This is a genomic window from Corynebacterium sp. HMSC08D02 (genome assembly GCF_001807505.1).
Taxonomy (GTDB): Bacteria; Actinomycetota; Actinomycetes; order Mycobacteriales; family Mycobacteriaceae; genus Corynebacterium; species Corynebacterium pseudogenitalium.
Genome location: NZ_KV789235.1, coordinates 115135 through 171685, shown reverse-complemented (window position 1 = coordinate 171685; position 56551 = coordinate 115135). Strand labels below are relative to the sequence as shown.

At 56.6% G+C, this 56551-nt stretch carries 55 protein-coding genes and 1 tRNA gene (2 of these 56 running past the window's edge); 18 read left to right on the top strand and 38 right to left on the bottom strand.

All coding sequences use genetic code 11. From position 1 onward, the window contains the following. The 5 genes from HMPREF3170_RS01125 to der all read left to right on the top strand — a co-directional run. On the top strand, positions 1 to 687 hold the 3' portion of the coding sequence (locus tag HMPREF3170_RS01125; RefSeq protein WP_070362501.1) for a segregation and condensation protein A. 132 nt of this gene lie to the left of the window's left edge; the window shows 687 of its 819 coding nt (coding positions 133–819); the start codon falls outside the window, past its left edge; its stop codon occupies positions 685 to 687. 17 nt (positions 688 to 704) lie between these two features. Then, on the top strand, positions 705 to 1259 hold the full coding sequence (gene scpB / locus HMPREF3170_RS01120) for an SMC-Scp complex subunit ScpB (protein WP_070362500.1): 555 nt from the start codon (positions 705 to 707) through the stop codon (positions 1257 to 1259). Between the two features lie 62 nt (positions 1260 to 1321). Further along, a complete protein-coding gene (locus tag HMPREF3170_RS01115) occupies positions 1322 to 2248 on the top strand; it encodes a pseudouridine synthase (protein ID WP_070477168.1) in 927 nt (308 codons plus the stop codon). Positions 2249 to 2260: 12 nt separating this feature from the next. After that, positions 2261 to 2953 carry a (d)CMP kinase gene (gene cmk, locus HMPREF3170_RS01110; RefSeq protein ID WP_070477220.1) on the top strand — a complete coding sequence of 231 codons (693 nt, stop codon included), beginning with the start codon at positions 2261 to 2263 and terminating at the stop codon, positions 2951 to 2953. Next, a complete protein-coding gene (der, locus tag HMPREF3170_RS01105) occupies positions 2950 to 4443 on the top strand; it encodes a ribosome biogenesis GTPase Der (protein WP_070362498.1) in 1494 nt (497 codons plus the stop codon). Before cmk ends, der begins: the two co-directional genes overlap by 4 nt. A gap of 2 nt (positions 4444 to 4445) precedes the next feature. Here the strand turns inward: der and HMPREF3170_RS01100 are convergent, their stop codons facing one another. Then, a complete protein-coding gene (locus HMPREF3170_RS01100; RefSeq protein ID WP_070362497.1) occupies positions 4446 to 5219 on the bottom strand; it encodes a class I SAM-dependent methyltransferase in 774 nt (257 codons plus the stop codon). A gap of 44 nt (positions 5220 to 5263) precedes the next feature. Between HMPREF3170_RS01100 and HMPREF3170_RS01095 the strand changes: the two genes are divergently transcribed. Genes HMPREF3170_RS01095 through HMPREF3170_RS01085 form a run of 3 tightly spaced genes read left to right on the top strand, consistent with a single transcriptional unit; the run spans position 5264 to position 7784 of the window. Beyond that, positions 5264 to 6262, top strand: a complete 999-nt coding sequence (locus HMPREF3170_RS01095) for a CE1 family esterase (protein WP_083290784.1) — start codon at positions 5264 to 5266, stop codon at positions 6260 to 6262. Continuing rightward, a complete protein-coding gene (locus HMPREF3170_RS01090) occupies positions 6259 to 7206 on the top strand; it encodes a diacylglycerol/lipid kinase family protein (RefSeq protein ID WP_168161601.1) in 948 nt (315 codons plus the stop codon). The genes HMPREF3170_RS01095 and HMPREF3170_RS01090 overlap by 4 nt, the downstream gene beginning before the upstream one ends. A gap of 41 nt (positions 7207 to 7247) precedes the next feature. Beyond that, complete coding sequence (locus tag HMPREF3170_RS01085; RefSeq protein ID WP_070477166.1) at positions 7248 to 7784, top strand: gamma carbonic anhydrase family protein; 537 nt, start codon at positions 7248 to 7250, stop codon at positions 7782 to 7784. A gap of 69 nt (positions 7785 to 7853) precedes the next feature. Here the strand turns inward: HMPREF3170_RS01085 and HMPREF3170_RS01080 are convergent. The 3 genes from HMPREF3170_RS01080 to HMPREF3170_RS01070 form a co-directional block, all read right to left on the bottom strand. Next, a tRNA-Pro gene (locus tag HMPREF3170_RS01080) sits at positions 7854 to 7927 on the bottom strand. A 74-nt stretch (positions 7928 to 8001) separates the two neighbouring features. Beyond that, positions 8002 to 8367: a YchJ family protein gene (locus HMPREF3170_RS01075; RefSeq protein WP_070477164.1), complete on the bottom strand. Its 366-nt coding sequence runs from the start codon at positions 8365 to 8367 to the stop codon at positions 8002 to 8004. A gap of 1 nt (position 8368) precedes the next feature. Then, entirely contained in the window at positions 8369 to 9541 is a 1173-nt protein-coding gene (locus tag HMPREF3170_RS01070; RefSeq protein WP_070362494.1) for a bifunctional alpha/beta hydrolase/OsmC family protein, read from the bottom strand. Positions 9542 to 9699: 158 nt separating this feature from the next. Here HMPREF3170_RS01070 and secA2 point away from each other — a divergent pair, with 158 nt between their 5' ends. The 5 genes from secA2 (at position 9700) to HMPREF3170_RS01045 (ending at position 14610) form a co-directional block, all read left to right on the top strand. Next, entirely contained in the window at positions 9700 to 11991 is a 2292-nt protein-coding gene (gene secA2, locus HMPREF3170_RS01065) for an accessory Sec system translocase SecA2 (protein ID WP_070477162.1), read from the top strand. A 117-nt stretch (positions 11992 to 12108) separates the two neighbouring features. Further along, positions 12109 to 12540: an oxoglutarate dehydrogenase inhibitor Odhl gene (odhI, locus tag HMPREF3170_RS01060; protein ID WP_070362492.1), complete on the top strand. Its 432-nt coding sequence runs from the start codon at positions 12109 to 12111 to the stop codon at positions 12538 to 12540. Positions 12541 to 12589: 49 nt separating this feature from the next. Further along, positions 12590 to 13333, top strand: a complete 744-nt coding sequence (locus HMPREF3170_RS01055) for a transcriptional regulator FtsR (RefSeq protein WP_083290782.1) — start codon at positions 12590 to 12592, stop codon at positions 13331 to 13333. Position 13334: 1 nt separating this feature from the next. Then, the gene (locus HMPREF3170_RS01050) at positions 13335 to 13910 is read left to right on the top strand and encodes a bifunctional nuclease domain-containing protein (protein ID WP_070477158.1); all 576 of its coding nucleotides are present in this window, start codon (positions 13335 to 13337) and stop codon (positions 13908 to 13910) included. A gap of 124 nt (positions 13911 to 14034) precedes the next feature. Then, positions 14035 to 14610: a MerR family transcriptional regulator gene (locus HMPREF3170_RS01045; protein ID WP_070362489.1), complete on the top strand. Its 576-nt coding sequence runs from the start codon at positions 14035 to 14037 to the stop codon at positions 14608 to 14610. 84 nt (positions 14611 to 14694) lie between these two features. Here the strand turns inward: HMPREF3170_RS01045 and HMPREF3170_RS01040 are convergent, their stop codons facing one another. From HMPREF3170_RS01040 to gndA, 6 genes are read right to left on the bottom strand one after another with little or no spacing between them, the layout of a single operon-like run. Further along, a complete protein-coding gene (locus HMPREF3170_RS01040) occupies positions 14695 to 16086 on the bottom strand; it encodes a hypothetical protein (protein ID WP_070477156.1) in 1392 nt (463 codons plus the stop codon). Positions 16087 to 16137: 51 nt separating this feature from the next. Then, on the bottom strand, positions 16138 to 17004 hold the full coding sequence (locus tag HMPREF3170_RS01035; RefSeq protein ID WP_070477154.1) for a 3-methyladenine DNA glycosylase: 867 nt from the start codon (positions 17002 to 17004) through the stop codon (positions 16138 to 16140). Further along, positions 17001 to 18053, bottom strand: coding sequence for a hemolysin family protein (locus HMPREF3170_RS01030; RefSeq protein WP_070477152.1), 1053 nt, complete (start codon positions 18051 to 18053; stop codon positions 17001 to 17003). The genes HMPREF3170_RS01035 and HMPREF3170_RS01030 overlap by 4 nt, the downstream gene beginning before the upstream one ends. After that, the gene (locus HMPREF3170_RS01025; protein ID WP_070477150.1) at positions 18050 to 19444 is read right to left on the bottom strand and encodes a hemolysin family protein; all 1395 of its coding nucleotides are present in this window, start codon (positions 19442 to 19444) and stop codon (positions 18050 to 18052) included. Before HMPREF3170_RS01025 ends, HMPREF3170_RS01030 begins: the two co-directional genes overlap by 4 nt. Positions 19445 to 19447: 3 nt before the next feature. Next, positions 19448 to 20755, bottom strand: a complete 1308-nt coding sequence (locus HMPREF3170_RS01020) for a DEAD/DEAH box helicase (protein ID WP_070477214.1) — start codon at positions 20753 to 20755, stop codon at positions 19448 to 19450. Positions 20756 to 20801: 46 nt separating this feature from the next. After that, positions 20802 to 22286, bottom strand: a complete 1485-nt coding sequence (gene gndA / locus HMPREF3170_RS01015; RefSeq protein WP_070362483.1) for an NADP-dependent phosphogluconate dehydrogenase — start codon at positions 22284 to 22286, stop codon at positions 20802 to 20804. A 36-nt stretch (positions 22287 to 22322) separates the two neighbouring features. Between gndA and HMPREF3170_RS01010 the strand changes: the two genes are divergently transcribed. Beyond that, a complete protein-coding gene (locus HMPREF3170_RS01010) occupies positions 22323 to 22745 on the top strand; it encodes a PaaI family thioesterase (protein WP_070362482.1) in 423 nt (140 codons plus the stop codon). Here the strand turns inward: HMPREF3170_RS01010 and HMPREF3170_RS01005 are convergent. Next, the gene (locus HMPREF3170_RS01005) at positions 22742 to 23815 is read right to left on the bottom strand and encodes a magnesium and cobalt transport protein CorA (RefSeq protein WP_070362481.1); all 1074 of its coding nucleotides are present in this window, start codon (positions 23813 to 23815) and stop codon (positions 22742 to 22744) included. The genes HMPREF3170_RS01010 and HMPREF3170_RS01005 overlap by 4 nt on opposite strands. Positions 23816 to 23957: 142 nt before the next feature. Next, positions 23958 to 25295, bottom strand: a complete 1338-nt coding sequence (locus tag HMPREF3170_RS01000; RefSeq protein WP_070477147.1) for an NAD(P)/FAD-dependent oxidoreductase — start codon at positions 25293 to 25295, stop codon at positions 23958 to 23960. Positions 25296 to 25430: 135 nt separating this feature from the next. Between HMPREF3170_RS01000 and HMPREF3170_RS00995 the strand changes: the two genes are divergently transcribed. Next, on the top strand, positions 25431 to 26759 hold the full coding sequence (locus HMPREF3170_RS00995) for an SAM-dependent methyltransferase (RefSeq protein WP_141742145.1): 1329 nt from the start codon (positions 25431 to 25433) through the stop codon (positions 26757 to 26759). Between the two features lie 129 nt (positions 26760 to 26888). Here the strand turns inward: HMPREF3170_RS00995 and HMPREF3170_RS00990 are convergent, their stop codons facing one another. Both HMPREF3170_RS00990 and HMPREF3170_RS11205 read right to left on the bottom strand, forming a co-directional pair. Continuing rightward, positions 26889 to 27599, bottom strand: a complete 711-nt coding sequence (locus tag HMPREF3170_RS00990) for a YceI family protein (RefSeq protein ID WP_070477145.1) — start codon at positions 27597 to 27599, stop codon at positions 26889 to 26891. Between the two features lie 6 nt (positions 27600 to 27605). Next, a complete protein-coding gene (locus HMPREF3170_RS11205) occupies positions 27606 to 27953 on the bottom strand; it encodes a hypothetical protein (RefSeq protein ID WP_071572633.1) in 348 nt (115 codons plus the stop codon). Between the two features lie 128 nt (positions 27954 to 28081). Between HMPREF3170_RS11205 and HMPREF3170_RS00985 the strand changes: the two genes are divergently transcribed. Continuing rightward, positions 28082 to 28459, top strand: a complete 378-nt coding sequence (locus tag HMPREF3170_RS00985) for an RNA polymerase-binding protein RbpA (RefSeq protein WP_070477143.1) — start codon at positions 28082 to 28084, stop codon at positions 28457 to 28459. Positions 28460 to 28535: 76 nt separating this feature from the next. On the opposite strand, the gene HMPREF3170_RS00980 is transcribed toward HMPREF3170_RS00985, so the two are convergent. The 14 genes from HMPREF3170_RS00980 to pdxS all read right to left on the bottom strand — a co-directional run bounded on the left by HMPREF3170_RS00980 (position 28536) and on the right by pdxS (position 44001). Next, complete coding sequence (locus HMPREF3170_RS00980; protein ID WP_083290780.1) at positions 28536 to 29408, bottom strand: polyprenol monophosphomannose synthase; 873 nt, start codon at positions 29406 to 29408, stop codon at positions 28536 to 28538. Further along, a complete protein-coding gene (lnt, locus tag HMPREF3170_RS00975; RefSeq protein ID WP_070477141.1) occupies positions 29362 to 30990 on the bottom strand; it encodes an apolipoprotein N-acyltransferase in 1629 nt (542 codons plus the stop codon). The genes HMPREF3170_RS00980 and lnt overlap by 47 nt, the downstream gene beginning before the upstream one ends. Then, positions 30987 to 31526, bottom strand: coding sequence for an FxsA family protein (locus HMPREF3170_RS00970; RefSeq protein ID WP_070363522.1), 540 nt, complete (start codon positions 31524 to 31526; stop codon positions 30987 to 30989). The genes lnt and HMPREF3170_RS00970 overlap by 4 nt, the downstream gene beginning before the upstream one ends. A 27-nt stretch (positions 31527 to 31553) precedes the next feature. After that, on the bottom strand, positions 31554 to 32768 hold the full coding sequence (locus tag HMPREF3170_RS00965; protein WP_070477139.1) for a lipase family protein: 1215 nt from the start codon (positions 32766 to 32768) through the stop codon (positions 31554 to 31556). A gap of 12 nt (positions 32769 to 32780) precedes the next feature. Then, complete coding sequence (locus HMPREF3170_RS00960) at positions 32781 to 33920, bottom strand: M24 family metallopeptidase (RefSeq protein ID WP_070477137.1); 1140 nt, start codon at positions 33918 to 33920, stop codon at positions 32781 to 32783. A 30-nt stretch (positions 33921 to 33950) separates the two neighbouring features. Continuing rightward, the gene (locus HMPREF3170_RS00955; protein ID WP_070477135.1) at positions 33951 to 36725 is read right to left on the bottom strand and encodes a DEAD/DEAH box helicase; all 2775 of its coding nucleotides are present in this window, start codon (positions 36723 to 36725) and stop codon (positions 33951 to 33953) included. Positions 36726 to 36729: 4 nt separating this feature from the next. Beyond that, on the bottom strand, positions 36730 to 37647 hold the full coding sequence (tatC, locus tag HMPREF3170_RS00950) for a twin-arginine translocase subunit TatC (protein ID WP_070362473.1): 918 nt from the start codon (positions 37645 to 37647) through the stop codon (positions 36730 to 36732). A 115-nt stretch (positions 37648 to 37762) separates the two neighbouring features. Continuing rightward, a complete protein-coding gene (tatA, locus tag HMPREF3170_RS00945; RefSeq protein ID WP_070477134.1) occupies positions 37763 to 38053 on the bottom strand; it encodes a Sec-independent protein translocase subunit TatA in 291 nt (96 codons plus the stop codon). 36 nt (positions 38054 to 38089) lie between these two features. Beyond that, positions 38090 to 39031: a helix-turn-helix transcriptional regulator gene (locus tag HMPREF3170_RS00940; RefSeq protein WP_070362471.1), complete on the bottom strand. Its 942-nt coding sequence runs from the start codon at positions 39029 to 39031 to the stop codon at positions 38090 to 38092. Then, positions 39028 to 39984 (bottom strand): helix-turn-helix transcriptional regulator, encoded by a 957-nt coding sequence (locus tag HMPREF3170_RS00935; RefSeq protein WP_070477132.1) that lies wholly within the window; start codon positions 39982 to 39984, stop codon positions 39028 to 39030. The genes HMPREF3170_RS00940 and HMPREF3170_RS00935 overlap by 4 nt, the downstream gene beginning before the upstream one ends. Further along, positions 39974 to 41389 carry a Pup--protein ligase gene (gene pafA / locus HMPREF3170_RS00930; RefSeq protein WP_070477130.1) on the bottom strand — a complete coding sequence of 472 codons (1416 nt, stop codon included), beginning with the start codon at positions 41387 to 41389 and terminating at the stop codon, positions 39974 to 39976. Before pafA ends, HMPREF3170_RS00935 begins: the two co-directional genes overlap by 11 nt. Further along, positions 41386 to 41571, bottom strand: coding sequence for a ubiquitin-like protein Pup (locus tag HMPREF3170_RS00925; RefSeq protein ID WP_070362468.1), 186 nt, complete (start codon positions 41569 to 41571; stop codon positions 41386 to 41388). Before HMPREF3170_RS00925 ends, pafA begins: the two co-directional genes overlap by 4 nt. After that, entirely contained in the window at positions 41564 to 43075 is a 1512-nt protein-coding gene (dop, locus tag HMPREF3170_RS00920) for a depupylase/deamidase Dop (RefSeq protein ID WP_070477129.1), read from the bottom strand. Before dop ends, HMPREF3170_RS00925 begins: the two co-directional genes overlap by 8 nt. Before the next feature lie 41 nt (positions 43076 to 43116). Then, positions 43117 to 44001 (bottom strand): pyridoxal 5'-phosphate synthase lyase subunit PdxS, encoded by an 885-nt coding sequence (gene pdxS, locus HMPREF3170_RS00915; protein WP_369822092.1) that lies wholly within the window; start codon positions 43999 to 44001, stop codon positions 43117 to 43119. Between the two features lie 10 nt (positions 44002 to 44011). On the opposite strand from pdxS, the gene HMPREF3170_RS00910 reads away from it, so the two are divergent. Further along, complete coding sequence (locus HMPREF3170_RS00910; protein WP_246814878.1) at positions 44012 to 45445, top strand: MocR-like pyridoxine biosynthesis transcription factor PdxR; 1434 nt, start codon at positions 44012 to 44014, stop codon at positions 45443 to 45445. On the opposite strand, the gene arc is transcribed toward HMPREF3170_RS00910, so the two are convergent. From arc to HMPREF3170_RS00895, 3 genes are read right to left on the bottom strand one after another with little or no spacing between them, the layout of a single operon-like run. Then, positions 45434 to 46951, bottom strand: a complete 1518-nt coding sequence (gene arc, locus HMPREF3170_RS00905) for a proteasome ATPase (RefSeq protein WP_070477127.1) — start codon at positions 46949 to 46951, stop codon at positions 45434 to 45436. The two genes, HMPREF3170_RS00910 and arc, sit on opposite strands and share 12 nt — an antisense overlap. Positions 46952 to 46961: 10 nt before the next feature. Then, complete coding sequence (locus tag HMPREF3170_RS00900; RefSeq protein WP_070477125.1) at positions 46962 to 47795, bottom strand: tRNA (adenine-N1)-methyltransferase; 834 nt, start codon at positions 47793 to 47795, stop codon at positions 46962 to 46964. Positions 47796 to 47810: 15 nt separating this feature from the next. Further along, positions 47811 to 49055, bottom strand: coding sequence for a M18 family aminopeptidase (locus HMPREF3170_RS00895; RefSeq protein WP_070477123.1), 1245 nt, complete (start codon positions 49053 to 49055; stop codon positions 47811 to 47813). A 44-nt stretch (positions 49056 to 49099) separates the two neighbouring features. Between HMPREF3170_RS00895 and HMPREF3170_RS00890 the strand changes: the two genes are divergently transcribed. Then, positions 49100 to 49909: a RecB family exonuclease gene (locus tag HMPREF3170_RS00890; protein WP_070362462.1), complete on the top strand. Its 810-nt coding sequence runs from the start codon at positions 49100 to 49102 to the stop codon at positions 49907 to 49909. A gap of 29 nt (positions 49910 to 49938) precedes the next feature. Here HMPREF3170_RS00890 and HMPREF3170_RS00885 read toward each other — a convergent pair whose 3' ends face one another. From HMPREF3170_RS00885 to HMPREF3170_RS00855, 7 genes are all read right to left on the bottom strand, one after another. Further along, positions 49939 to 51630, bottom strand: a complete 1692-nt coding sequence (locus HMPREF3170_RS00885; RefSeq protein WP_070477121.1) for a formate--tetrahydrofolate ligase — start codon at positions 51628 to 51630, stop codon at positions 49939 to 49941. Between the two features lie 15 nt (positions 51631 to 51645). Then, on the bottom strand, positions 51646 to 52959 hold the full coding sequence (locus HMPREF3170_RS00880; RefSeq protein ID WP_070362460.1) for an anaerobic C4-dicarboxylate transporter: 1314 nt from the start codon (positions 52957 to 52959) through the stop codon (positions 51646 to 51648). Between the two features lie 104 nt (positions 52960 to 53063). Next, positions 53064 to 54485, bottom strand: coding sequence for an aspartate ammonia-lyase (gene aspA, locus HMPREF3170_RS00875; RefSeq protein WP_070477119.1), 1422 nt, complete (start codon positions 54483 to 54485; stop codon positions 53064 to 53066). 101 nt (positions 54486 to 54586) lie between these two features. Beyond that, complete coding sequence (gene hisG, locus HMPREF3170_RS00870; protein WP_070362458.1) at positions 54587 to 55435, bottom strand: ATP phosphoribosyltransferase; 849 nt, start codon at positions 55433 to 55435, stop codon at positions 54587 to 54589. Between the two features lie 12 nt (positions 55436 to 55447). Continuing rightward, the gene (locus HMPREF3170_RS00865) at positions 55448 to 55711 is read right to left on the bottom strand and encodes a phosphoribosyl-ATP diphosphatase (protein ID WP_070362457.1); all 264 of its coding nucleotides are present in this window, start codon (positions 55709 to 55711) and stop codon (positions 55448 to 55450) included. 41 nt (positions 55712 to 55752) lie between these two features. Continuing rightward, entirely contained in the window at positions 55753 to 56421 is a 669-nt protein-coding gene (locus tag HMPREF3170_RS00860; protein WP_246814877.1) for an HAD family hydrolase, read from the bottom strand. Then, positions 56414 to 56551: the final stretch of a hypothetical protein gene (locus HMPREF3170_RS00855; protein ID WP_070477117.1), read on the bottom strand. The gene runs 246 nt beyond the window's last position; only the last 138 of its 384 coding nucleotides appear in the window; the start codon falls outside the window, past its right edge — the gene reads right to left on this strand; its stop codon occupies positions 56414 to 56416. The genes HMPREF3170_RS00860 and HMPREF3170_RS00855 overlap by 8 nt, the downstream gene beginning before the upstream one ends.

The following is a 56551-nucleotide window of genomic DNA, read 5'->3' as shown; positions in this document are numbered from 1 at the left end:
GCACTAGCCGAGGTGACCGACGAGTTTATTGCATACACGCGTGCGCTGGGTGCAGCAGCGCAACTTGACGAAGTCACTGAATTTCTTCTTGTGGCTTCCACACTGCTGGATTTGAAGACTGCGCGGTTACTTCCGCGCGACGGAGACACAGAGATTGAAGATCTTGAGCTCCTGGAGGCTCGGGACCTGCTCTTTGCGCGTCTCCTCCAGTACCGTGCGTATCAGCAGGTCGCTGACGAGTTCGTGGCCTGGCAACGCAACGCGAAGCGGAGGTACCCGCGTGCGGTCTCAATCGAAGACCGATTCGCTGCGTTGCTTCCACCTGTGCAGCTGGGGCACACGCTTGATTCCTTTGCGGAGTTGGCCGCTGCTGTGTTTCGGCCCCGCCCACCGGAGGAAGTGCGGACGGACCACTTGCACGCGGTCAGCGTTTCGGTGCCCGAGCAGGCCGGGAAGCTGCTGAGCGCGCTGCATCTCCTTGGTGCGGAGCAGTGGGTCGCATTTGAGGTGCTCACGAAGGACTGTAGTTCCTCCATGGAACTCGTGGGGCGCTTCTTGGCGTTGTTGGAGTTGTACAAGGCTCGCGCGGTGGAGACCGAGCAGCCAGAAGCCCTCGGTAGCCTGGAGGTTTCCTGGACAGGAATCAACGTTGATCCTGCTGTGGTTGCGTCAAGCAACTGGGAATAGCGATAGAATGCCAGACCATGAATGCTCCCCAAATGGTTTCGCAGCTTCGCGCACGTATCGAATCGATTTTGCTGGTCGCGGACAATCCAGTCACGGTAGATGCATTAGCGTCGGCACTGGGGGCGGAGCTGGGAGACGTCGAGAAGCAGCTCGAGGACTGGTCCGAGGAATGCGAACTGCGCGGCAGCGGGATCGACGTTCGGCGGACAGCTGAGGGGTGGCGACTGTACACGCGACCAGAATACGCAGACGCCGTGGAGGCATTTCTGCTTGATGGTGCACAGACGAAGCTGAGCCGCGCGGCAATGGAGACACTTGCGGTGGTTGCATATCGCCAGCCGGTGACACGCACGCAGGTTTCCGGAGTACGCGGCGTCAACGTTGATGGTGTGATGAAAACGCTGACGCTGCGAGGGCTCATTGCCGAGGTTGATCCAGACGAGTCGACCGGCGCGCACCGCTACGTCACTACCGAGCTCTTTCTTGAGTTGCTGGGCATAGATTCACTTGAGCGACTGCCGAACCTGGCGCCATTGTTGCCTGAGATCGACGATATCGAGGAAGCATGGTAAAGGCTGCTACACTTGCGGTCGTTCGAAGAACTGTATAACTCGCAAAGAGAAAAGGACTCAAGATGAATCCTCCCGCTCGCCGAGATGGCATACCGGAACAAGGAAAGAACGAGCCGTTCTATCCTTCGTATGCGAAACCGGCACGTAAACAACATGTCAAGCGTGAAAAGCGCGCCAAGGCTGCCAATGAGGCTCCGAACCCACTCGATGACAACTGGTGGGACGACGAAGAAACAAAGCAGCGCAAGAAGAACACCGACGGGATCCGTCTGCAAAAAGTGCTCGCACAAGCAGGCGTCGCGTCGCGACGGCACTCTGAGATTATGATTGATCAGGGGCGCGTTGAGGTCAACGGGAAGATCGTTACCGTCCAGGGCACCCGTGTGAATCCGAACGTCGACGTGATTCGAGTTGACGGTGCACGCATCAATGTAAACGAGGACTTGGAGTATTTCGCGTTTAATAAGCCGCGCGGAGTACACACAACCATGCAAGATGAGCATGATCGCGCCTCTGTTGGTGACTTCGTTGCTGAGAGAGTCGCTGCAGGTCAGCGTCTGTTCCATGTCGGGCGTCTCGACGCCGACACTGAAGGGCTCTTGCTGCTTACCAACGACGGCGAGCTTGCAAACCGCCTCATGCACCCGCGCTACGAAGTTCGAAAAACGTACTTGGCCACGGTACTCGGCGAGTTTAAATCCGCTGATGCTAAGCAGTTGCGCGACGGTATTGAGCTCGATGATGGTGTGGCGAAGGCAGACTACGTGCAGATCGTCGATGTGCACAATGGTCAGTCGATTGTTCGCGTCGAACTACACGAAGGCCGCAAGCACATTGTCCGTCGGATGCTGAAAGCAGCTGGTTACCCGGTACAGCGTCTGGTGCGAACGAAAGTGCACACGGTGCAGCTCGGCGATATGAAGCCAGGATCGATGCGCGCACTTAACTCATCTGAGTTGGCATCACTGTTCAAGGCGGTGGGGATGTAAATGGAGGAAACGATGTTGAGTAACCAGCCAGATAATGGTCTGCTGCTCGCAGTGGATGGGCCGTCGGGTACTGGCAAGTCGACAATGTGCCGAGCGTTAGCCAAGAAGCTTGACGCAAAGTACATCGACACGGGCGCGATGTATCGAGTTGCGACGTTGGCGGTGTTGGACGCCGGCGTGAATCCGGAAGACACTAGTGCAGTCATCGCTGCTACTGCTGATCTGCCGATGGAGGTTTCCGACGACCCCGATGACAAGGCTGTTATTTTGGGCGGCCGGGACGTCTCCAACGTGATCCGAGGGGCGGAAGTAACCAGTGCAGTTTCTGCTGTTGCCGCGATCCCAGAGGTCCGTGAAAATTTGGTGGCCCTGCAGCGTCGCCTCGCCTCTGAGGCGCATCGCGCCATCGTTGAGGGCAGGGACATTGGCACCGTAGTTTTGCCAGATGCACCGGCCAAGGTGTACATGACGGCGTCAGCCCAGGTGCGTGCACAGCGCCGGTTCGACCAGGACACAGCAGCAGGCCGCAAAGTAGAGTTTGAAAAGGTGCTAGCAGACGTGGAACGTCGTGATGCCCTTGACTCCTCCCGTGAGACCAGCCCACTGAAGCCAGCTGATGACGCATTGATCGTAGACACCTCTGAGATGGCTCCTGAACAGGTGCTGGCGGCCCTCGTCGACGTGATTGAAAGGAGCAGCAAATGACCACAGGAGATTCCTTTCCACAGGATTTCAATGAAGCTGACTTCAACGATGCGGATTTCGGTGAGGCGGACTTCGGAGATCTCAACTCCGCTGAGGAGTACACCGAGGAAGAGTGGGCAGCCGTTGAGGAAGCGTTCGGCATCTTCAATCCTGACTACATCGAAGAGGCCCTACCGACGGTGGCCATCGTTGGACGCCCAAACGTGGGCAAGTCCACACTGGTAAATCGATTTATTGGGCGTCGTGAAGCCGTGGTCGAAGACCACCCTGGTGTGACTCGCGACCGGATCAGTTACATTACTGACTGGGGAGGGCGACGTTTCTGGGTGCAAGACACTGGTGGCTGGGACCCGGACGCGAAAGGCATCAACGCGGCTATCGCGCACCAGTCGGAAGCTGCTATGGAAACTGCAGACGTCATCGTTTTTGTGGTCGATTCCCACACCGGCATCACGATGTCAGATGAGGCGATGGCTCGCAATCTGCAGCGTTCCGAAGTTCCAGTCATTTTGGTCGCGAACAAGTTTGAGTCCGAATCGCAATGGGGCGACGTTGCTGAGCTGTACGCGCTCGGCCTCGGGGACCCGTGGCCAGTCTCAGCATTGCACGGTCGCGGCGGCGCGGATGTACTCGACGAGATTCTGCGACTGTTTCCGGATGAGCCGCGCGCGAAGGACTCTATCACAGATGGCCCACGCGCAGTTGCGCTGGTTGGACGCCCAAATGTGGGCAAGTCGAGTTTGCTGAACAAGCTTTCCAAATCGAAGCGCGCCGTAGTCGACAACGTTGCAGGTACCACTGTTGACCCTGTTGATGAACTGATCCAGCTCGACGGCAAACTGTGGAAGTTCATCGATACTGCCGGGCTGCGGAAGAAAGTCAAGAATGCGCAGGGGCACGAGTACTACGCCAGCCTTCGTACCCGAGGCACCATCGAGGCAGCGGAGGTGTGCGTCGTGCTTATCGACGCCTCCCAGGAGATTTCTGAGCAGGACCAGCGAGTGATCTCCATGGTGCTTGAAGCAGGCAAGGCGATGGTCATTTGCTTCAACAAGTGGGACTTGATGGATGAGGACCGTCGTTACTACTTCGACCGCGAGTTTGATGAGATGGTCGGGCACCTCCCGTGGGTGACGAAACTCAATATCTCGGCAGACACTGGGCGCGGGCTGCACCGCCTTGAGCCGGCGATGGAGGAAGCACTTGAGAACTGGGATCGTCGAATCACCACGGGACAGCTGAACAACTGGCTGCGCGATGCGATTGCCGCAAACCCACCGCCGATGAAGAACAACCGGTTGCCGAAGGTCTTGTTTGCCACCATGGTTGGCACGCGCCCACCGACAATCGTCCTGTTTACCACGGGGTTCCTAGACGGCAGCTACCGCCGCTACTTGGAGCGAAAGTTCCGTGAGCAGTTCGGCTACCACGGCACGCCGATTCGGATCGCAGTCCGTGTGCGTGAACGTAACCCGCGGCGTCGCAAGTAGCATTATCTACGGCCGTACAGGAACGCGTCGGTCCTGTACGGCAGTGGTATAAGTTGGCCAGGATCGAATCCGAGGCGCTCATGCAGGTACCAGGTGAGGTTGTTCGTCATTTTGTCCCGAGTGCGCTGGTTTGCGCGAAGCCAATAGGAACGGGTCGCCATGAGCGTGAATAGCTGATCCGTCCGGATCGGTTGAATCCACGTTGTTCGTAGTTCCCGCTTGAGGTGCCAAGGCTCGAAGACAGTGGGGTAGAAGCCTTTGGTAAGCACATCGCCAGAGTGCATAATCTTTGCCAGACGTAGTACCCACGGATGCTCCACCTCGAGGGTGTTCCAGCATAAGAGAAGTTCGCCGTCATCTTTGCTGATTCGGGCAGCTTCTGCGCTAGCGAGGTGTGGGTCGACCCAGTGCCACGCTTGGGCGAAGGTGATGGCGTCGAAAAGCTTGGGTGCTGATGCGGTGCACTCGGCGGTTGCGCGCCATACTGGAAGCTCTGGGTGTCGGGCGCGCAGTGTATTCGCCATGTCTGGTGAAGGTTCACAGCAAGCAACTCGGTGCCCGGCGGCGTGCAGTTGTGCAGCAAAAATTCCGGTACCGGAACCAACATCTAAGACAGTGCGGACGACTCCGCGACCGGCAAGTAGCTCAACTACTGAGTCCGGATATGACGGTCTGACCGCATCATAAGTGTCTGCGCCGACTGTGAACGCGCGTGACGAATTCAGCCGGTGCTCACTGCTGTGAAACAGTGGTTGGTGCTTTCCGCTTGGCTTCATAATCAACTAACCTAACAACCTGTGACTGTCAGGAGAATCCGCGAGTGAACATTTCCAACACGATGAACCGGCGCTGGTCGGTGCGTACGGTGCTGCTCGCTGTGCTGCTTGGCTGCGCAGTCATGGCTGGCTGTAGTGGAGACAACGAGGAGCCGGAGGCAACCGATGCGCTGCCGAATCCCCTGCGTACAGTGGAAAACGGTAGTCGGCCTGACACGGTTGCGGAAGTCGAACCGTGGAGCTCTGCATCAGTCGAGTCACGGACGATCCCGGCTGGGGGACTGCAGCGCGAGTACATACTCTCGCTACCAAAGGGCGCACAGCAGCGAGAAGGTTTGCCGCTCATACTCGTATTCCACGGTTACACGAGCACCGCTGCGTCGATGCAGCGTACGACGGGCTTTAACAACGCGGACGCGGTTGTGGCGTACTTGCAAGGTGTGAACAAGGCGTGGGCGCCAGCACCGTATGCAAATACGAACGCACGTCAGGACCTGGCATTCGCTGACGCCGTGCGGGCGCAGCTACAACAAGAGTTTCACACCCAACCTGCTCGTACATTCGCCGCAGGCTTTTCAAATGGTGGAGGGTTCGCGGAGTTCCTGAGCTGCCAGCGACCACAGGATTACACCGCAGTGGCGACTGTGTCAGCCGCCGTCTATGACGCGGTGCTTGAGGGATGCTCGGCGATCCCCGTCAAACGCATCGACATTCACGGGACCGCTGACAGCGTCATTGACTACAGCGGAGGAACCCGGCACAAGACGCACTACGCTGGTGCCTATCAAGACGTTGAGCGAGAAGCTCGACGCAACCACTGCAAAGCCACTGACGAGGAGGCGCCGAAACCAGAGTGGTCAGAAGCACTGCCAGGTGTAGCAAAAGCTGAATGGGTCGGCTGTGATGCGGGGCTTGTGCATTACAAAGTGGATGGCGGCAAGCACGAATGGCTTGGGCCTGGTACTTCGCCGGCATCGAATTTGCCGATCGGTTTTGCCAGTGAAGCAGTACTGGAATTCTTCGGAATAGGGGTGCAAAAGTGACTTCGGAAAAGTTGTTTCATCGCACCGCTGTGGTGGTGTATAACCCGACGAAGATTCGCGCTGCGGTTTTGGAGCGCTTTGTCGAACTCTACGCTGACCCTCGCCGCGAAATTTGCTGGGTACCCACGACAAAAGAGGACACGGCACTTGCTGGCTTCGCGACTGCACTCACCGAGGACGTGGACGTGGTACTCGTCGCGGGAGGTGACGGTACTGTCCGCCGCATCGCTCACGTCTTAGCAGACACTGGCATCAAGATGGGGATTATCCCAGTTGGTACCGGTAATCTACTTGCGCGAAACCTTGGCTTGCCATTGGATCCTGAGAGCGCGATACGCCGTGCGTTTACTGGAGAAGAGCACGCTGTGGACCTTTGCGAAGCCACAGTGACTCGGCGCGACGGCTCGCAGGAGACTTATGGGTTCACAGTCATGGCTGGAGTGGGCCTTGATGCGCAGATGGTTGAACGTACCAGGGAGGAATTAAAGCGACGCATAGGTCCGCTGGCATACATCGGCGGGATCGCACGATCGCTGGGCGGTGGTAACAGTGTGGAGGCTACCGTAACCGTCGACGACCATCCCTCGAACAGGCGTCGCTTGCACACCATGATTTTTGGCAACTGCGGTGACTTGGTGAATAAAATCCCGCTGTTCCCCGATGCGCTCCCCGACGATGGCGAAATTGATGTCGTGGCGATGTCTCCGCGTGGACTTATCGGATGGTTGCTTATTGGCCTACGCATCGTGTTTAACACTCTGCGTGCACTCCTCGGTGGCGGGTGGCAGGGTATCCCAGCTCCGCAGATGGACTATTTCAAAGGACACACGATAAGCGTTGCTTTCGCCGCTCCCGAAGTATTCGAAGTTGATGGCGACACTATCGGGTCGATCGAAGCAGCCACTATCCGGGTGATCCCACAAGCGTTGGTGCTGATGCGATAGATTCCGCTGCAGGGCCAATAGGGTTTCGGCATAATGGCGACATGATCTACTCATTTGAAGGTAAAACCCCGAAGATTCATCCGTCCGCATTCGTGTCCGATGAAGCCACGATTATCGGTGATGTCGAAATTGCCGAGGATACCAATATTTGGCCCGGAGTGGTGATTCGTGGTGATGTTGGCGCGATTCGAATCGGTGAAAGGGTCAACGTGCAAGATGGATCAGTGCTGCACGTTGATGAGAACGGGAAGACCATTCTCGAAGCCGACGTGACCATTGGCCACCTTGCTATGGTGCACGGGTGCCATATTGAACCTGGGTGCCTAATCGGCATGAACGCGACCGTGCTGTCCGGGGCTCGCATTGGCAAGGGGAGCATCATCGCCGGTGGCGCAGTGGTGCTCGAAGGCCAACTGATACCTGAATTCTCACTCGCTGCAGGCGTACCGGCGCAGGTCAAGCGTGAGCTTGAGGAGTCAACTTACGCTGCGCGTGAACGCCACGCAGCCCTTTATGTTGAGTTGGGGAAGCGCGCGGCGAGTGGGTTGGTACCGGTAGAACGCGCCGCAACTGAGTAGCTTACGAAAACTAAAACCCCGCTCAATCAGGAGTTTCGCCTGGTCAAGCGGGGTTTTTGTTGATAGTTGTCGGACTGACAGGATTTGAACCTGCGACCCCCACACCCCCAGTGTGGTGCGCTACCAAACTGCGCCACAGCCCGTTGCCTTCATCCGGCGAATACCGGAACAGCTCCGATAGTTTAGCGCACAGTTACTTCAACTATGAAACCAGCTGTTAGAAGGCAGTGCCGTTGAGGTACACCCATGCGCCGCCCTCGCGAATGAAACGGGAATGTTCTCGCTGGGTGCCACTCGGGTGAAGGGCCTCGAAGCGGACCTCTCCGTAGGTATCCGTTGGGCCACCTTGTTCGGAGTGGAGAACTCGCAGCGCAATATATGGTTCGCCACCTGGTGGAAGCTCCAACGATGCCGGTCGTGTGCTCGAAGCCCAGGTGCGCAGCAAGTAATCCGCATCGCCGACGACGAACGCACTGTAGCGTGCCCGCATGAGCGATTCTGCTGTGGGAGCAGGTTTGCCTGCGTGCAGGGCGCCGCAGCACAGGGGGTATGGGCGATCGAGGCCACATGGGCAGCGTTTCACGTCAGCGCACCACGTCGATGGTTGTCTGCACCGAGGCGCTGTGAACGTAGCCGTCGACGGTTGAGCGTTTGCCGGCCTCCATGAGCGTCTGGGCCTCGGCGTCGCTGAGGTCGCCGAATAACGTGATGTCACGTGTGAAGTGCCCCTCGCCGAGATGTGTGACCTCCACGCGCACGTCGTTGAGCGCAAGTCCTTTCGCGGCGGAACGAATTGCCTGGGAACAAGATACTGCCAACGCGGACATGTACAAGCCTGTCGACGTCACGCCCTGGCCCTTGCCGCCAGCATTCTTAGCCCGGTCAGTTGCGATCGCACGATTGGAGGTGCGAACTACGTCGCCATACTTCGTCCCGCGAGCGGAGTAGGAGACTGCGTTGGAGTCGCCGGTGGCATCCGGGACAAATTCGGGGGTGATGTATTGCATGACCCACGAGCCGATAATGTCGGCCGCACGCTGTGCGGTGCCTTGGCGCGTCAATAAATGATCGGCCTTGTCCAGCGCCATGAGTGACTTCGGGTAGCGGGTGAGGCTAAAAATTGACTGGGCGTTATCAATGCCTACCGTCACATCAATAGGCGAGTGGACCAGCAATAGTGGCTTGCGCAGTTTCGGCAGGTATTCTTCGGGGTTCGTGTCGGCGAGATCCTCAAGGAAGTCGCGTGAAATGATGAGCTCCCTGCCGCCGAGGATGACGGGGACATAGCCGTCGCGGTCCGCGTCACCAATCTTATCCGCATAGTGCAACACCGAGTGAGCAGGGTCGAACGGCGCACCGACTGTCGCTACGGCTTTGAGCGTCTTTTTGAGATCGGGATGGGTCGCCGCTTTCAGTGCTGCAGCGCCCCCGAGCGAGTGGCCCATGATGAGCTGTGGCGCTTTGAACTCTTTGGCTAACCACTTTGCTGCAGCCACGATATCGTCAACGTTTTGTGAGAACGAAGTATCGGCGAATTCACCCTCGGATTGTCCGAGACCAGGAAAATCAAATCTGAGCGTTGCAATGCCGAACTCTGTTAACCGCTTGGAGATTCGCGAAGCACCAGGAGTATGTCTGGACCCCGCAAAACAGTGTGCGAAAATCGCGTAGGCTTTCGCCGGCCCGTCAGGCCGGTCAATCGTTCCGGCCATCATCTTGCCCGTCGACGACGGCACCTTCACGTTCAGCGATAACATGTGGGCTTTCCTCCTGAGAACGGGGACGCATTCGGTGGTCTTTGCTTGAACAAGGATAGAGTACATTGACGTGAACGAGTGAGAAGCACTTACCATGTAGACCAGGTAGTGCGAGAGGCAAAAGGCCACTTTTGCCGTGACGAAAGGTCGTATGAGGAATGGCTGCATTTGGCTGGTTTTGGAAAGCAATGGGTGCAACGTCCGAACGCAACAACAAGAAGTCGAAGGGGATCGTGGCGAAAGCTCACGAGCTCATCGCCGAGTTCGAAGCTCTTGACGACGCCGCGCTGAGCGCCGCTGTGCGTGACACCGTGCGTGACGGAGAGGTCGTCGACAAACCTCGCTTCCTCGCAATTCTGTCGGTTGCCGCCACTCGAACCCTTGGGATGACCCCGTTCGACGTTCAAAACCAGGCGGTTTTGCGCCTACTCGAAGGCGATGTAATTCAGATGGCCACCGGCGAGGGCAAAACGCTCGTTGGAGCTATCGCTGCGACCGGTTTTGCGCTCACTGGTAAGCGGGTGCACCTCATCACCGTGAATAACTATCTCGCTGAGCGCGATGCCACGTGGATGCGGCCGCTTGTCGAGTTCTTTGGGCTCAGCGTTGCCGCTGTAACGGAATCGACGCCACGTGAACAGCGCGTAGAGGCATACCGATGCGACGTCGTCTATGCCCCGGTGACCGAGATCGGCTTTGATCACCTTCGTGACAATCAGATCACGCACCGTTCTCAAACCGTTCAGCTACCAGCCGAGGTCGCTCTTGTCGATGAGGCCGATAGCGTCCTTGTCGACGAAGCCCTCGTCCCGCTCGTCCTGGCTGGTTCTGAAGGTACGCAGCAACCCACAGGCAAGATCACCGAAGCGGTCTCGCACCTTGACGAGGAGAAGGACTACGAAACTGATGCCGATGGTCGCAATGTCTTCCTTACCGAGGAGGGGGCGAAGAAAGTTGAACGTTTGCTCGGTATCGACTCGCTCTATTCTGATGAGCACATTGGCACCACACTTGTCCGGGTCAACCTTGCGTTACACGCTCGAGCACTGCTGATCCGCGACGTACATTACATCGTCGAGGACGGCAAGGTGGCGCTTGTTGACGCCTCCCGCGGCCGCGTCGCTGAACTGCAGCGTTGGCCTGACGGATTGCAGGCAGCAGTCGAGGCAAAAGAGGGACTGAAGGTCTCCGAGGGGGGCCGAATTCTCGACTCGATCACGCTGCAAGCACTTATGCGTCGCTATCCGACGGTCTGTGGCATGACTGGTACCGCCGTAGAAGCCACCGATCAATTGCGTTCATTTTACGACCTGCACGTATCTGTTATTGACCGCGCAAATCCGTTGCAGCGATTTGATGAAGCCGACCGGATCTACGCAACGATGGAGGAGAAGAACCAAGCGATCGTCGAAGAGATCGCGCTGCTCCACATGAACGGTCAACCTGTTCTTGTAGGGACTCATGACGTTGCAGAGTCTGAGGCTCTCGCAGAGGCATTGAACGAGCGTGGGATCAGCGTGAACGTGCTCAACGCGAAGAATGACGCTGAGGAAGCACGCATTGTGGCTGAGGCTGGAGATTTAGGGCGGGTGACCGTGTCTACACAAATGGCAGGCCGCGGTACCGATATTCGTCTAGGTGGCGCTGACGAAGGAGATCACGACAAGGTTGCGAACCTGGGCGGTCTCGCCGTTATCGGTACAGCACGCCACCGCACAGCGCGGCTCGACAATCAATTGCGCGGACGTGCAGGGCGTCAGGGCGACCCTGGCCTGAGCCTGTTCTTTGTCTCCCTGGAAGACGACATTGTTGTTACCGGGGGAGAGGATGAGCGCATCACCGTACATCCCGACGCGTCGGGACGGATCGAATCCTCGCGTGCACAGCAGTTTGTTGACCACTGCCAACGCGTTACAGAGGGCCAGCTGCTAGAAATTCACTCGCAAACGTGGAAATACAACAAGCTCATCTCGGATCACCGCACAATCCTTGATGAGCGGCGAGCGTCATTGCTCGATACCGACGCGGCGTGGCGTGAGCTTAGCGAACGAGCACCGGAGCGCGCCACCGAGCTGGATGCCATCGATGCCGACAAACTACGGCAGGCAGCTCGTGAGATAATGCTCTACCACCTGGACCATGAGTGGTCTGAGTACCTCGCGCTCATGGACGATGTTCGCGAATCGATCCACCTGCGCGCCATCGCCCGTGAAACGCCAATCGACGAATACCATCGAATCGCCATTCGTGAATTTAAAGAACTAGCGAATCGTGCCGTAGATCAGGCCGTCGATACTTTCAGGAAAGTTGTGATTGATAACGATGGAGCACACCTCGAAGATGCTGGTTGGAAGCGTCCGAGTGCGACGTGGACCTACATGGTGTCGGATAATCCGTTGTCGGGTTCGGGGAACTCAGTGATCTCCGGGATTGGAAATATTTTCCGTTAATCCTCATGTTGAGGTTCAGAGCGTTACACTAGAACCGCAACAGCACGCTGACCCACAATTGGGTAATATTGCGATTTAGAATTTATTGACTTTCAAAAACACCGTCAGGAGTTTGGAATGGCCGAAAACAAAGATGCAGACATCGTCCAGGTCGAAACGACCTCCGTCTTTCGCGCTGACCTTTTGAAGGAGATGGAGAACGGCGCTGCTGCAGCCAACGATAACGTCACCAGCACGGAGAATTTGCCGGATGGTGTTGCGTTGCTCGTGGTGAAGCGCGGACCGAACGCTGGCGCAAGGTTCCTGTTGGACCAGGACGCAACCACCGCAGGTCGCCATCCTGAGGCCGACATTTTCCTTGATGACGTCACGGTGTCCCGCCGTCACGCTGAGTTCCGCCGCGATGGTGACTCTTTCGAAGTCGTTGACGTGGGATCACTGAACGGCACTTATGTGAACCGAGAGCCAAAGGACTCGCAGGTGCTCTCCTCCGGGGATGAGATTCAGATTGGTAAATTCCGCCTGGTCTTTATCGCCGACGAAAAGTAGTATTGTCCGTTTGTCTGCCCCTGCCCATTAGAAGAGATTAATCATCACCGTGAGTGCAATACGCCGAGCTGCTACAGAGCAAATGGGAGCCACCGTCGCCCCGTCAGGGACAAAGACCATGTCCATTGGTGTTGTCCTGAAACAGTTGCGGGAAGAGTTCCCTGATGTGACTGTGTCGAAGATTCGCTTTCTTGAGTCCGAAGGCCTGATCACTCCACAACGCACTGCGTCCGGATACCGGCGCTTTACAAGTGATGATGTCGAGCGACTTCGCTACATCTTGGTTACCCAGCGAGACAATTACCTTCCATTAAAGGTGATCCGCGAGCAGCTCGAGGCCATGGATTCCGGTCAGGTCACCGCGATCATGAGCGCGAGCGAAGCTGATCCGCTAGTTTCTCCAGATAGCTTCCGCGCACCAACTTCGACGCACTTGAGCGACCGAGACGTTGCCGAGCAGGCTCAAGCAGACCAAGAACTTGTCGATGAGTTCGTGCGTGATGGATTGATCGTCCCTGATGTGGCTGGTCATTTCACCGCCGACGACGTCCGCGTGGTTACTGCAGCCATGGCGCTAGCGGAATTCGGTTTGGATTCTCGCCACCTCAAGACGCTGCGGACTATGGCTCGTCGCCAGGCTGATCTCATCTCTCAAGTAACGGAACCCGTTGCGAAGTCCGGTAAGGAAAATTCAGCACAGCAAGCGGAAGAACTCGGGCAGCAGCTTTCCGCCCTGGTCGTATCATTGCACGCTTCGCTGCTCAAGAACGAGCTGCGAAATTCCGGGCGCTGAGATGCGGTCGCTGAATTTGCTCGGAGTCTACCCGGTCGGCCCGGAACACTTTCTGTGCGCGTTGCTGCACGCACCAGAGCAGAACCTATTCCTGCCAATTTGGCTTTCTCCATTTTCTGGAGGCAAGCTGGCCGCACTCATTGATGATGTAGGCCCCCTGAACCCGAGTATTTACGAAACGTATTTGGAAACGCTAAAGGATCTCGGCGCTCAAGTGCAGGCCGTGCGCATTGCGAGCTATTACGAAGGCGTGTTTCATGCCGAGGTGTTGCTGAGTACTGGCAGCAAAGTAGACACGAGCATGTCCGACGCGCTGCTTTTGGCTTGGACAGGGGATATTGCTCTCGAGGTTGACCCTCAGGTTTTGCGGCAAGCCGGCATACGGATTTCCGCGGCAGATGCGAAAGGTATCTTTGACCTTGATCTTCCCGTTGTCGAAGGGGACGCTGAAGACGGAAGTGTTTCCGCAAGCGGTGACCCAGAAGCAGACCGCGATTTTGAACAGCTGATGAAGAGCCTTGGCGCGGATGATCTTTTTACTTCCGATGATGAAGATGGGGACGGGGCTGCCAACTAAACTTCCCTCAATGTAAAGTAAAGGTTGAGACTTCGGCGTGTCGGCCCGAGCTGATAGAGTCAAATGCCTAAGCTATCAGTACAAATACTGTTAGCCGAGACAATAGAAAACGGGAGTATGGAAAATGAGCGATCTGCAACAAGAGCTTGAACTTTCCGCAGTGGAAGGGCCTGTTCAGGAAACGCTGTTTGATATCGGGCCTTCTGACGAAGTGGGGTACCGAGTTCCGATTGCATGCCAGGTAGCAGGCATCACGTACCGCCAGCTCGATTACTGGGCGCGCACTGACTTGGTGAAGCCTTCAATCCGTGGCGCAAAGGGCTCCGGCTCCCAGCGCCTCTACTCCTTCAAGGACATTCTGGTTCTGAAAATCGTGAAAGGTCTCTTGGATACCGGGATCTCACTGCAAAACATTCGCCTAGCCGTGGATAAGCTCCGTAACCGGGGTGTGAATGACATCGCCGAGATCACGTTGGTCTCTGATGGCGCAACGGTGTACGAGTGCCGCAGCAACGAGGAGGTCATTGACCTTCTCGGCGGCGGCCAGGGTGTCTTTGGTATCGCGGTCCCGCAGATTATGAAGGATCTGACTGGCACAATTGCTGACTTCCCAGCAGAAACCATCAATCCCGAACTCAATGACCCTCAGCCTGCCGGGTTCGATGAACTCGCAGATCGTCGCCGTCGTAAGTCTTCCTAGAGAGTTCTGAAAGGCTGCAGCCCCGCCGTTTACTCCCCGGCGGGGCTGCAGCCTTTCGGACTGCTGTGGGTCTAGCGCAAGTGGTTAGTCGACAACGGCGGTCAGAGCGGCACTGACCTGCTCAGCGGATGGAGCCTCTTTCACCACGGATGCGACATCTGTCACAGCCGTATCTGCAGGGCTATCGCCTACACGAACGACGTCAAGCTTGATTCGCTCACCGAGCCGGTCCTGCAGTGCTGCTGCCGCCTGTGGTGAACCATCATCATCGGCGGTGCCGGTGGTAATCAACACGATGCGAATATCGCGATCGAGCTCACGCATGGCATCGGCAGCAGCGAAGAGCGCTTCACGAGTCTGCGGAGCACCACCGGTGCCAAGCAAGCTGGCGGTGTATGCGACGTCCTCGGCATCACTGGTCATAGCAATGTTGCTGCGCCAACCCTTCGTTACACCAGGGTTCAGTGGGGAAGAGTAGTTCCAAAGCGCTACTTGATGGCCAGATTCGGTGACACGGTATGCAGCATCGCGTATCGCGGTGTCGACTGCTGGCTTGAAAGGCTGCATCGCATCTGACGTATCGTACAGGAATAACGTGTCCAGAGCTTGCTGTTGGTTTTCGGAACCAACTTCTTTCTGTTCCTTTTCTGTTTCATCGACCGGAATTTCTGCCACCTGGGACCAAACCTGATCAGGGACATCAACCACCTGTGATTTGCTATCAGTTTTCAACGTTGACGCCGCGTACTTCATGAGGTCCTGCCCGGCGCGAGACTTATTCTCATCGACGTTATCAGTACTGTTCAGCGGGATACCGACGTAGTTCAAAACTGCATCTAGCGATGTGAAAACCCGGTCACCGGATGCTTGTTCAATAGCTGCTGCGTATAGACTCTGTTCATCTTGGATTGACTCTATATCTTCCACTGCCTGCTGTTGTAGGACATCTACGGCGCCTGCCTCATCTTTGGCAAGCAATGACGCAACAGCAACAGAGGCATCCGAGCGTTCAGGCAACACAAATCGCACTGACTCCAGCTTAAGTGTCGCTGGATCAGTAGAAGTTTGCCCCTCCACGCCGAGAGGTGCTGCGTAAACAATCTGTGGGTCAGGTACCGCCGCCGAGCGTTTTGCGTTCCTAAGTACGGCGTCTGGGTTCGCGGTTTCCGGAGCGAGAAGGATAGCTGCGTCCTCGACCTTATCGACGAGCTCTGCCTGCATACAGTAGTCCCGCACAACACGGTGCGACTCGTTGTACGCGGCTACGATCGCTTCACCGACCGATCGTTCCGTAGACGCTACTGGCAGTGAGAGTTCTCCAGACACGCACTGTGCTTCAGAAGCATCATCGGACTGTTCTGGCTTCAGCTTCATCATCAAAATGGCACTCAAAATCACAGCGAGCGCGACCAGAATGACCAGGATCGCTCCACCGGACAAGCGATAGTTACTCTTGCCATCAGAATGTCGGCCCATGCCAATACCGTCCTTACTTCGTGTACAACCCGTCTAGCGTTGTCAAACAGTCTATCGCCCTAGAACTACGTCGAGGAGAGCGACGAGCCGGGAGCGTAATTCTTCTCCACGTGCGCTGAGCGCTCGTTGGCGCTGCACGTACATGGCTTTTCCCTCAGTAGTCTCCACAGGAACGATGTCGAAGCCGAGTTCCCGGCAGTCGTACGGGGATGCCTCCATATCGAGGCGACGCGCGTCCTTGGCCAATTCGAAACAGTCAAGGAGGAGCTCGCCAGGGACCAATGGGCCAAGTTTCAAAGCCCACTTAAACAGATCCATGGTGGCGTGCACACAGCCTGGTTGTTCCCTCGATACCTGGTCTTCCCTCCGCAACGCCACAACGTTGAGGGGGCGAGCTGGGGGAGTAAAGAAACGAAACGCGTCGAAGTGGCTGCATCGAAGCTGATGAGATTCAACCACTGAGTTCGTGCCGTCTGCTCCGAGACGAAGCGGAAGATCATGACGAGGGCGTTCCTCGCGGTACAACATTGCCCATTCATGCAAACCGAAGCAGTCAAAGTGCGCCGAACGAGAGGCTGTCGCGCGAAGTAGTTCGTCAATTTCCCGAACGTCTTGTTCACGGTGCTCAAGAAACGACGCGATGTTTGCGCACACGTGCCTGCTGTCTACAACTTGGTAGTCGCGCCATGAAGCTTGAGGAAGCGTAGAGGCGTCGAGAAGCACTGTATTTGCGCCAGGATGCCACTTCTTAAGGTGTGTGGGGCGGAACCTGTAGTAGTCGAACAGGAAGTCCCACACCGGGTGCTTCTGTGCGCGACGACGGCGAGCTAGGTGTGGCTCGACGAATCCGGCCGCACGTTCCTCATGCGACGCGATCCGAGCCTCGTATTCGGCTGACTCCAGGAACGTACGAATCATGAATTCTCGTGGGTCCAGTCTGCGACCGTGCCCACGTACTCCTCAATGACGTCCTCAAGAGCAAGTACGCCAACGAGGCGACCTTGATCGCGGACCTGAGCCATGTGTGCAGAGCGACGGTGCAGCGACGTCAGCGCACTATCCAGCGACTCAGAGCCATCAATCACCATCAATGGGCGGATGCGGCTCACCGGTACCAGTGGATCATCCTCATCGGACTCCATCAGGTCCAAAATGTCCTTCACGTGAATATATCCAACGAGAATGCCGGAAGGCCTAGCAACGGGGAAGCGCGAATATCCGGTTTCACGTACAGCTTGCTCGATTATCGAAAGCGCGACGCCCTCAGGGTAAAAGGGGATGGTTGTCAGACGATCGAGCGGGATCATTACCTCTTTGAGGTTCCTCGACTCAGAGCGCAGCGCCTTTGAAAGGCGAGCTGTTTCCTCAGCGTCAAGAAGACCCTCTTCGCGTGATTCACGAATCATGTTCGCCAGCTGTTTCTGGTCCACAGTGGATGAAAGCTCATCGCGCTGTTCAATACCAAACAGAGCCAGCGTCTTACGCGCTACCCAGTTCAAGAAGCGAATAAACGGCCCCGTGGCCTTCATCCAAAGCGTCATAGCGGGGGTAAGCCAAACAGCAGTTGACTCTGGTCCGGCAATCGCAATGTTCTTCGGCACCATCTCGCCGAACAAAATATGCAAGAAGGAGATGAACGCCAGCGCAATCACGAAGGAAACAGGATGCAGCCACTCACCCGGCAACCCCATCGCGAGAAACGGAACTTCAACATAGTGTGCAACCGCAGGCTCAGCGACCTTACCGAGCACGAGCGACGCGATGGTGATGCCCAGTTGGGCACCTGCGAGGTAAATCGAGAGGTGTTCCGTCGCGTACAGCACGCCAGTAACATTTGTCTTGCCTTGTGCCTGCATTGACTCCAATCGATCGCGCCTGGAGGACACGAGTGCGAACTCTGACGCAACGAAGAACGCGTTGAGCGCCAGCAGGACCAAAATGAGAAGGAATGCTACCCAAATATTCACTGTGCTGACCTCCTCTGAAACTCGATTGCTTCCTCTGGAGAAATCGGACTCAAAATTGCCCTGTCGATCCTGCGATCATCCATTGTGGAAACCCTTGCGAGCCAGTGGCCGGCGCTGCCTGTTTCAAACTGTTCCTGGAAATCAGCTGTACCGGAGGGGAGCACTACTTTGTCGCCAACTGTTGGGATATGTCCAAGTGCTGACATAATCAGTCCTCCAAGAGTTTCGTAAGGCCCCTCGGGTGCAACATAACCGAGCTCCTCCTGCAGTTCATCGAGCCGCACCAAACCAGAAATCTCCCACGACGTTCCGACGTGCAAAAAGTCCCGCTCGGATTCGCGGTCGTCGTACTCGTCGTACACCTCACCGAGGATCTCCTCGACCACGTCCTCAATCGTGACCAGACCTTGCGTTCCGCCGAACTCATCCGCAACCAGCACTACCTGTGAGCCCGCGGAACGAACCCTGTTGAGCACCGCATCGCCGTCAAGCGTCCCGGGGATAAACGGAACTGGCTTGGCCAGCGTTGACAGCTTGGTGGTTGCACGCTGCTTCTTATCTACAGAAAAGGCGTCTTTGATGTGGACCACGCCTATTGTGTCGTCCAAGTCACCGCGGCGGACGGGGAAGCGCGAATGGCCTGTCTCACGTGCAAACGCAATCAAATCCGCTACGGTGTCCTCAGCGTCAAGCGCATTAATGGTTGAACGTGGCGTCATCACGGCTTCGGCGGTGGTCTCTCCGAACTGCAGCGATCTGTCGATCACCGCTGCGGTATCTGCGTCAAGGTCTCCAGACTCCATCGAGTTTCGGACCACCGCACCCAGCTCTTGACCAGAACGAGCGGAGGCTAGCTCATCTGCTGGCTCAATCCCGAGTTTTCGCACAACCCAGTTCGCCGAAGAATTGAGCCACTTAATAAACCAACCAGCTGCGGTATTAAACGCATTCACAGGAGGTACCACGACCCGCGCAGTCTTCAGCGGATCCGTAATCGCCATGTTCTTTGGAACAAGTTCGCCAAAAACCATCGAGAGCAATGTCGCAATCGCCAACGCAAGGATCAGCGCTACTGTCGTTGAGGCCGCTTCACTCAGACCAACGAGCTCAAGCAGGGGGGTGAAGAACTTGCCCAACACCGGCTCGGCGAGGAAGCCAGCTGCGAGCGTCGTCACGGTAATACCGAGTTGCGCGCCTGACAACACGAACGAAAGGTTCGCGTGGTCTCGAGCGACGGCTTTCGCCGTGCGGTCGCCGACCTCCCGGACGTGCTCATCGATAGTTGAGCGCTCGAGTCCTGTCATTGCAAACTCGATTGCAACGAACAGGCCCGTTGAGGCCGTCAACAAGATGAAGCCCAAAAGAGCAAAGATTGAAATGACTATATCCATCGACTATGACCGAGGCGTCCGACGCCTACCGCTCCTTCCCGTCGACCGTCGTCGTTGAGCATTCGCACTGGGGCGTTTCGAACGCCTGGTTGCGTTGTGGTTCTTTCGCTGATGTGGTGGCTGGCCACCAGGCGGTGGCAGGGGCTTCCCAGACGGCTGCCGAGCTCCGGTGATCTCAACGACCTCAGGTGTAAGCTCCTGCGCCCGGACTTCGGTCGCTCGTACTCCAGCTTTGTTGAGGAGCGAGCGAACCTCCTTACGCTGTTCATCCATGACCAACGTAACAACGTTGCCCTCAGTGCCCGCACGCGCTGTACGCCCCGCGCGGTGCAAGTATGCCTTGTGTTCTGCAGGCGGGTCGATGTGGACAACGAGTGAGACTCCCGAAACGTCGATTCCGCGTGCTGCGATGTCCGTCGCAACTAAGACTGGAGTTGAACCATCAGCGAACCCCTCTAGTGCGCGAGTTCGAGCACCTTGACCTTTGTCACCGTGAATTCCCTGCGCGTGAACTCCGGCGCGACGAAGCTTCTTCACCTGCCTGTCCACACCATGCTTCGTGCGCATAAACATGATCGTCTTGCCTTCGCGTGCGGCGATTTCCAGCACTCGAGCATTGCGCGACTCGCGGCTGCCACACAACAGGACGAAGTGTTTCATGGTCTTTACAGCTGACTTCGCTGGAGCTGTGGAGTGCGTAACCGGATTATGCATGTACCTGTCAACGATTCTCTGTACATCGCCATCGAGCGTTGCAGAAAACAGTAACTTCTGGGAATCCTTTGGCGCTCGGTCGACAAGCTTGATGACCTGAGGCATGAAGCCCATGTCGGCCATCTGGTCGGCTTCATCAAGCGTGACGATCTCCAGAGCCCGAAAATCGAGGACGCCACGCTGCAATAGATCCTCTGCACGGCCCGGTGTCGCCACCAAGAGGTCGACTGGTGCCGCCAAAGCGCGGATCTGCGTATTGATATTGACGCCACCAACTACATCTAGCACGCGAAGGCCTTGTGCGCTCGCGGGGCTGTTCAATCGCTGTTGAATCTGGCTTGCCAATTCACGCGTCGGTGCGAGCACAAGTCCACGGGGCCGTCCAGGCTGACTTGGCGCACCACTAAGACGCGCCAACATCGGCAAACCAAACGTAAAAGTCTTGCCGGAGCCGGTCGGACCACGCCCAAGCACGTCTCTGCCTGCTAGGGCATCAGGAATAGCCGCTTCCTGAATTGGAAACGGCCGAGTAATTCCTTCTGCGTTGAGCGCGCGCACCAGGGGGTGGGGAAGGCCGAGATCGGCAAAACTTTTCATTGCAAACACCCTAGTGCCTTTTTGCGGTCAGGTGCTATCGCCACGCTTAGTAACGAAGCTCCTTGCGGTCGCCAGACCACGCGATATGGAACGTGCCGTCCATATCGACGCGCTTGTAGGTGTGCGCACCGAAGAAATCACGTTGTCCCTGAATCAGCGCCGCAGGCAAGCGGTCTGCACGCAAGGAATCGTAGTAGGAGAGCGAGGACGCGAATACCGGAACCGGAAGCCCGAGCTGCGTAGCCGTTATGACGACGCGACGCCACGCATCAATGACGCCGCCCTCCAGCTCATTGCGGAAGTAAGGGTCGAGCAACAGTGATGGCAGCTCAGGGTTTTTCTCATACGCCTCGGTGATGCGGTCGAGGAACTTCGCGCGGATAATGCAGCCACCACGCCAAATCTTCGCCAGCTCACCAGGCTTCAGACCCCAGTCGTACTCCTCGGAACCCGCAGCAATTTCATCAAAGCCTTGCGCGTACGCAACGAGCTTTGAGGCGTACAGAGCACGCCGGACATCCTCGACGAACTGCGCCTTGTCCAGACCAAGGTCAGCGAACGAAGCTTCTACGCCACTAGGGAGGTTGGCCTCCAAGGCCGCGGTGCGTTGCGCAGTAGAAGAAGAAAGCGCACGAGCAAACACTGCTTCGCCGATGCCAGTGACTGGGACGCCCAAGTCTAGGGCCTCCTTCACAGTCCAGCGACCCGTGCCCTTCTGGCCAGCCGCGTCCACAACGACGTCGACAAACGGTTTGCCTGTTTGCTCATCGACTTGCTTCAGTACCTCAGCGGTGATCTCGATCAGGTAGGAATCCAGGTCACCCTCATTCCACTCGGAGAAGATTTCAGCGATCTCCGCCGGCTCCAACCCAGCTGCGTAGCGAAGCAAATGGTATGCCTCGCCGATGACCTGCATATCGGCGTACTCGATGCCGTTATGCACCATCTTGACGAAGTGTCCGGCACCATTTGGGCCAATGTGGGTCACGCACGGAACGCCATCGACTTTCGCGGCAATATCCTCAAGGAGTGGGCCAAGCGCCTCCCATGACTCGACAGGACCACCAGGCATGATCGAAGGACCAAGCAGTGCACCTTCCTCGCCGCCAGAGATACCTGCGCCGACGAAGTGGCGCCCCTTTTCAGCGACTTCTTTCTCACGGCGGATCGTATCGGTGAACAACGAGTTACCGCCATCGATGATGATATCGCCCTCATCCATCGCTTCGACGAGCTGATTGATCACTGCATCCGTAGCCTTGCCAGCCTGGACCATGATGACAGCACGGCGTGGACGCTCCAGCGAGGCAACAAAGTCCTCAATCGTTTCAGATGGGATAAACGAGCCCTCATCCCCGTGCTCGGCCATTACGGCGCGAGTCTTCTCAGGGGACCGGTTGTAGATAGCAACCGTATGTCCGTTGCGGGCGAAATTACGTGCTAGGTTCGAACCCATCACCGCCATACCGACAACGCCGATCTGGGCGAGATGAGTCTGGGACTGATTCGTATCATGCTCGGTGGTAGTCATGCAGACAATACTACGCTGCTGAGAGGAAAGAACGGAATGAGTTTTCTATTCGAAAAAGTTGATCGCGAGCTCAACGAGGAAGAATTGCGGACCCTCAACGAATACAACAACGGTTACGCCAACACGATCGGAATGGTGATCACGGCGTGTAGCCCAGAGTGCGTAACTGCACATATAGACGTCGGACCCCAGCATCTTCAGCCTGCCGGGATCGTCAACGGGGGAGTCTATGCCGGTCTCGCAGAGACGGTAGGTTCCGTTGCAGCGATGGCGACAGCTGGCAGACCTGCTGTCGGCATGAACAACAACACCGACCTCCTACGAAGCGTCCGTGACGGGCGAATCGAAGCATCCGCGCGCCCAGTTCATGTCGGGCGGCGAACCCACCTCTGGCGCATCGAAATGCATCACGAAGGCAAGTTAGTGGCCCTGACGAATCTGAAGCTCCTCGTACCCTAAAGCCAGCGGTTCTTCCTGAACCACCAATACATCAGTGCCATGGTCAGGATCATTACGCCGAGCACCACCGGGTAGGAGTACTTCCAAGCCAATTCCGGCATATTCTCGAAATTCATGCCATAAACACCGGCAATCATGGTCGGGGCCGCAGCCATACCAACTACTGCAGATATCGTACGCATATCGGAGTTCTGTTGCATCGAAACCTTCGCAACCGAGGCGTCAAGCAGGGAGGAAAGGCGTTCATCGAAGCCTGAGAGGTGGTCACTCACGATCGTCGCGTTGTCCTGCACGTCACGGAAGTAAGATCTGAGCGCTTTCCGCATCAGATCACGGTTGTTGGTCAACCCATTCTTTAACGCCGGTGCAAGTGGATCGATCGCGTGGCGCATCTCCAAGATCTCACGTTTGTAGTTGTAAATCTTGTCAATGTTAATGTCTCGCCGAGGCGTAAACACTTCGTTTTCCAGCTCATCGACGTCGCGGCTCAGGTTGTCTGCGACCTTCAAATAGTTATCGACGATGTAGTCGGACACCACCCATGCGACGGCACTTGGGCCAAGCACCGCAAGCTCCTCCTCGCTCTCTAGTTTGCCAGTCAAATCAGGCAGTGGTGCGCCGTGCCGGATTGTGATCGCAAAGTTCGGACCGGTCACAATTTGGACTTCACCAGTGGAAATGATTTCACGGGCATCCGCAACCTCCTCATCGTCGCGGTAATACACCGAGCGCACGACCATGAACAGCTGCTCATCGTAGCGCTCAACCTTTGGCCTCTGGTGGGCATCGACTACGTCGTCAACGATCAGATCGTCAATGTCGAAAAACGACGAGATCTTGGTCATCTGCTCATCTGTCGGACCTTTCAACGAGACCCACACAAACGCGTTATCGTGCTCCCGTGCGACCTGCAGTGCCTGTGGAATCCGATAGTTGCCAGGGACGCGCTTGCCGTCGACAAATACTTTGCAAAAGTCGATCGAGCGTTCCAGAGGGACCTTCACCGGTATGCGCGATGGTTGAAGCGTGCTTTTCGACGACTTCCTCGACAACGGGATCCTTGGTGGCATAGTGGCCCCCTTTACTACCTGCGTCGCGCCAATCAAGGGCGAGGGATATAACAACGCTCGAGATACTACGCCCTTCGAGAACGGAACACGAACGCGCCTCTCCAACCGTATACAAAGGGGAGAGGCGCGTCAGCAGAGTCATTTAGTTCTCTGCGTTTTCGGAGCTCGCGTGGCGTTGGCCGGGTGTCGTCGGAAGGTTGTATCGCTTCGAGCTCAAAGCGTTGTAAACCCACGTCAACGCTGTGACAGTGCGGTTGCGCAGTCCAGTGAGGAATGAGACGTGGACGTAGAGCCACATCAACCAACCCAAGAATCCAGCGATTTCGACCTTGCCCATCTTCACGACAGCGTTAAAGCGAGTGACGATAGCCATCGATCCCTTGTCAAAGTAGGAGAATGGCTCGCGCTGTTCCGGCGTAATCTCGTCTTCAACCTGTGCCTTCAAGATCTTTCCGACATATTCACCGGACTGGATTGCAACCTGGGCGACGCCTGGCAAGCGGTCGCGGCTCATCATGTCGCCCACGATGAATACATTCGACAGTTCGCCAACGGACAGGTCGGCGTTCACCGGCACCTTGCCGTTACGTTCAGCCTCTACACCAGCTTGCTCGGCGACCTGCTTGCCCAGCGGGGAAGCCTGGACACCAGCAGACCAAATCTTCGTTGGAGTGTAGACAGTGGTCTCTTCGTCGGTCTTGGTGTTCTTGTACGTGACGCTCTCAGCGTCGACGTTAGTCACAATGGCATTTAAGATGACAGTAACGCCTGCCTTCTCCAACTCGCGCTGCGCCTTCCGGCCAAGACGCTTTCCAAATGGTGGCAGAACCTGTGGCATGCCGTCGATAAGAAGGATCTTGGTCTGATCTGGTGAGAACGAGTACTGGCCTCCAGCAAATGCGCGGTGCGCCAACTCGGCGATCTGTCCAGCGAGCTCAACACCAGTTGGACCGGCGCCGACGAGCACAAAAGTGAGCAGCCGTTCGCGTTCTTCAGCGGAAGTAGCTAGCTCAGCTTTCTCGAAGGCATCAAGAATGCGCGCGCGCACCTCGAGCGCGTCATCGGCTGTTTTCAAACCAGGTGCGAACTCCGCAAAGTGATCGTTGCCGAAGTAGGACTGGCCTGCACCCGCTGCGAGGATCAATGAGTCGTAGGCATACTGTGACGACGCACCATCATCGGAAGCAGTGACGATCTGATTCGCGGTATCGATCTCGTCAACATTGCCGCGCACAACGCGAACGTTGTCCTGGCTTGCCAAAATCTGGCGAACCGAAGAGGCAATTTCGCCGACAGACAGAAGACCGGTCGCTACCTGATAGAGCAGAGGGGCGAAGATGAAGTGGTTTGTGCGGTTAATAATCGTAATGTCTACGTCTGCATCCGCGAGTGCATGAGCAGCGTTAATGCCACCAAACCCCGCACCTACGATCGCGACGTGATGGCGGTTTCCAGCGGGGCGGTATGGTGTCTGAGTCATAAAAGTGTCGCTCCTTGGGAAAGCTGTTTGAATTTTCTTCCCTTTATAGTACGCCCATAATGTTAGAACGGTATGGTTTTGGAGATGAAGCGTCGAAAACTCCGCTGAAAGTTTGACCAAGTAAGGTGGGGAAGCGTGCCGATTCCTGAACCAGTACCAACGCATTTACACACTGTTGACGCCACAAAGTGGCCACGGCTAGTGCAGCCGTTGGATGGGTTTGCTCTGAAAACTCGCGCCAGGCTTGCAGAGGCCGAGTTTGCTCGAGCCTGTGACGCCGCGGGTGTAACGCTTTCTGGTGACGACGCCGACATTCTCGTGAACCATGAGCGGCTTTTTGAACGAATCGCGGCTGCTGGCTGGACAGGCCTGGCAGAGGGGTACATGGCAGGCGAGTGGTCAGTGACCTCATCGGATGTACTTGTTGAAGTCATTGCGAAGCTGCTGGGGCAGGGCTACGTACCCCGCCGTACATCGTGGAAGCCACGGCCGGAAACTGTTGGAGCGATGCTGCCGAGTTCTCTCGTACAGCACTTTTCGGGCGATCGTGTGAGTGCTTTCCAGGGTCATTTCGCTACAGGTGTCGCAACTACCGAGCGCAAACTGACCAAGTCCTACCCGGAGCAGCGTGCCAAACAGCGTGGCGCGAAGCGCCGCTATATCGATGTGACCACCTACGAAGCACCGCTCGATGCGGATCGAGCCGACTTGGGCGATATACAGGCGCGGAGCGCTCAGCAGTTGCTGGACCTAGTCGGTGCAGGGCGCGGTACGAGAATGCTCGAGTATCCGAACTCGGGAGGTGCTGTGGCTCTGGCCGCGATAGGGCGCGGAGTGGTGGTTGATACTCTCGCAATTAGCCATGACAGTGCCGCTCATCTTCGGGAATACCTCATTCTTAATGGCGCTGCGAACGATGTGCGCGTTGCCGTGGGCAAACTTGGTGACGCCCAATGGGCCCAGCAGCATGGGCCGTATGATGCAATCGTTTCATTTAGTCAGCTTGAATCATGCCCGAAACGCGATAAAGTGCAGTACCTTCGCGCGATGGACCGCATGCTACTTCCAGGCGGGCGTATCGGTGTGCAATCGGTGATGGCACGTCGCGTGCAATCAAAAACCGTGAACCGAGCGTGTCGGAGTGCGCTTCAAGTGCTTGGTGCGTATGTATGGCCAGGTATGGAGTATCAATATGAAGTCGATTTTCTGAAGCTAGTTGAACAGCAAACGCATCTCCAAGCGATCAGTATTAGCCGTGCGCCGGAACATCTTCGGTTGTCGATTCGTTTGCAGCGTCAAATGTTTGAAGGGCGGCTCCGTGAAGCCGCGGCCGATGGCTATGACGAAGTATTTCGCCGACTATGGCTCTGGCAGTTTGCGGTTCGCGAAGCAGTTGCATCAGTAGGGGGCTTGGATCTGGCACAGGCGGTATTGGTACGGAAGCACCGGGGTGGGCGCCGATAAGAGGCAAAGGTCAAGTTCCTTAGTTGACATAATGTACATTATCGGACATTTCCACAACTTTGCATATAGATAGCGGAAGCCCGCCCAATAACGTAACGTGACGTAATTGGGCGGGTAATTCTGGACAGTCTACTTGGTCATATTGAGGCGAATATTGAGTAGCCCGCTCTCGGCAATCTTCGCTGCGACAAATTCAGGCGTCTCAACGCCGTAGTCAGCTCTATCAAACGGTACATCGCCCGCGACGATGAGATGGCTGCCAGACAGGGCTACGTCAAAAGGTGCTGTGACGCGATTCGTCTCGCCATGGATGGTCAAGTCTCCGACCACGTTCACGGTTCCAGCGGAACCGTCTGATGGAACCTTGGATAGATCAATCGGCTCGGTGATCGTGAAGCTTGACGTCGGGTATTGATCCGTGTGAAGAATCTTCCGGCGTACGTTGTTGTCTCGAACATCGCTGTCTGTAGTCAAATTCGTCATGTCGACTACGATTTCGCCAGATTGCAGTACACCCGACTCAATATGTACTTCGCCTTCAACGCCTGTCGTCGATCCTGAGGTCGTCTTTGCTTCACCAGGAAGAACTTCATCGAACGTGAACCCAACGGACGTCGAGTTGACGCCAGGACGCTTTTGGATCTTCCAAACGCCGTTGATGTCAGTGTCCGCCGGTTTAAGTCGGTCTGTATCAATTCCTTCTGTCTTGACTCCACCGCCACCAAACATGTTGAGCAGCAATGGGATCATCGCGATCAGGACCGCGAGCACCGCAATTCCCGCAACAATGACCATCAAGAGCTTCTTCTTGCGGTCGCTGGGAGCTTGCACTTCCTTCATGGGTACTTACCTCAACTTCTCAACTGTTCGCGCTAATTCAATTAATTCGTCACACATGTTACGTAATTCATCCGGGTTTGCACCTTCATCCACAGCTGTCCGGATATCTTCCGCTGTACAACGCAAAACGAAAAGGTTGTCGCGGAGCATAGACACAGTTTCCGGTTTAAGGATGGCTGCCCCTTCATCAATCGCAGTGCCGGCTACAAAGTTACGCTGTTCATACGCACGCTGCTTGCATGACTGGCTGCAATATTTTCGGCGGCGTCCTCTTCCCTGCTGCCGCGCCATTTCTTTGCCACACCACTGACACGTAGGCGATTCGCTCTTCGCGTACACATCACTTTCTGGCATACGGGTCAGCCTAATACACACCTTGAACGGAATGCATGTCCGGTTCAATACTGCGGGAACAAAATCTAAAAGGTGAACGTTATAATAGGGCGACTGCATTTAAATGTGTTTAGAAGGGACAATTGAGTATGGCTGATCGTGTTCTTCGCGGAAGTCGAATGGGCGCTGTGAGCTACGAGACGGACCGAGACCATGATCTCGCGCCTCGGCAGCAAGCGCGATACCGCACTCCGAACGGCGAGATTTTCGAAGTGCCGTTCGCAGATGATGCAGAGATTCCAGAGGAATGGATGTGCAAGAACGGCCAGCTCGGCACCCTTATGGAAGGCGAAGGCGTCGAGTCGAAGCCGACGAAGCCACCCCGTACTCACTGGGATATGCTTCGCGAACGCCGTACTATCGAAGAGCTCGACGTGCTGCTTGAAGAGCGCCTTGAACAGCTGCGGAAACGTCGTCGCGCTGCTGCGCGCTTGGCGAAAGAACAAGCAGCAGAAAACAAGAAGTAAGAGCTAGTTATAGCCCGAAGGCGAGAGGCCACATATTCTGTAGCTTCTCGCTTTTCGTCTAACTGTCAACGCGAAGTTACTTACGCTTCGAAGCGATGAATTCCTTGGCAACCTCTACGACGTTGCCCGCGAGCTGAGGCAGGTCGTTCGCCTTGCTCAGCAGCTCGTTTGCTTTAGAGCGCTTGGCCTCGTAGCTGAGCATTCGGAATCCCTCTTTCGCCATCTCCCGTGCGGTGCCAAACTTTTCGGTGGCACCCCACTTGGTGACTTCCCAGAGAGAAGTTGTCGCGAAGCTTGCGTCTAGCTTAGATTCGCCCAACGTGCGGTCCTCGAATGTAATCGGTACTTCGCGAACGTCGAAACCGGCAAGCTCGGCCTTGTGCGCCATATCGACCTGGAAAATATAGCCCTTGTTGGACAACTCCTGGAGATCGATGGTCTCGAGGACTTCGCGTCGAAAAGCGCGGTAACCTGCGGTCATGTCGCGAACATCGCCACCCAGCGCAAGGGAAACATAGGCGTTTCCCAGCTTGGAAAGCAAGTAGCGCTGCTTCGGCCAATTTTTAACTTCCCCGCCGTCCACATACCGCGAACCGATTACGACGTCTGCGCCGCTTTCGATCTCCTCCAACAAGCGGTGAAGCTCCTCAGGTGCATGCGAGCCATCGGCGTCCATCTGGCAGATAACCTCATAGTCACGCTCGAGTCCCCAGTTGAAACCGTCGCGGTACGCGGCGAGTAGCCCTTCCTTGCCAGCACGGTGCAAGACGTGCAGGCGATCATTCGCTTCTGCCAGTTCGTCGGCCTTCTGCCCCGTTCCGTCAGGAGAATTGTCGTCGACAATAAGGATGTCTACATCATCGTTTGCATCGAAAACCCGGCCAACAATGAGGGGAAGATTCTCAATCTCGTTGTACGTCGGGATGATCACTAATGTCGAATTCGCCACGGTGGCTGCTCCTTTTCCAGCAACGTTTCTCGCCGTTGTTCAAATGTTGTCTAGCATACTCCCTGGGTCGGCGGACTGCTGCACCGAGTATGAGCATGAACCCAAGCCAAACGAACGCAGCCTCGAGGTAGTCCCCAAAACGCACAGCAAATGTCCGCGTTGTATGTAGTGGCAGGCGTTCAATCAGGTGGTTAGCTTCAAATATAGAAGTTTCTTGGCTCACCGTTCCATCAGGGTGCACGATTGCTGACACACCTGAAGTAGCTGCAACAACCACTGCCCTATCCGTTTCAATGGCACGCAGCCTGCTCATCGCCAGCTGCTGATAGGTCATATCGCTAAACCCGAAAGTCGCGTTGTTCGTCGGTGTAGCGAGAATTTGCGCACCATTATTAATTGCCATCCGGTACGCCGGGTCTTCTGCCACTTCATAGCATGTGGCAACCCCAACAGGGATGCCTCCCATGTGGACGACACCTGGGCCATTGCCGGGCTTGAAATCGCTGGCGAGGTCCACGAGGTCCGTGATTTTCCGGAAGAAGTCGCGCATTGGCATGTACTCGCCAAACGGCTGCAAAAAGCGTTTATGATGCGTCTCGTCTGGCCCTGTTTCCGGGTCAAACACGACCATCGTGTTGCGCGCACCGACCTCGTCGCGCGTCAGCGTCCCCACCAGCACCGGTGCCCCTACTGCGCTCACAGCGCGTTCGATTGACGACGCCGCCAAAGGATCTTGAAACGGGTTCACGTCCGACGAGTTCTCCGGCCAAATAACGAGGTCAAGCTTTTCACCTTGTTTTTGGGCATCATTCGCTGCGCGAACAGTTTCATCGACGTGATTTTGTAACACGGCTCTGCGCTGAGCGTTGAAGTCAAGCCCGAGGCGCGGCACATTGCCTTGAATCGCTGCGACCAGTACGGAGTTGCCCTGTGCCGTCTGAGCCTCTGTCCCCTCGCCATCGAAACTCGGGCTGATAAGTCCTCCGAGCCCGATCGGGAGCGCGAAACCTAACGCAGCTACCCTGCGGGTTCTCCCACGCGTGATGAGAAACGTCACGAGGCTTACACCAGCGAGACAGGCGGCGAGAGAAACTAGCGCTGGACCACCAATTGAAGATAGCCACACCAGAGGCCCATTGACCTGCCCCCATGCCAGCCGGACCCAGGAAAATCCGCCGAATGGAAGCGACGAGCGGAGGAACTCCACCGCGATATACACAAATGGAAAAGCAAGGAACCCATACTGGCAACGGGCAATGCGGACGCCAACCGCGCCAGTGATAAGCGCTGAGAGCGCCAGCGTGATAGCGAGCGCCACGTAGGGCATCGCGCCGACGAATGCTCCGATCCAGGGCAGGAGGATCAAGTAGCACGTGGCGGCATGGGCAAACCCGAGCAAGCAGCCAAATGCTGCACTTGGCGATGGCTTCGCTGCTGTAGCAAAACGTTTCCACGGCATCAGAGCGAGGTAGAACGCACCAACGCCGAGTACTGCGAGGAACCAGTACCCGAACGGCTCATAGGAGAACGCAACCGCAACGCCGGAAAGTACCGCGAGGACAAGTCGGAGTGACGCATTCACGACCGTGGTCCCTCTTCCCCACCTTCTGATCGGCGTTTGTGCTCTTCGTAGAGCCAGTCTTCAATTTCATCCGTGTCAATGACGGGGTGCTCATCGTCGCTGGCCCCACGCTCAGGAGTTGGCCGCGTGAACGAGCCGTAGGAAGCAGAGTTTCGGGACATCGGCGTCGATTCGTACATCCTGATTCCAACATTTTCCACGCGTTGCCGCAGAGAGCGTGAAAGGTGGTTTCGGAGTATCGAGCGAGTAGGGCTGAAGACCAAGAAGAACCCCAGGATTGAAGAAACGAAGCCCGGGATAATGCAAAAAGCCCAGCCAACCATGAGAAGCGCAGAGTCGCCTGCTAGCTTCCCTACAGATGTTTTGCCACGTGCCGCCTTTGCGAGTTCGCCGCGGAGCGTGAGCGTCGCCAGTGCACCGCCTAGCACCATCAGCGCGAAGATTGCCAGCAAAGCCCAGCCAACGCCGATTGACTTCGCGACAAGGAAAAACGCCAGCGCTTCTACGAGGAAATACGTCAAAATGTAGATTGGCATGCCGACCATCTTAGCCGGACTACACGGTTACTTGCCTGAGGATTCTAGCTGGCTTAATAGCCACAGGACGTCCTTTCGGAGGTGCTGGAAGTATGGGGCGAAGTGGTTGATGCCAGTTCTTCCCGGAAGCTTGGGAAGTTTTCGCATTTGAACGGGTCTATCCCACCTCTCCCCTAGTTCGGCGACCACTTGCCACGGGACGATGTCGTCGTGCTTACTGCCCCACAGTCTGAGTGGGATATCGAGTGGTGTACGAGTACCTAATGCGTGATCGTCGAGCGCTGCGGCTGTTTTCGGAAGATCCTCGAGGAGCGTAGACATTGGGATACCTGCTGCCGTCCAGTGTACGGTGCTTGCCCAAGCATGTCGGAGGACCGCGCCCACTGCACAGATGTTCGCATCAAGGATGACAGCGGACATACCAACGGGGCTGAGGTGGGGCATCAGCTCTTCCGTGATCTCTGGGTCGGATGCTAGAAGGGCGGCGACTGCGTAAAGAATCATGATGGACGGAAGCGTCCCATCGATGCGGTCGAGCATCGCAAGCAGATCTGCAGGTGGTGCTCCGACGACTGCGGCACGCAGATGTAGTTCCGGCGCGTACTCGGGTTGCTCTAACCATGAAGCTGCGGCGCCCCCGCCCTGAGAAAAACCCCAGAGACCAAGCTTTTCGACGCTGCAGCCTAGGCCTACGCTGGCGCGAACTGCATCGGCGAGTGCGTGGGCTGCTGCGCGGTGGAAGCAATAGAGCTGCACATTGTCTTCGGGATCTCGTGGATAGTCCGTCAACACGACATTTGCTCCCGCGGCGAGCAACATGTTGATCGCAGGCTGCTCGTAGGCAGCGATAAGGTCCAGTGGTTTGCGTCGAAGTCGAAGTCCCACTGTGCAGGAGTAAGAAGGGTCACATGCCGGGGCAACGCCTTGGGTGGAGGGGGCGAACGCGACGGTTGGACGCTGTCCATTGCCATGCCAGGGACGCTTGCTGAGGAACACCGCGCCGGTAGCAGACATCACGCGTTCCCGCTCGTCGGTCGTGGTGTATTCAATTCTGAATGCGTTGGCACGATTGAGCCTGTACTGCAGCCCTATAGGACGAATCGGCGTTGCTTGCAACAATGTGCCAGGAGGAGCGCCGACTGCCCAGGTTGCTTTGCCATACTCCGCATCCGTGATCGAATGTGAATGCGTGAGGTCAACGCTAAGCGGCAGCAGTGTGCGAAGAGTTAAGCCGAACTCCATGTATGTGCTTTCCTAGATCTTCGGAGTGTCTCGCGGGTGGGGCTGCAAAGTCTTTGGCCTGGTGTTCAGCGAGTGTGCACCGTCTGCCTGAAGATGCACTATGTCCTCGATACGCATTCCCCAGCTGCCTGGTTTGTAAATTCCTGGTTCGATGGAAAAGACCATTCCTTCATCTAGGACGAGATCATTGCCGGTGACCAGGAACGGCGGTTCGTGGCCAGCCAACCCAATGCCGTGCCCGATTCGGTGCGTAAACCACTCGCCGTACCCGTGCTCGGAGATAATGTTCCTCGCAACCGCGTCGAGCTTTTCTGCTCGCATTCCAGGCCGAGCGGCGTCGCAAGCTGCCTGTTGCGCTTGCAAAAGCACTTTGTAGGCATCGAGCTGCTCTTGGCTACCCGGTGCTCCTTCGACAAGATACGTTCGCGTGCAGTCGGAGTGGTAGCCGCTCGCGATCGTCCCTCCGATATCGACGACGACGATGTCCCCTGCTTCAATGATTCGATCGGAGAAGTCGTGATGAGGGTTTGCGCCGTTGGGGCCAGAACCGACGATGATGAAGTCTACTGCGGTGTGCTCCTCCAGGATCGCCGTGTGCAGTGCGTCGGCCACAGCGCGCTCGGTAATACCTGGGGTAAGTAGCGAGGGAACGAGGGCATGAACGCGGTCGATTGCTTCGGCGGCCTGAGCCAATTGCGCAATCTCGTCATCATCCTTGACCATAAACAGACTAGACAATGCGTCCTGCGCAAGACAGGTCTTGAATGGGTATCGCTGCAAAGCCAGCACGTGATCCGCGGTGAGCGTGCTGCCCAGGCCAATGATCGGAGGCGTTGCGCTGTCGGCAGGCGATGCGATGAGTTTATAAACAATTTCATAGGGGTCTTCGCCATCGCGCCACCCAATGGGGATGAGCGCCGGGTCGTCTGAGGGGAAGGAGCCAGCGTCGGTGCTGGGGAGGACAACGGTAGCGTTTCCTTCATCGGTGAGCACGATAGCGGAGAGCCTCTCGTGCGTATCGATTTGTGTACCGGTCAGGTATTCAAATTCCGGGCCAGGGCCGATGATCACGGCGCGCAGGTGATTTGCCGCAAGAAATTTGCAGGCTGCTGCGCGTCGACGTTCAAATGTGTCGCTACCGAAGAAAGTCATATGCCCATCGTAGGCGTACCAGTACTCACACTAGCTCCCGATTGCCACTACACCGCGTCGAATAGTTTCTATCGCGCGGTTCGCATTGTTGCGAATCTCATCGCTGTAGCCGACCTTCTTCACCTGTTCTAGCAGGTCGATCACCTGCCGGCACCATCGGACAAAGTCGCCCGCGGTCAGTTCCGCGCCAGATTCTGCCGCGGCTGCAAGCGCGTACCCAAGCGGTGCGCCGGCGGTCCATTGGTGCAACGCGAGTGAGAAATGTGGGTCTGGCATTCTGGTGAGTGGAAGATTGTGGCGCTGTTCATCGGAAACGAGTTCGCCGTACACACGCATCGTTTCATTCATTGCGTGGGCCATTGGCTCTGTAGCGGCCTCCGGGGAGCCTCCCGTGGTACGGCGGTTCTCAAACACGACTATCGAGACGACACCGGCGAGCTCTGCGGGGTCCAACTCGTCCCAGATCCCGCGTTTTAGGCACTGCGCAACGAGGAGGTCCGAAACATTGTGCAGCTTTGCTAAACGCTCGCCCTCATCAGTTACTTGGAATTCGCCTTCCACGAGCTCCACGTAGTCGAGTTCTTGCAGTAGCCCGATCAGGCGCTCGAATGTTCTGCCAAGTGTGTCGGTGGCGTTGTCTACTTGCCTGCTCAGCCGGTCAAGTGCGCGCTGCTCACGGGCAAGCTTCTCGCCTACTCGGGCCAGCATTTCGCGGTCCGTGGCCGGCCATGAGTGGACGGGGTGCGCATGAAGTTGCTCGCGAAGTTTGGTGACGGATTTTGGAGTTCGATACCGGGCCTTCTCACGCAGTCGCTTTGGTGCATGCACCGGAGCGTGGCGGAGCTGGCTTGCGATCTTTTTCGCAAATTTGCGTGGTTGGTCCCGCGTATGCCGTGGAACTTTCATTCGCCCTACGACGAGTGGAGTGTTCTTGAAAAAATCAGCGTTGATGCGGCTCGACCAGCCACGCTCGGTGGTGACCCAGGGGCGCGGATCGTCGTGTCTGCCGGCGGGCTGAACCACCACCGCGAGCTCCGGTTGACGTTTACCAGGAAGCGCGATGATCTCGCCGACTTCCAGTCGGGCCAGCACGCGGGCGACCTCGGTGTGCCGGTTGTCGAGCGCGTCTCTCCGTGCTTTCTTCTCCTCCACGCTGAGAGCATGTCGGATGTCCAAGTACTCCAACAGGTCCTCAATCGCGTGATCTGATGGTGGCGCGTACGAAGAGATATCGCGGGATAATTGGGCGCGAAGTCGAGCAACTTTGCCTTCCAACCGCTCTAGGTCCCTCACCTCGCCAACCACGGATCGGTCGGTTTGGAACTGAGCAAATGACTGCTCGATAAGTCGAATGGAGTCGTCGAAACCATTCATGGCAAGCATGTTGATAGCCATGTTGTAGCCGGGAGCAAACGGTGAAATGAGTGGATACGTTCTTGTCGACGCCAATCCAGCTACATACTGCGGGTCCATCGCTGGCGCCCACTGCACAACAGCGTTGCCGAGCACATCGATCCCTCGCCGACCGGCGCGCCCCGTGAGCTGGGTGTACTGCCCTGGCGTGAGGTCTACGTGGCCCTCGCCGTTGAACTTGACTAACTTCTCCAGCACGGTGGTTCGGGCCGGCATGTTGATGCCCAGGGCCAGCGTTTCGGTCGCAAAGACCACCCGGACGAGCCCTTCCACAAATAACTGCTCGACGATGTGCTTGAACGCGGGTAATAGCCCTGCGTGGTGCGATGCGAACCCCCTCAGCCACGCGCTGCGAAGCTGCCGGTAGTTCAGTACTTTGAGATCCTCTTCCGGGATGCCTTCAACACCCGCGTCGATGATCTCGGCGGCACGTGCACGTTCCTCTTCTGTCGTGAGTTCCTTCCGCGAACGGAGGCATTGGTAGAGAGCGCCATCGCATCCCGCTCGAGAGAAGATGAACACAATTGCCGGAAGCATCTCTAGCCCATCGAGCACCTCGACAACTTCCGGCCGCCCAACCGGACGGTAGCGGTCTTGTTGGCGTGTCCTCCCATGGCGACGTCCACTCGAGCGGGCACGGAACCCGCGACCTTCATGAAAGTCATCCGCGCCTTCTTCCATCGTTCGAGACTCGATACGAGCGATCTGATGTGCCAAAGCCCTGTTAAGTTCGGGCTCGGAGGATGGGTTGGCAGGCTCGAACAATGGAAGGACCTTCTTGCCAACCATCATGTACTGACTCAACGGAACCGGACGGTCTTCGGAAACAATCACGGTCGTATCGCCACGAACAGTGTTGAGCCATTCACCGAACTCTTCCGAGTTCGACACAGTCGCCGAAAGCCCAACGATCTGGACGGAGTCGTCCAAGTTGAGAATGATCTCCTCCCAAACAGGTCCACGTTCCGGATCTGCGAGGAAGTGGATTTCATCCATTACCACGTGGGTTAGTCGGTCCAGGCGAGGTGCTTCCGCGTACACCATGTTTCGGAGCACCTCTGTCGTCATCACGACGATGTCCGCCGAACCGTTGATGCTCACGTCGCCTGTCAGCAGTCCAACGGATTCTTCGCCGTATGCCGCGACGAAGTCGTGGTACTTCTGATTGCTCAGCGCCTTAATTGGTGTGGTGTAAAAGCACTTTGTGCCTCGCGAGAGCGCCAGCGCAACGGCGAACTCACCGACTACGGTTTTCCCGGATCCCGTTGGGGCGCAGACGAGCACGCCCCGATCGTCTTCGAGTGCCTGGCAAGCTTCAATTTGGAATGGGTCGAGCGGAAAATCCTTCGAGGCTTGAAACTGTGCGAGAAACGAGTCAGAGGAAGCGGACATGCCCCTACAGTACGTCGTTGAAGGGATCCTCGGTAAACGTGTGCACGGGCTTTGGCTTCTCTACGGCCGCTACGTTACCAATCGGTGCTGCCTTTTCGATGGGCGAAGCTGCGTCGATAGGTCCTGAGGACTCGTCGTCGTCGAGGTCGAGCCAGTCCGGTCTGTTCCTGGCGTGGCGCTTGTCATTGATCCTGCAGAACTGGAATGCGCACTCGACGAGGAGTGTGATGGAGAGCGCCAGCGCGACCATCGAGAACGGGTCCTGGCCGGGTGTCATAAACGCCGCAAAGATAAAGATCCCAACGATGATGATCCGGCGCTTATCCTTTACCTGTTCATAACGAATGATGCCCGCGACGTTGAGCATCACGATGATGAGGGGGACTTCGAAGCTCACACCAAAGACGACGATGAGCCCGAGCAAAAAGTTATAGTAGCTTCCACCAGACAGTGCGCCAATCTGCACCTCGCTGCCCATCGTCATCAGGAAGTACAGTCCTTTGTCCAAAACAAAGTACGCAAGCATCGCCCCGGCCACGAAGAGCAGTACCGCAAGCGTCACAAACGTGAATGTGTACTGTTTTTCATTCTTGTGGAGCCCCGGCGTGATGAATCGCCAAATTTGGGTCAGCCACACTGGTGATGCCATGACGAGCCCAGCGAGCGCGCCTACCTTCAGCCGCAGCATGAACATTTCGAAGGGGCCCGTCGCTAAGAGACGACAATTGCCATCACCTGTGAAGTCTGCTCGAAGCTCAGTCGGGAGGTTGCAGTACGGACCTCGAATGATTTCGCCGAGTGGGTACCAGTGAAAAGGCGCAGACTGATACCAAATGAATCCCACAACGGTGCCGACGCACACTGCGACGAGCGAGACGATGACGCGGCGTCGTAGCTCTTTCAGGTGTTCAACGAGCGTCATCTCGCCGGTAGCATTCTTTGGCTTCCGACGAAATCGACGACCTGCCTTTTGTGCAGGCGGAACTTGCTGTTGCCCCACTGAACTACGACCTCCAAGAATTCCTTAACAACAAACGCTACTGGCGGTGCTGGTTCTCAGGCGCGTCCCAAAAGCTTTGCTGAGCGTTAGGGCCTGTTTGCTGCTGTGGATTCGATGGAGGAGCGATTTCTTTAGGTTCCTGGCTCTGCGCAGGCTGCTGCGGAGCAGCTTGCGTCTCGTCGTCGTTGCGCAGCTCCTTGACTTCAGACTTGAAGATACGGGCGGAGCGACCCATCGAACGTGCCAAGTCGGGAAGCTTGTTTGCCCCGAACAATAACAGCACGATGGCCAAAATAATGAGGATTTCCATCCAACCTAAATTCGGCATTGGATTCCTTTCACACTGCTTGGGTAGAGTCCTCCGCTATTCTAATGCCTCTAAGCCGGAAAACGCACGACGGCGTGCCTCATCAGCCAGCTCTGGCGGACCGATGAGTTCGATGCGGTCTCCTTGGCTAAGGCAGAAACGGATAAGCCAGTCCGCGGACCCGTAGACCATGGTTGCCTCAATCCGTCCGTCATCATAGGCATCACCGATTTCGATTTCCCAGTAGTCCGCAAGCCATGTCGCATCGGAAGATACGAGTAGGTTAGCGATGTTTTCGGAGTCGAAGCCAAACGGGTCGGAGCCGTCAAACGTCTTGCCCACCGCAGAACGGTCGGCTGGAACTTCGGTCAACCGAGCTTCACGAATTCGGTCAGTTCGGAAGCTCTTCTCCTCTCCTCTATCCAGCGCCGTGAAATAGGTGTGACCACCTTGGTGAAAGAACCGAATACCGGTCAACTGGCGCTCACGAAGCGTATCGGAGGAAGGCGAAAAGTATGTCACCTGCACTTGAACGCCTTGCTGCAAACCACTTTGAAGTATCCCCAGGATGGATTCTTGATCGCTTTGCTCCCCATCCGCGTCAAGCACGGAGGTACTGCCAACTACAGCTCGCAACTTCTCTGCTGCAGAACTCAGCGCCGCTTGGTCGAGCAGGCCTGGCATGGTCTCGAATGAGTCGAGCAGTAGTAACAATGTGTTTGCCTCGGTTGGTGTGAGACGCAAGGGCCGACTCAAACCTTGGTCGTCAATGACGGTCACCTCGGTCCACGAATGTTTGAGATCAATCATCTCCCCGGGGCCATTGCCAACTCCCGACAAATGGAGCATCGCCAAGTCGCTTTTCACCTGTTCCGCGTCAGTTCCGATGTCCCGCGCTATTTCCATTGGTGAACGATCTGGGTGCTGCGACAGGTATGACAACAGGTTTAAAAGCCGTGCCAGACGCACCTGGCGTTCGACTGCAGTGTTTTGCTTCATGCTTCAACTCGTTCCTGTCCTCGAAGCTGTTTGCGCAAGAGCGCAGATACCTCTTCGTGGATATCGGGCGGCGTAATTGAGCGCACATGCGGAGCAAGGCTCGCGAGAGTGCGCACGAGCCAGTCGCGTTCGACCCCACTGACAGCTATCCGGTCCAGACCCGCTGCAGAGCCTTCTGAGCGCTCTCCTTGCAGCGATAGCTCCTCGCCTACACCAGCTGAAATTTCCACCACGGCATCGGCAAGCGGGCCACGAAGTACGTTCTGAAGTACGTCACGCGGGTCCTTGGTGGCGTCGTGAAACGATGTCTGATTCTTCGACTTCCTGATGTTGCTCACCTTCATCAGTCTGAAGACGCGCTCTTGGCCGCGATCGCAGTCCCAACCAACAAGGTAAGTCTTGTTATTGAGAGGTACGACGCTCCACGGGTCGAGCGTTCGGCGCTGGAGCGACGTACCTGGAGCTGGCTGAAAATCGAACGTCATGCGGGTCTTGGTGCGTGCGCAAGCCAAGGCCGCCTTGAGTACATCAGGGTCGAGGTTGATGATGTCGTTGTCGACGAACGCAATGGTTGGGCTATCAAACATCCTGGTAACGCCAGATGCCGCGATCTTTGTCCAACCGGATCGCGCAAACGCGCCTAGGCGTCCCGCCTGGCTGAGATCAACTACGAGGCCAAGCGCCGTTGCCTCCTCAACAGTGAGGTTGAGCGGCTCGAGTTCGTACTTATCGTGTTCGATCCATGCCTCGCCTGCTCGAGTTTCTGCGGGCACGCCAACACGGCGAAGGTCGTCGACGTCGCGCTTAATCAGTTTTTCCAGGGCCTCTGGAGTTCGATCAGCGTATCCGTCGACGTGCTTGGCAATCCACTGCTGTGTCCTCGGACGCGGTGACCCCAGTAACGCGAACGCCAAGTTCAGCTGCCGGGAAGTCATTACATCACTACGTGTCATGATGCTCCTGCTGATGGTTGTCCACGATGTATTGGATCAAGGCGTCGACGTCAGCGTTCTCGGTTTCGAAGGGATCGAGAAGCTTGAGCGTTCGAGGCTCTGGACGGTTTACTTTCAGGTGCACCCAATCGACGTTGTGCTCCGCGTTGTAGTCCCGAGCAGCTGAGAGGAACCTGCCCCGCAGCGCGGCGCGAGTCGTGGCAGGAGGCTGCTCAGCAGCCATTCGAATGTCCGCGTCGGTAGTCCAACGCGCCGCGAGGCCTTTGCGTTGCAGCAGGTAGAACAGACCACGCTCCGGGTTGATGTCGTGATAGGTCAAATCAATCTGTGCCAATTTCGGATGTGACCAGTCCGTGTCTAGTTTTTCACGAACTTGCTCTAAGAGCTTGTGTTTGATCACCCAGTCGATCTCTGTGTCAACCGCAGAGAAATCCTGCGTCTCGATTGCAGTCAGCACTCTTTGCCATAGCTCCACTACCCGACTGAGTTCCTCGTTTGAGGTTCCCTCGTCTGGCCGTTGTGTCAGCCATTTTGTGGCGGCGTCAAGAATCTGTTGCTGCACCGCGAGTGCTGTAACAATTGAGCCGTCTTTACAAGTAAGGAGCGTTTGGCCAGTCGGGTCGAGCGCAATCGCTCGAATATGCTTGATCGGATCTTCGAGCTCCACGTTCGGCATCGGGAAGCCAGCCTCAAGCATCTCAATGACCAGCTGCGTCGCGCCTACCTTGAGTGCGAACGTAGTTTCCGACATGTTGGAGTCACCGACGATGACGTGCATTCGGCGGAATCGATGAGAATCTCCGTGTGGCTCATCTCGAGTGTTAATGATGGGACGCGTGCGCGTGGTGGCAGATGAAACCCCTTCCCACACCTGGTCGGCGCGCTGGGACAGCACAAACTTGCCCTTATTGATCATTCCTGCGCCACATATTAGCTGTCTCGTAATCAAAAAAGGCAGGAGCTGCTTGCTAAATGACTTCAGGACGATTTCGCGACTCACCAGATAATTCTCGTGTGCACCGTAAGAGTTGCCCTGTGAGTCGACGTTGTTCTTAAACAGGTACACCTGGGCCGGAGTCCCCTCCTGCGCAAGGGCTTCCTCTGCATGCAGCGCAAGCTGGTGGTAGAGCATCTCGCCAGCCTTGTCGTACTGCAAGAGCTGCATCAGCGAGTCGCATTCTGGCGTCGCGATTTCAGGGTGCGCACCTACGTCGAGGTAGAGCCGAGAGCCGTTCTGGGTGAAGATATTCGACGACCGATAGCGCGAAACTACCGGCCGGAACAGGTAGCGCGAAAGCTCTTCCGGGCCAAGGATGGATTGCCCATGTGCGTAGGCGGCGAGCCCAAACTCCGTCTCTACCCCCATGATTCGGCGCGCATACAGCGCAGGGTGTTCGGAACTCATTGGCCACCTTTTTGAACGAATGAGCGCACAAACTCCTCAGCGTTCGTGTCAAGCAAGGCATCAATCTCATCGAGTAAATCGTCAGTGCCTGTCACCTCGACCTGGGCTTGGGCGCTGTTGCCTTCTTCATTCTGCGGTTCCGGGGTGTCTCCTCCACCGAACATTTGTTGCTGCTTAGACATGCTTATACCCTAGCGCGTTTAGCAGCTCCGATGCCGTTGTAGCGCGGTTGATGATTTGGGCAGTTTGCTCATACGTCCAGCCATTGACATCGTCGAGCGGCACGCGGACCATTCGATCCTCAATCCTGAAAACGATGGACTGCCAACTCGATGCCGCGATCTCTTCCCCAAACTTTTCGGTTACCTTGCCACGGAAGTATGCGCGGGAGTTTCTCGGCGGGTTCTTTGCTGCGTGAGCAATCTCCTCATCGCCTACTAGCGTCCGTATCGATCCTTTTCGGACGAGTGCGTGATACAGCGATTTCGCAGGATCTATGTCAGCGTACTGGATGTCGATCATTTTCAACTTTGGGTCGTCCGCGGCTACTCCTCGGTCCATGAACGAGCGCACAAGCGCCCACTTGGCCGTCCAATCAAGGCGATCCGCGGTGCGCAGTGGGTCGACTGCGAGATCATCGAGCACTTCAGCCCAAAGAGCGAGCACTCGCTTATCGACGTCCCCTTCGTTTGGCAGCCCCTGCACCCGATCTCGGATTTCCCGGAGCACCTCGATTGCTGTGCAACGCCTACCGTTGGCAAGAAGTAGTTTGTGTGTGCACGTTGGGTCGTGGGAGATGCGTTGCAGCTCAGCAACCGGGTCCTGGATGGTGAGGTCCGAGAAGTCCACTCCAGCTTCGATTGCGTCGAGCACGAGTTTGGTCATGCCCATCTTCAAGAAGTTGGAGTACTGGCTCATGTTGGCGTCACCGATGATGACGTGGAGGCGTCGAAACTGTGTAGCGTCAGCGTGTGGTTCGTCGCGCGTGTTGATGATGCCTCGGTTCAGTGTCGTTTCGAGTGAGATTTCCTGCTCGAAGTAGTCTGCGCGCTGTGAAATCTGGAAACCGGCATGTTCACTTTCGCGCCCGATGCCGACTCGTCCGGCGCCAACGATGACCTGCCGAGTGACGAAGAACGGAATGAGCCCCTCTACCACCGCTGCGAAGTCAGTGTGGCGTGAGTACTGGTAGTTTTCGTGACTACCGTACGACTGGCCCTTGCCATCGACGTTGTTCTTGTAGAACTTAATGGGTGGGCATGGTGCAGCGCCGTCAAGCACCGAAATACCTTCGTCCCAGAGATCGCGGATGTCGTCCATGGACTGCCGCAGGTAGAGATCACCAGCGGCGTCGTACAGCATGGCGTCCCAGGCGTTATCAACTTCCGGGGAGGAGTATTCAGGATGGCCGTGGTCGACGTAATACCGAGCACCGTTAGTAGTCACCACATTAGCCACGCCAATCGCGTTTGGGTCGACAACAGGAACCGTCCGATAGCGTTGGAGGTCGTATCCGCGAGCATCCTTCAGCGGGTGTTCCTCCGCGTAGTCCCATCGGCTTCGAGCACTCGTATGCATCGCAGCGTATGCCACGACAGCATGCGTCGAGGTTATGAGCGGGCTGAGCGTCGGGTCGCTCGGAGTCGTGATGCCATACTCAGTTTCTGTTCCCATGAAACGTCCCATGGCTCACGACTGTACCGCGACGCTACCTCCCGTGCTGGCATTTACCAGCCGCGCTCAGCCAAGCGATGCGGCGCAGGCAGATCGCTTACGTTAATGCCAACCATTGCCTCGCCAAGGCCGCGTGAAGCTGCTGTGACTTCGGCGATGTCTTGCCAGTTGCGGGTTGCACGAACGACAGCTTCCGCGCGCTTCTCTGGATGCTCGGACTTAAAGATACCCGAGCCAACGAAGACGCCGTCAGCGCCAAGCTGCATCATCAGAGCTGCGTCAGCTGGTGTTGCAACGCCACCAGCGGTGAACAGGGCAACGGGAAGCTCGCCGTGTTCAGCAACGTACTTCACCAGATCATATGGGGCTTGCAGCTCTTTCGCCGCGACGTAGAGCTCATCTGGGTTAGACGCTACCGTAGCCTGCAGCTGTGCGATTTGGGCTTTGATAGTGCGGATATGTTTCGTGGCCTCGGAGACATCACCAGTACCAGCCTCGCCTTTGGAACGAATCATGGACGCGCCTTCATTGATGCGGCGAAGTGCTTCACCCAAGTTTGTCGCACCGCACACGAAGGGGGTGTCGAATGCGTTCTTATCGATGTGGTTGACATAGTCAGCTGGGCTGAGCACCTCGGACTCATCGATGTAATCGATTTTGAGATGCTCCAAGATCGCGGCCTCGACCGTGTGTCCGATGCGCGCCTTTGCCATGACTGGAATTTCCACCGCGTCGAGGATCTCTTCGATGAGGTCGGGGTCGGACATACGCGCCACCCCTCCCTGGGCACGGATGTCTGCCGGGACTCGCTCAAGTGCCATGACGGCAACGGCGCCGGCATTCTCCGCAATCTTCGCCTGCTCTGCGGTCACGACGTCCATAATGACGCCGCCGCGCAAGCTGTTGGTCAACTCTGCATGTTTCGAAAAATCAGTCATGGGTTCCATCATGCGGTACGATCTGGACGATTACGAGGTCCAGTTTTACAGCAATATTTTGTACCAGTTGGTGAGTATGTTCTTTCCAGTCTCGCGTAACGCATCACTTTCACTTCCTGCCCAAATCGCAGCGCAAATCCGAACCGCGGTTGCCGAAGGCACACTGCGACCCGGAGACACCATCGCATCTACCCGCGAGCTTGCTACCCAACTCGGCGTATCGCGTGGGACCGTGGTCAGCGCATTCGATCAGCTCATCAGCGAAGGCTATCTGGATACCACGCAGGGAGCACCAACAAGGATTCATCCTGAGCTCCGAGTACCGAAGCAGTCGATACAACAGAGGCAAAGAGCATCCAACGAGGCGTCAACACCTGCAGTACTTTCGCTGGTCCCAACATCAGGTATCGACGGCATGATCCGTCCGGCAGCCTGGCACCGTGCATGGCGCGAAGCCTCATATTGCGTGCCGAAACAGGCCGACCCACAAGGCGAGCCGAAACTACGGACTGCAATCGCCGAGCACCTGCGAGTAGCTCGTGGGCTTCACGTTGCTCCGGAGGCGGTCATCGTCACCGGTGGGACCCGCGAAGGACTGCTGCTCACGCTGATGTCTATTGGCAACAGCGTCCGAGTTGGTGTTGAAACTTCGGAGTCTAGCGGGCTTCGTTCCGTGATCGCTCTCGCAGGCCATGCGACGGTGCCCTGCCAATGTGACGACGAAGGCGTCTTAGTCTCGCAGCTTCCGTGCGACATCGACGCACTGCTCATCACGCCAGCACACGTGCCGCCGTTTGGCGGTGTCATGACAGTACGCCGACGCGTTGAGTTACTCGAATGGGCCTCGGCAACGGGTACGTTGCTCATCGAGGATGATTTCAACACAGAACTGCGCTATCGAACGGCTCCCCAACCGACACTGAGTGCTCTACCTAACTCAGGCAATGTGCTCACGCTCGGTACTTTCACAACGCTGCTGCACAAGCAACTTTCCGCCGGCTACATCGTTACCACACCGGATACGTTTTCCTCGGTGCAAGAGACCCGGGAAGTGCTAGGAATGCCGGTGTCGACAGTTACCCAACACGCGATCGCGCACCTACTGACTGATGGCACCGTCCGGAAAAGCACCAAAGCGTTTCACACTAGGCTTGCGAAGCGGCGTCGACAGGTAACCCCACTCCTCGAGCGTATTGCCGAAGCCAGTGGTGCGAGCAACGCCACCATGAGCAACACGAGTAGCGCTGACATTATCGTTGAGTTTTCTCATCAACGCGATCTGCAGCGCTTCAGGGAGCAGCTGAAACGCGTCGGCTGCGTTTGCGCGACCGGTGATTCAACTGGCGCTGGTGAAGACTGTTTTGCACTGCTCAGTTTCTCAACGCTGAGCGACCAAGACTTTGATGCCGCAACGCGCTCCCTCGCTGAGTTTCTAGGATGCTGACCTAGCGACGACCTCCACAGCGACCACTTGCTTGCCATGTCGACCGGCTAGGCGCGACCAAGTGTCTGGGTCGGCAGTATTTGGCAGGTCTTCATTTTCCTGCTGCTCCGCGCGAACCGCCGCACGCAGGTGCTCCGCAGTAACGCCGGTATCTGACTCGCCGGAAATAGCATCCTTGATAGCAAGCTTTTTGGCGCGGCTGACAATGTTCGCGATCATCGCACCAGACACAAAGTCAGAGTAGTGCAACGTCTCCTCAGAACCATCAATCAACCGGAGACGGACGAAAGGCCGCGGCGCAAACAACTCCTCGACGGCAATCTGTGAAAGCTCCTCGACAGGAACTGCGTGAGGGACGTCAGGGCGTAAGTAGCGGCCGAAGATATCGAGGGCCTCAGCTTTAGTCGGGCGTGAAATCCGCACCTTGATATCGAGGCGTCCAGGTCGGAGAATCGCAGGGTCAATGAGCTCTTCCCTATTCGTCGCGCCGATGACGATGACGTTCGAAATATCTTCTACGCCGTCAATCTCTGTGAGCAGCTGCGGCACAACTGTCGTTTCCATATCGGAGGACACCCCCGAACCGCGGGTACGGAAGATCGACTCCATCTCATCGAAGAAAATGATCACGGGGCGACCTTCCGAGGCGAGCTCCCTCGCACGCTCGAAAATCAGCCGGATTCTACGCTCGGTCTCTCCCACGAACTTATTCAGCAGCTCGGGGCCCTTCACGTTGATGAAGTGCGCCGACGCACTATGACCAAGCCGGTGCGCCAACGAATTCGCGACCGCTTTCGCAATCAGCGTCTTACCGCACCCGGGCGGGCCGTACAGTAGCAGGCCCTTCGGGGGCTTCAAGTCATACTGCTGGTAAAGGTGAGGGTGGGCGAACGGCAGCTCAACCGCATCGTGGATGAGCTCAATCTGTTCTTGGAGCCCGCCGATGTCCTCATACGTCACATCGGGTACTTCTTCGAGTGAAAGCTGGTTCACCTCGGTCTTTGCAATGCGCTCAAACGCGAACTGTGCGCGCACATCAGTAAGCAACGTGTCACCGGCACGGCTTTCACGTTGTAGCTCGTCTGTAAGCCGTACGACGTGCTCCGTTCCCTGGATGTCTTGCACAATAGCGCGACCGGCGTCCAGCTTTTCAACGAGCGTAGCTAGCTGGCCCACAGCAGGATATTGGCAGACCTCGAGTACCACGCTGCCATCGCCAAGCCTCACCAGCGACCCCGGCTTCACTCGGTCGATCGCGATCGTTGGCGCGACCTTGACACGCATGTGCCGACCGCTTGTAAAGACTTCAGCGTCTGTTCCATTGCCAGTGGACGCAAGGAACAGGCCGTACGTCGAAGCTGGGTCGCCGAGGGACTCGACCTGTTCGTAGAGCTCTTGCAGCTTGTCCCGACTGGTTTTGAGCATGTCCGCAAGCTGTGCATTGCGCGCGCGGAGCTGCTGGTTGTCGCGTGTGAGTACCTGGACTTCGGGCAAGCGTTCAGTCATACAAGGAATCTTAGCGACGCGCGCGCCGTTGCGGACGAGGTGGTGTCACTCCGTCCGCGAGTCGGCGCGTCCACACGAGAAATGCAGTGTGCGCGTTCATACGGTGTTCTGGCCGAGTTGCCAGACCTTCGACCTTCCATTCACGCAGCAGGGTTTCCCATGCGCGAGGTTCCGTAAAGCACTTTGCCTCGCGGATGCCCTCCATAATGTTCATCAGCTGCGGGACGGTTGCCACGTAGGTCATGAAAACGCCACCGGGGATCAACACATTCTTGACGGTGTCGATGAAGTGCCACGGCTCAACCATGTCCAAGATCACGCGGTCAACTGGTCCACCAAGGTCCTCTTGAGTGACCTCACCGAAATCTCCCAGACGTGGTGTCCACCAATCAGGGCGACCGTTGAAGTAGTCCTCTACGTTGTCTTTCGCGAACTTCAGATGATCATCGCGGATCTCGTAGGAAAACACATGACCATCGGGGCCGACAGCACGCAAGAGCGACATCGTGAGAGCACCGGAACCTGCGCCGGCCTCCAACACGCGCGCACCCATAAAAATGTCACCCTCGACAAGAATCTGAGCGGCATCCTTTGGATAAATGACCGCGGCGCCACGTGGCATGGATAACACGTGATCAACAAGCAGGTGCCTGAAACAGAGATAGTCCGCACCCAAGGTGGACTTCACCACCGAGCCTTCGTGCGCGCCGATGATGTCGTCGTGGCTGACAATCCCCTTATGTGAGTGAAACTGCCCTCCTTCAACGAGTTGGATGGTGAAGTGGCGACGCTTTGCGTCCGTGAGTTGGACTTTATCGCCAACGCGAAATGGACCTGAATACATGTTGTTCAGTATGCCTTACACTCGCGCATCCGTGTAAAAGGCGTGGAGCGCCTGTACAAACCACTTCATATCCTCTACCCCACACATTTCACGGGCGGAGTGCATCGAGAGCAACGGAACACCAACATCCACGGTAGGGATGCCAAGGCGCGTCGCGGCGATAGGTCCGATCGTCGAACCGCAAGGGACGTCGTTGTTTCCGACGAACACCTGGTTCGGCACACACGCCGCCTCGCAAGCGCGAAGCCACGTTGCCTCAGTTTCCGCGTCGGAGGCGTAGCGCTGATTTGCGTTCACCTTCAGGACAGGCCCGGCGTTCAGCAAAGGGCGATGCGAAGGATCGTGCTTTGTTGCATAGTTCGGGTGCACCGCGTGAGCAGCGTCGGCTGAGATCATCGAAGACCTAGCGCAGAGGCTCAGGAAGTCATTGACCCCCAGCCCGGACGCGATTCGTCGTAGGAATCGCTCGAGTAGTGGGCCTGCTGCGCCCGTCGGTGAGTTTGAACCGACCTCTTCGTGGTTGAACGCGACGAGAACCAATACATCGGAATGTGTTGCCTCACGTTGGGCTTCAATCAGCGCTTCTAGGCTCGCCCACACACTGGTAAGGTTGTCAAGCCGACCAGCCATCAGCATGTTACCAATCACTGCACCAGGCTGCGTATCTACCGTAATCAGCTCGTGCGCAGCAATTGACTCGCCACCCAACCCAATTTGCTCACCGATGACTTCCAAGAGCGGACGATCCACGCCGAGCACCGGCTGCGTGTGTTGTTGGCGCTCAACCGGAGGCGTATCCGCTCGGTACAAGTGAATTGCGAGGTTCGGGACCCGAGCAATCGGACCAGAATTTACCAAGTGGGTCTTCCCACTCGCGTCCACCACACGCCCCGCAAAGGCAAGGTCACGGTCGAACCAACTCTGCAAAATCGGCCCGCCGTAGACCTCAACTGCCACCTGATGTATCCCCTCTCCCTCAACGTCAGGCCTCGGCTTCACCATAAGCCCCGGGGAATCCGTATGTGACCCAACAATCCGAAATCGGCTGGTCTCGGAGTCAAACTCTTCGGGTATCCACCACGCTACGACTGCCCCTCCTTCGACGGCCACATGGCCACCCGGAGTTGTGGGAGATGCAGTGGAGCTGGCGTCGTCAAGAAATCCTTTGCCTACGAGCAACGAGCGAACTTGGTTAGCTGCGTGGAACGCGCTCGGGCTCGCACTAAGAAATCGAAAAAACGAATCAATCGATGTAGTCATACGTGCGAGTCTAGCTCGAGAGAAACCACTAGGATAGGACGAATATGAAAGCGAAACCGTTAGCCCTGTCCCCCTCGCGCGCGTCCGACTACCAGCAGTGCCCACTGCTCTACAGGCTGCGAGCGATCGACAAAATCGAAGAACCCAAAACTGAGCCCCAGGTCAAAGGCACCCTCGTGCATGCCGTCCTCGAGGAACTGTTTGGGATGGAACGCGAACAACGCACCTACCCTGCGGCGGTCAAACTCATCGTCCCCGCATGGCAGAAGATGTGCGAACAGGACCCCAGCGTTGCAGACCCCATCGAGGACGAACAACTGCTTTTTATCGACGCCCGCACGCTCCTACGCGGATATTTCCAGATGGAAAACCCACTTGGCTTTGACTCACACAAGCAAGAAATGTACGTCAATACTGTGCTGCCTAACGGTGTGCCCGTGCGAGGCTTCATCGACCGCGTTGACGTCGCGCCAACTGGTGAAATCAGGGTCGTTGACTACAAGACCGGCAAGAAACCACAGCCAAGGTTCTCACACGACGCGAAGTTCCAGATGCGCTTCTACGCACTGGTGTACTGGCGGCTTTTCAACGAAATACCTGATCAACTGCGGCTCATGTATCTCAAGGTGGCAGACTCACTCTTCCTTACCCCTTCAAGTGAAGAACTCGAGTACTTCGAGCGCGACCTCGGTGAACTTTGGGCCAAAATTACCCGTGACGGTGAAACCGGACAGTTCCGACCAAAACGTTCCAGGCTCTGTGATTGGTGTGCGTTTCAGGCGTACTGCCCGGAGTTCGGCGGAACGCCACCGCAGTACCCTGGGTGGCCGGGGTCCGCGGCGGATGTGGAGTAAACACCGCGACGGACCACTGCAGGCTAAAACTAGAATAGCCCCTTGATGTTGCCACTCGAATCGACATCAATGTTGTTGGCTGCTGGATTTTTCGGCAGGCCAGGCATCGTCATTACAGCACCAGTGAGTGCTAGTACGAATCCGGCACCCGTACGCGGAATGAGCTGACGCACATGCAGTGTGTGCCCCTCAGGCGCTCCGAGGCGAGAGGGGTCGTCGCTAAACGAGTACTGCGTTTTTGAGATACATACCGGTAGGGCATCTGCACCACTCGCACGCAAGTTCTCGAGGTCTTTCCGCGCCGCATCCGAGTACTGAACATCTGCCGCGCGGTATACCTCGCGGGCAATCGTCTCGATTGACTGCTCGACACCTTCCTCCGGGTTGTACAGCGACGACGAAGCACCTTCGACCAGATTGTCGAGGACCGTCTTTGCCAGCTTCTCGGCGCCTTTACCGCCTTTCGCCCATACCTCGGCCTCTTCCAGTGCAACACCGAAATCCTTCGCCCACTTTGCCATCCAAGCGCGCTCACGATCCGTGTCAGAAGTGAACAGATTGAGCGCCACGACAGGGCGGACACCAAATTTACGAAGGTTTTCGGCGTGCCGCTCAAGGTTCACAATGCCCTTCGCCAGCGCATCCAGGTTTTCAGACTTGAGATCGGAGCGGTCAACACCACCGTTGTACTTGATAGAACGGATAGTGGCGACCACTACCGCGCCAGCCACGTCGAGGTCACCGTAATGTGACTTGATATCGAAGAACTTTTCCGCGCCGAGATCAGCCCCGAATCCTGCTTCCGTAAAGACGTAGTCAGCACAATTCTGCGCTGTCTTCGTGGCAATCAAGGTGTTGCAACCATGGGCAATGTTTGCAAACGGACCGCCATGGATAAATGCAGGAGTGCCACCCATGGTCTGCACAAGGTTCGGCTTCAATGCGTCTTTTAGCAGCGCTGTCATAGCCCCGGCTGCATTAAGCTCACCCGCAGTCACCGGCTTGCGATCGTAGGTAAAACCGACAGTGATTTGTGCCAGGCGTTCGTGGAGGTCGTCAAGGTCGTTCGCAAGACCGAGGATTGCCATAATTTCCGAAGCCGCGGTAATCGTAAATCCAGTCTCCGTCGGTACTCCGTGGGCTGGTCCCCCCAGACCAGTTACTACGTTTCGCAGTGAACGATCATTCACATCGAGGCAGCGCTGCCACGTAATACGGCGTGGATCGATGTTCAACTCATTTCCTTGGTGGATGTGGTTGTCAATCATCGCGGCCAATGTATTGTTCGCACTGGTAATCGCGTGGAAGTCCCCAGTGAAGTGGAGGTTAATGTTCTCCATCGGAACCACCTGCGAGTAGCCACCACCTGCCGCGCCGCCCTTCAAACCCATCACAGGGCCGAGCGACGGTTCACGGAGTGCAACGATGGCGTCTTTGCCAAGATTCGTGAACGCATCGGTAAGGCCAATCAGGGTAGTCGACTTCCCCTCCCCCGCTGGGGTTGGGGAAACACCTGTGACAAGAATAATCTTGCCTTGTTTATCGTCCTTGACAAGCGAGGGGTCGACCTTGGCCATGTACTTGCCATATGGAATCAGCGCATCTTCGGAAATACCGGCCTTGAACGCAATAGTGGAGATCGGTTCAAGCGTATGCGCTTGAGCGATCTCCACATCAGTTAGAACTTCGGACTTGGGGCTGTCGTGATGTTGTGTAGACATGCCCCCAGTCTAGCTTTAAATCAGCACCGCCCCAATGAGGTAGCCGAGAATTACCGAGACTGCGATGCAGACGATACCCGGCAGAATGAATGGGTGGTCGAAGACGTACTTGCCGATTCGGGTCGAGCCCGTGTCGTCCATCTCCACTGCTGCAAGCAGGGTTGGGTACGTCGGCAGCACGAACAGTGCGGACACTGCTGGGAATGCTGCAACAGCGGTGAGCGGGCTGACGCCAATAGCGAGAGCAGCTGGGATAAGTGCCTTCGCGGTAGCGGCCTGCGAGTACAGCAGCGACGCTGCGAAGAACAGGACAACAGCAAGCAGCCACGGCTGTGCCGTCAAGACGTCGCCAGCGATGTTCTGAATGTCCTCAATGTAATGGTTGATGAAGGTGGTACCCAGCCAAGCAACACCGAGCACACAAACTGACGCGGACATACCGGAGCGGAACACCTGGGTGTTCAAGACCTCAGCTGCGCGGGACTTCGTAATAAGCAGGATCGCAGCGGCAGCAGAAAGCATGATCGCCATGATTGCCTCGTTACGAGGGACGGTTGGGTTCTCGATGAGACCGATCTGATCGGAGATGATCGTCGCGTAGAACATAACGATGACAATTGCGACAAGGAAGATCCACACGGAGGCCTTTGCGCCATCCTTCGGCTTGTAGCTGTCTTCGGTGGTGCTCGACTTTGCTACGAGACCGTCTGCGAGGCGACGCTGGTACACCTCGTCGTCAACGAGGTCTTTACCAAGCTTGTTCGAAACCCAAGCGGTTGGGAAAATCGCGAGGAAGGTCGCAGGAATCATGACGCCGAGCAACTGCAGGTAGCCGACGCCCAGAGGCTCAAGCACGGAGGCCATAAAGACGACTGCTGCCGAAATCGGGGAAGCCACGATTGCCATCTGCGATGCGATGACTGCGACCGAAAGCGGGCGGGATGGGCGAACTTCGCCCTCCTTAGCAACCTCAACGATAACTGGAAGAGTGGAAAAAGCGGTGTGGCCAGTGCCAGCCAGCACGGTCATCAACCAAGTAACGATTGGCGCGTACACCGTGACGCGCTTTGGATTGCGGCGTAGGAACTTCTCAGCGAGGTACACGAGATAGTCCATGCCCCCCGCCAGCTGCATTGCAGAAATAGCAGCGATCACACACATGATGATGCCGATGACATCAAAGGGGATGTCATCGGCGGTTACGGACATACCAGTGAGTCCGAGAAGCAAAACGCCAAGGCCACCGGCAAAACCGATAGCAATGGAACCCATCCGGGCGCCGAGAACAATGGCGCCGAACAGGATGATGAGTTGTATCACAAGTAACACAGGAACTCCCCTGATTCGGTCGAATTAGTATTCGCTTCCATTATCGCACTAAGAGGCGATAACTACCGAATCAGGGGAGTGTGAGATTTACTACTTTTGGTTGATTAGTCCTCGTCGAAAAATACGCCGCGGTACTCTGGGTGCATCAAGTTGTCCTTGCCCAGCACAACCTTCAGCTCCTCCTCCGTGAGCAGGCCACGCTCGAGAACAAGATCACGAACGCTCTTACCCGTAGCAGCAGCTTCCTTACCGATGACGTCACCATTGTGGTGGCCGATCACTGGGTTCAGGTATGTGATGATGCCGATGGAGTTGTTCACAAAGGCCTCACACACATCCTTGTTAGCGGTGATGCCAACGATGCACTTCTCACGCAGCGTACGGACTGCGTTGGTGAGGAGACGGATGGAATTGAACAGGGCCTCGGCAACTACCGGCTCCATGACATTGAGCTGGAGCTGGCCAGCCTCAGATGCGGTCAGGACGGCAACGTCGTTGCCGAAGACCTTGAAGCACACCTGGTTTACAACCTCAGGGATGACAGGGTTCACCTTCGCAGGCATGATCGAAGAGCCAGCCTGCATTTCCGGCAGGTTGATCTCGTTCAGGCCAGCACGTGGGCCGGAGGACAGCAGGCGCAGGTCGTTACATACCTTAGAGATCTTCATCGCGGCGCGCTTCAGTGCGGAGTGCATCCATACGTAGTCGCCGGTATCGGACGTTGCCTCAATCAGGTTCGGTGCGCCCTTGATATCCAGCTTGGTGACTTCCGCGAGAGCCTCAACGATCTTCTGACGGTAGCCGTCTGGAGTGTTGAGCTCGGTACCAATTGCGGTTGCACCGAGGTTGACGGTCAGCAGTGCTTGTGCTGCGGACTTGATGACGTCCAGTTCCTCCTCAAGCAGTGCGCCGAAGCCAGTGAATTCCTGGCCGAGCGTCATCGGGACTGCGTCCTGGAGCTGGGTGCGCCCCATCTTGATGATGTCGTCGAACTCTTCACCCTTAGCGTTGAGCGCCTTGGTGAGCTCCTCAAGCTCGGTCAGCAGGCCCTGGACGGCGTAGTACACACCGAGGCGAAGGCCGGTCGGGTATGCGTCGTTGGTGGACTGGGACATGTTGACGTCATCATTCGGGTTGATGATGTCGTAGCTACCCTTTTCTTCACCGAGGATCTCAAGAGCGAGGTTTGCGACAACCTCGTTGGTGTTCATGTTCAGGGACGTGCCAGCGCCACCTTGGAACTGGTCGATTGGGAACTGGTCCATGCAGCGACCGTTGTCGAGGATCTCGTCGCAGGCCTTGACGATGGCGTCCGCCTTCTTCTTTGGCAGAACGTGGAGGCGGTTGTTGGCCAGTGCGGTGGCTTTCTTTACTTCCACCATGCCACGAATGAACTCTGGCAGGTCATTGATGGTCTGGCCGGAGATCGGGAAGTTGTGGACGGCACGCAGGGTGTGGATGCCGTAGTAGACGTCGGAGGGCACTTCGAGTGTGCCAAGCAGATCTTCTTCAATTCGATTACTCATGCCACTGATTGTACGCAAATTCGACGCTATACAACTTTTGGGCCACCTAGTCACCCCAATAATAGGGATAGGGGTGACTTATCGGTGATTAATTGAAAATCCTATAGGCGTGCAATGCGCAGCTGAGTGGCCAAAATGGCTTCCGCGCCAATTTCAGAGAGAGCGTCCATAACCGCATTCGCTTGGGTTCGCGGAACCATAGCGCGCACCGCGACCCAGTTGTCGCGCGACAGCGGCGAGACAGTCGGCCCCGTCATGCCTGGTGTAAGTTCGCTGGCTTTGTCGAGGTCATCTCTGCAAATGTTGTAATCGAGCATCAGGAAGTTCTCTGCGTTCAAGATGCCGCGGATACGCTGAAGCACTACCTCATGTTCGTTTGCTAGCGTTACGCCCTTACGCTTGATGACGACGGCTTCGCTGGCAAGAATGGGCTCCCCAAATGGTGCCAGCCCATGTTGTCGTAGCGTCGTACCAGTGGATACGACGTCAGCAATAACGTCCGCGACGCCCAACTTGATCGAAATCTCAACAGCGCCGTCAAGCTCAATGACTTCCTTCGGAGTGATGCCGAGCCCGTCAAGATAGTCAATCACGAGGTGCGGGTATGAAGTTGCTATCCGCTTACCTTCCAAATCAGGCACCGCCCACGTTTCAGACTGCGGGGCAGCAAACCGGAATGTCGATGCACCAAAGCTCAACGGAAGTACTTCTTCTACTTCGGCATGGGAATTGAGTGCCAAATCTCGCCCAGTGATACCCAGGTCAAGGTGGCCTTGAGCAACGTAAATAGCGATGTCGTTTGGGCGCAGGAAGAAGAACTCAATACCGTTTTCTTCATCCCAGATATTCAGGGCTTTTGACGTGCCCCTCCCCTTGTAACCGGCCTCTTTGAGAATCTGGAGCGCCTTCTCTGACAAAGAGCCTTTATTTGGAACCGCAAACTTAATCATCAGGCGAAATCCTTAGAGGTATTTATAGATGTCATCAGGGGTAAGACCTCGTTGCAGCATCATTACCTGGGTCCAGTACATCAGCTGGCTCATTTCCTCCGCCAGCTCCTCGTCAGACTGATACTCGGCAGCGATCCACACTTCACCAGCTTCTTCGATGATTTTCTTGCCGATGAAATGGGCGCCCTTCTCTAACGCTTGCACCGTGCTTGAGTCAGGGCGCTTGGAGTCGGCAGTTTCAGTGAGCTGAGCAAAAAGTTGATCGAAGTCCTTCACGCACAACACCTTAGCGGAAACAGAAGAGCTTTGAGCGCGGTTTATGGCGCGGAATACCACCTTGCAACATCATGAAGTGTCGCAGACTGTAAATCGCTGAAGGTGATTCTTGTGGCCGGCTTCGGGACATAGTCGGCCAAGCCAAGCACCCGTGCACCTGCCCTAATCGCTGCTTGCATTCCCGCCTGAGAGTCTTCAACTGCGATACAGCGCGACGGCTCAGCACCAACCAACTGCGCTGCTTTCAGATACATATCCGGAGCTGGTTTTGGGTTGGATACCTCATCTCCAGTCACGGTTGCTTGAAAGTAATCGTTGCCGATGAAGTCAATGCAGGTTTGAGCGAGCGCGCGTTCTGTGTTCGTCGCAATGGCCATCGGAATGCCATGGTCCCGCAGTATGTCAAGGACGTGGCGTATTCCCGGGTTCAGCTCAATACCTTGCCCTAGGAGTTGCTGCATCCGTTCTTGCATCCACCGCTTCAGCCGCTCTGTATCTCCGGGCTGCAAGGAATACCCGGTCCAAGTAGTGATGATGCTCAACGCTGTGGGGAAACTGACGCCCTCCGCTTTTCGACGCTCCTCCGCAGAAAGCCTCTTGCCCAAAAACTCAGACAGCTCAAAGGTTGCTTGCGCCCAAAGCGGCTCGGTATTGATGAGCGTCCCATCCATATCCCACAGCACAGCTTGGGGAGCGCGAACCCTACTCACGATTGAACAGCTCCTGGACGACGGATGGATCCGCGCCAATCTGTGCCGAGACCTTCGCGAAAATTCCCTCGATGTCCGACATCTCCTCTGGCTCGAGCACGGCATATTGATGCTTAGCGTTGAACTCTTC

Excerpts from the sequence above, each read along its gene's own strand:
- scpB (WP_070362500.1), top strand. The coding sequence starts at position 705 with ATGAATGCTCCCCAAATGGTTTCGCAGCTTCGCGCACGTATCGAATCG.
- HMPREF3170_RS01115 (WP_070477168.1), top strand. The coding sequence starts at position 1,322 with ATGAATCCTCCCGCTCGCCGAGATGGCATACCGGAACAAGGAAAGAAC.
- cmk (WP_070477220.1), top strand. The coding sequence starts at position 2,261 with ATGTTGAGTAACCAGCCAGATAATGGTCTGCTGCTCGCAGTGGATGGG.
- der (WP_070362498.1), top strand. The coding sequence starts at position 2,950 with ATGACCACAGGAGATTCCTTTCCACAGGATTTCAATGAAGCTGACTTC.
- HMPREF3170_RS01100 (WP_070362497.1), bottom strand. The coding sequence starts at position 5,219 with ATGAAGCCAAGCGGAAAGCACCAACCACTGTTTCACAGCAGTGAGCAC.
- HMPREF3170_RS01085 (WP_070477166.1), top strand. The coding sequence starts at position 7,248 with ATGATCTACTCATTTGAAGGTAAAACCCCGAAGATTCATCCGTCCGCA.
- HMPREF3170_RS01070 (WP_070362494.1), bottom strand. The coding sequence starts at position 9,541 with ATGTTATCGCTGAACGTGAAGGTGCCGTCGTCGACGGGCAAGATGATG.
- secA2 (WP_070477162.1), top strand. The coding sequence starts at position 9,700 with ATGGCTGCATTTGGCTGGTTTTGGAAAGCAATGGGTGCAACGTCCGAA.
- odhI (WP_070362492.1), top strand. The coding sequence starts at position 12,109 with ATGGCCGAAAACAAAGATGCAGACATCGTCCAGGTCGAAACGACCTCC.
- HMPREF3170_RS01050 (WP_070477158.1), top strand. The coding sequence starts at position 13,335 with ATGCGGTCGCTGAATTTGCTCGGAGTCTACCCGGTCGGCCCGGAACAC.
- HMPREF3170_RS01045 (WP_070362489.1), top strand. The coding sequence starts at position 14,035 with ATGAGCGATCTGCAACAAGAGCTTGAACTTTCCGCAGTGGAAGGGCCT.
- HMPREF3170_RS01040 (WP_070477156.1), bottom strand. The coding sequence starts at position 16,086 with ATGGGCCGACATTCTGATGGCAAGAGTAACTATCGCTTGTCCGGTGGA.
- HMPREF3170_RS01035 (WP_070477154.1), bottom strand. The coding sequence starts at position 17,004 with ATGATTCGTACGTTCCTGGAGTCAGCCGAATACGAGGCTCGGATCGCG.
- HMPREF3170_RS01025 (WP_070477150.1), bottom strand. The coding sequence starts at position 19,444 with ATGGATATAGTCATTTCAATCTTTGCTCTTTTGGGCTTCATCTTGTTG.
- HMPREF3170_RS01020 (WP_070477214.1), bottom strand. The coding sequence starts at position 20,755 with ATGAAAAGTTTTGCCGATCTCGGCCTTCCCCACCCCCTGGTGCGCGCG.
- gndA (WP_070362483.1), bottom strand. The coding sequence starts at position 22,286 with ATGACTACCACCGAGCATGATACGAATCAGTCCCAGACTCATCTCGCC.
- HMPREF3170_RS01010 (WP_070362482.1), top strand. The coding sequence starts at position 22,323 with ATGAGTTTTCTATTCGAAAAAGTTGATCGCGAGCTCAACGAGGAAGAA.
- HMPREF3170_RS01005 (WP_070362481.1), bottom strand. The coding sequence starts at position 23,815 with ATGCCACCAAGGATCCCGTTGTCGAGGAAGTCGTCGAAAAGCACGCTT.
- HMPREF3170_RS01000 (WP_070477147.1), bottom strand. The coding sequence starts at position 25,295 with ATGACTCAGACACCATACCGCCCCGCTGGAAACCGCCATCACGTCGCG.
- HMPREF3170_RS00990 (WP_070477145.1), bottom strand. The coding sequence starts at position 27,599 with ATGAAGGAAGTGCAAGCTCCCAGCGACCGCAAGAAGAAGCTCTTGATG.
- HMPREF3170_RS11205 (WP_071572633.1), bottom strand. The coding sequence starts at position 27,953 with ATGCCAGAAAGTGATGTGTACGCGAAGAGCGAATCGCCTACGTGTCAG.
- HMPREF3170_RS00985 (WP_070477143.1), top strand. The coding sequence starts at position 28,082 with ATGGCTGATCGTGTTCTTCGCGGAAGTCGAATGGGCGCTGTGAGCTAC.
- HMPREF3170_RS00970 (WP_070363522.1), bottom strand. The coding sequence starts at position 31,526 with ATGCCAATCTACATTTTGACGTATTTCCTCGTAGAAGCGCTGGCGTTT.
- HMPREF3170_RS00965 (WP_070477139.1), bottom strand. The coding sequence starts at position 32,768 with ATGGAGTTCGGCTTAACTCTTCGCACACTGCTGCCGCTTAGCGTTGAC.
- HMPREF3170_RS00960 (WP_070477137.1), bottom strand. The coding sequence starts at position 33,920 with ATGACTTTCTTCGGTAGCGACACATTTGAACGTCGACGCGCAGCAGCC.
- HMPREF3170_RS00955 (WP_070477135.1), bottom strand. The coding sequence starts at position 36,725 with ATGTCCGCTTCCTCTGACTCGTTTCTCGCACAGTTTCAAGCCTCGAAG.
- tatC (WP_070362473.1), bottom strand. The coding sequence starts at position 37,647 with ATGACGCTCGTTGAACACCTGAAAGAGCTACGACGCCGCGTCATCGTC.
- tatA (WP_070477134.1), bottom strand. The coding sequence starts at position 38,053 with ATGCCGAATTTAGGTTGGATGGAAATCCTCATTATTTTGGCCATCGTG.
- HMPREF3170_RS00940 (WP_070362471.1), bottom strand. The coding sequence starts at position 39,031 with ATGAAGCAAAACACTGCAGTCGAACGCCAGGTGCGTCTGGCACGGCTT.
- HMPREF3170_RS00935 (WP_070477132.1), bottom strand. The coding sequence starts at position 39,984 with ATGACACGTAGTGATGTAATGACTTCCCGGCAGCTGAACTTGGCGTTC.
- pafA (WP_070477130.1), bottom strand. The coding sequence starts at position 41,389 with ATGAGTTCCGAACACCCTGCGCTGTATGCGCGCCGAATCATGGGGGTA.
- HMPREF3170_RS00925 (WP_070362468.1), bottom strand. The coding sequence starts at position 41,571 with ATGTCTAAGCAGCAACAAATGTTCGGTGGAGGAGACACCCCGGAACCG.
- dop (WP_070477129.1), bottom strand. The coding sequence starts at position 43,075 with ATGGGACGTTTCATGGGAACAGAAACTGAGTATGGCATCACGACTCCG.
- pdxS (WP_369822092.1), bottom strand. The coding sequence starts at position 44,001 with ATGACTGATTTTTCGAAACATGCAGAGTTGACCAACAGCTTGCGCGGC.
- HMPREF3170_RS00910 (WP_246814878.1), top strand. The coding sequence starts at position 44,012 with ATGCGGTACGATCTGGACGATTACGAGGTCCAGTTTTACAGCAATATT.
- arc (WP_070477127.1), bottom strand. The coding sequence starts at position 46,951 with ATGACTGAACGCTTGCCCGAAGTCCAGGTACTCACACGCGACAACCAG.
- HMPREF3170_RS00900 (WP_070477125.1), bottom strand. The coding sequence starts at position 47,795 with ATGTATTCAGGTCCATTTCGCGTTGGCGATAAAGTCCAACTCACGGAC.
- HMPREF3170_RS00895 (WP_070477123.1), bottom strand. The coding sequence starts at position 49,055 with ATGACTACATCGATTGATTCGTTTTTTCGATTTCTTAGTGCGAGCCCG.
- HMPREF3170_RS00890 (WP_070362462.1), top strand. The coding sequence starts at position 49,100 with ATGAAAGCGAAACCGTTAGCCCTGTCCCCCTCGCGCGCGTCCGACTAC.
- HMPREF3170_RS00885 (WP_070477121.1), bottom strand. The coding sequence starts at position 51,630 with ATGTCTACACAACATCACGACAGCCCCAAGTCCGAAGTTCTAACTGAT.
- aspA (WP_070477119.1), bottom strand. The coding sequence starts at position 54,485 with ATGAGTAATCGAATTGAAGAAGATCTGCTTGGCACACTCGAAGTGCCC.
- hisG (WP_070362458.1), bottom strand. The coding sequence starts at position 55,435 with ATGATTAAGTTTGCGGTTCCAAATAAAGGCTCTTTGTCAGAGAAGGCG.